Annotated in this window: 49 protein-coding genes, 1 tRNA gene and 6 pseudogenes (2 of these 56 only partly in view); 33 read left to right on the forward strand and 23 right to left on the reverse strand. The window is 56.4% G+C overall.

Annotated elements, in window-relative coordinates:
• Nucleotides 1-573, reverse strand: the 5' portion of a protein-coding gene (locus ACPOL_RS08255) for an outer membrane protein (protein ID WP_114206627.1). The gene continues 270 nt to the left of window position 1, outside the view; only the first 573 of its 843 coding nucleotides appear in the window; its start codon is at nt 571-573; the stop codon falls past the left edge of the window.
• A gap of 301 nt (nt 574-874) precedes the next feature.
• Here ACPOL_RS08255 and ACPOL_RS08260 point away from each other — a divergent pair, with 301 nt between their 5' ends.
• On the forward strand, nt 875-1,471 hold the full coding sequence (locus ACPOL_RS08260) for a c-type cytochrome (protein ID WP_114206628.1): 597 nt from the start codon (nt 875-877) through the stop codon (nt 1,469-1,471).
• Nucleotides 1,472-1,508: 37 nt separating this feature from the next.
• Here ACPOL_RS08260 and ACPOL_RS08265 read toward each other — a convergent pair whose 3' ends face one another.
• Entirely contained in the window at nt 1,509-2,750 is a 1,242-nt protein-coding gene (locus ACPOL_RS08265) for a DUF481 domain-containing protein (protein ID WP_114206629.1), read from the reverse strand.
• 349 nt (nt 2,751-3,099) lie between these two features.
• Here ACPOL_RS08265 and aceE point away from each other — a divergent pair, with 349 nt between their 5' ends.
• The 5 genes from aceE to ACPOL_RS08300 all read left to right on the forward strand — a co-directional run bounded on the left by aceE (nt 3,100) and on the right by ACPOL_RS08300 (nt 11,215).
• Nucleotides 3,100-5,784, forward strand: a complete 2,685-nt coding sequence (aceE, locus tag ACPOL_RS08275; protein WP_114206631.1) for a pyruvate dehydrogenase (acetyl-transferring), homodimeric type — start codon at nt 3,100-3,102, stop codon at nt 5,782-5,784.
• 275 nt (nt 5,785-6,059) lie between these two features.
• On the forward strand, nt 6,060-6,968 hold the full coding sequence (ku, locus tag ACPOL_RS08285) for a non-homologous end joining protein Ku (RefSeq protein WP_114206633.1): 909 nt from the start codon (nt 6,060-6,062) through the stop codon (nt 6,966-6,968).
• Nucleotides 6,969-6,974: 6 nt separating this feature from the next.
• Entirely contained in the window at nt 6,975-9,752 is a 2,778-nt protein-coding gene (ligD, locus tag ACPOL_RS08290; protein ID WP_114206634.1) for a DNA ligase D, read from the forward strand.
• A 243-nt stretch (nt 9,753-9,995) separates the two neighbouring features.
• On the forward strand, nt 9,996-10,379 hold the full coding sequence (locus ACPOL_RS08295; RefSeq protein ID WP_114206635.1) for a cupin domain-containing protein: 384 nt from the start codon (nt 9,996-9,998) through the stop codon (nt 10,377-10,379).
• 47 nt (nt 10,380-10,426) lie between these two features.
• The gene (locus tag ACPOL_RS08300) at nt 10,427-11,215 is read left to right on the forward strand and encodes an SDR family oxidoreductase (RefSeq protein ID WP_114206636.1); all 789 of its coding nucleotides are present in this window, start codon (nt 10,427-10,429) and stop codon (nt 11,213-11,215) included.
• Nucleotides 11,216-11,319: 104 nt separating this feature from the next.
• Here the strand turns inward: ACPOL_RS08300 and ACPOL_RS08305 are convergent, their stop codons facing one another.
• A complete protein-coding gene (locus tag ACPOL_RS08305; RefSeq protein WP_201759123.1) occupies nt 11,320-13,275 on the reverse strand; it encodes a primary-amine oxidase in 1,956 nt (651 codons plus the stop codon).
• Between the two features lie 361 nt (nt 13,276-13,636).
• Here ACPOL_RS08305 and gnd point away from each other — a divergent pair, with 361 nt between their 5' ends.
• The 8 genes from gnd to ACPOL_RS08350 all read left to right on the forward strand — a co-directional run bounded on the left by gnd (nt 13,637) and on the right by ACPOL_RS08350 (nt 22,376).
• Entirely contained in the window at nt 13,637-14,656 is a 1,020-nt protein-coding gene (gene gnd / locus ACPOL_RS08315; RefSeq protein WP_114206638.1) for a phosphogluconate dehydrogenase (NAD(+)-dependent, decarboxylating), read from the forward strand.
• A 239-nt stretch (nt 14,657-14,895) separates the two neighbouring features.
• Nucleotides 14,896-16,206, forward strand: coding sequence for an MFS transporter (locus ACPOL_RS08320; RefSeq protein WP_114206639.1), 1,311 nt, complete (start codon nt 14,896-14,898; stop codon nt 16,204-16,206).
• Nucleotides 16,207-16,508: 302 nt separating this feature from the next.
• Nucleotides 16,509-17,468, forward strand: coding sequence for a helix-turn-helix domain-containing protein (locus ACPOL_RS08325; RefSeq protein ID WP_114206640.1), 960 nt, complete (start codon nt 16,509-16,511; stop codon nt 17,466-17,468).
• Between the two features lie 134 nt (nt 17,469-17,602).
• A complete protein-coding gene (locus ACPOL_RS08330; RefSeq protein ID WP_114206641.1) occupies nt 17,603-18,004 on the forward strand; it encodes a DUF1801 domain-containing protein in 402 nt (133 codons plus the stop codon).
• 78 nt (nt 18,005-18,082) lie between these two features.
• Nucleotides 18,083-19,282 (forward strand): glycoside hydrolase family 27 protein, encoded by a 1,200-nt coding sequence (locus ACPOL_RS08335; protein ID WP_114206642.1) that lies wholly within the window; start codon nt 18,083-18,085, stop codon nt 19,280-19,282.
• 109 nt (nt 19,283-19,391) lie between these two features.
• On the forward strand, nt 19,392-20,819 hold the full coding sequence (locus ACPOL_RS08340; protein WP_114206643.1) for a Gfo/Idh/MocA family protein: 1,428 nt from the start codon (nt 19,392-19,394) through the stop codon (nt 20,817-20,819).
• Nucleotides 20,820-20,865: 46 nt separating this feature from the next.
• A complete protein-coding gene (locus ACPOL_RS08345) occupies nt 20,866-21,621 on the forward strand; it encodes a bestrophin-like domain (RefSeq protein ID WP_114206644.1) in 756 nt (251 codons plus the stop codon).
• Between the two features lie 122 nt (nt 21,622-21,743).
• Nucleotides 21,744-22,376 (forward strand): hypothetical protein, encoded by a 633-nt coding sequence (locus ACPOL_RS08350; RefSeq protein WP_150132939.1) that lies wholly within the window; start codon nt 21,744-21,746, stop codon nt 22,374-22,376.
• 49 nt (nt 22,377-22,425) lie between these two features.
• Here ACPOL_RS08350 and ACPOL_RS08355 read toward each other — a convergent pair whose 3' ends face one another.
• Nucleotides 22,426-22,959, reverse strand: a complete 534-nt coding sequence (locus tag ACPOL_RS08355; RefSeq protein WP_114206646.1) for a hypothetical protein — start codon at nt 22,957-22,959, stop codon at nt 22,426-22,428.
• Between the two features lie 50 nt (nt 22,960-23,009).
• Nucleotides 23,010-23,855 (reverse strand): hypothetical protein, encoded by an 846-nt coding sequence (locus tag ACPOL_RS08360; protein ID WP_114206647.1) that lies wholly within the window; start codon nt 23,853-23,855, stop codon nt 23,010-23,012.
• A 257-nt stretch (nt 23,856-24,112) separates the two neighbouring features.
• Here ACPOL_RS08360 and ACPOL_RS08365 point away from each other — a divergent pair, with 257 nt between their 5' ends.
• Nucleotides 24,113-25,243: an NAD(P)/FAD-dependent oxidoreductase gene (locus ACPOL_RS08365; protein ID WP_114206648.1), complete on the forward strand. Its 1,131-nt coding sequence runs from the start codon at nt 24,113-24,115 to the stop codon at nt 25,241-25,243.
• A gap of 152 nt (nt 25,244-25,395) precedes the next feature.
• Nucleotides 25,396-26,553, forward strand: a complete 1,158-nt coding sequence (locus tag ACPOL_RS08370) for a citrate synthase (protein ID WP_114206649.1) — start codon at nt 25,396-25,398, stop codon at nt 26,551-26,553.
• Between the two features lie 80 nt (nt 26,554-26,633).
• Here the strand turns inward: ACPOL_RS08370 and ACPOL_RS36090 are convergent, their stop codons facing one another.
• The 3 genes from ACPOL_RS36090 to ACPOL_RS08385 form a co-directional block, all read right to left on the reverse strand.
• Complete coding sequence (locus tag ACPOL_RS36090) at nt 26,634-27,368, reverse strand: DUF3106 domain-containing protein (RefSeq protein WP_114206650.1); 735 nt, start codon at nt 27,366-27,368, stop codon at nt 26,634-26,636.
• Between the two features lie 153 nt (nt 27,369-27,521).
• The gene (locus ACPOL_RS08380) at nt 27,522-28,010 is read right to left on the reverse strand and encodes a hypothetical protein (RefSeq protein ID WP_150132940.1); all 489 of its coding nucleotides are present in this window, start codon (nt 28,008-28,010) and stop codon (nt 27,522-27,524) included.
• Nucleotides 28,011-28,056: 46 nt separating this feature from the next.
• A complete protein-coding gene (locus ACPOL_RS08385) occupies nt 28,057-28,746 on the reverse strand; it encodes an RNA polymerase sigma factor (RefSeq protein WP_114206652.1) in 690 nt (229 codons plus the stop codon).
• A gap of 294 nt (nt 28,747-29,040) precedes the next feature.
• Here ACPOL_RS08385 and ACPOL_RS08390 point away from each other — a divergent pair.
• Nucleotides 29,041-29,115 (forward strand) — tRNA-Val (locus ACPOL_RS08390).
• 41 nt (nt 29,116-29,156) lie between these two features.
• Here the strand turns inward: ACPOL_RS08390 and ACPOL_RS33480 are convergent.
• From ACPOL_RS33480 to ACPOL_RS08405, 4 genes are all read right to left on the reverse strand, one after another.
• A complete protein-coding gene (locus ACPOL_RS33480; RefSeq protein WP_161557257.1) occupies nt 29,157-29,318 on the reverse strand; it encodes a hypothetical protein in 162 nt (53 codons plus the stop codon).
• Nucleotides 29,319-29,582: 264 nt separating this feature from the next.
• Complete coding sequence (locus ACPOL_RS08395; protein ID WP_114206653.1) at nt 29,583-29,789, reverse strand: hypothetical protein; 207 nt, start codon at nt 29,787-29,789, stop codon at nt 29,583-29,585.
• A gap of 202 nt (nt 29,790-29,991) precedes the next feature.
• Nucleotides 29,992-30,735, reverse strand: a complete 744-nt coding sequence (locus tag ACPOL_RS08400) for an SDR family oxidoreductase (RefSeq protein WP_114206654.1) — start codon at nt 30,733-30,735, stop codon at nt 29,992-29,994.
• A 134-nt stretch (nt 30,736-30,869) separates the two neighbouring features.
• The gene (locus ACPOL_RS08405) at nt 30,870-31,817 is read right to left on the reverse strand and encodes an SDR family NAD(P)-dependent oxidoreductase (protein ID WP_114206655.1); all 948 of its coding nucleotides are present in this window, start codon (nt 31,815-31,817) and stop codon (nt 30,870-30,872) included.
• A gap of 125 nt (nt 31,818-31,942) precedes the next feature.
• Here ACPOL_RS08405 and ACPOL_RS08410 point away from each other — a divergent pair, with 125 nt between their 5' ends.
• A complete protein-coding gene (locus tag ACPOL_RS08410) occupies nt 31,943-32,557 on the forward strand; it encodes a TetR/AcrR family transcriptional regulator (RefSeq protein ID WP_114206656.1) in 615 nt (204 codons plus the stop codon).
• 170 nt (nt 32,558-32,727) lie between these two features.
• Nucleotides 32,728-32,833 (forward strand): annotated as a pseudogene (locus ACPOL_RS34585) (IS3 family transposase); the annotation flags it as partial.
• 268 nt (nt 32,834-33,101) lie between these two features.
• Here the strand turns inward: ACPOL_RS34585 and ACPOL_RS08420 are convergent.
• The 4 genes and pseudogenes from ACPOL_RS08420 to ACPOL_RS08445 all read right to left on the reverse strand — a co-directional run bounded on the left by ACPOL_RS08420 (nt 33,102) and on the right by ACPOL_RS08445 (nt 37,018).
• Nucleotides 33,102-34,130, reverse strand: coding sequence for an anthranilate synthase component I family protein (locus ACPOL_RS08420; RefSeq protein ID WP_236657322.1), 1,029 nt, complete (start codon nt 34,128-34,130; stop codon nt 33,102-33,104).
• A 46-nt stretch (nt 34,131-34,176) separates the two neighbouring features.
• Nucleotides 34,177-34,578 (reverse strand): annotated as a pseudogene (locus tag ACPOL_RS36095) (hypothetical protein); the annotation flags it as partial.
• Nucleotides 34,568-35,152, reverse strand: a complete 585-nt coding sequence (locus ACPOL_RS08430; protein ID WP_114206660.1) for an anthranilate synthase component II — start codon at nt 35,150-35,152, stop codon at nt 34,568-34,570. The pseudogene ACPOL_RS36095 and the gene ACPOL_RS08430, both read right to left, overlap by 11 nt.
• Nucleotides 35,153-36,349: 1,197 nt before the next feature.
• Nucleotides 36,350-37,018, reverse strand: coding sequence for an aminotransferase class IV (locus tag ACPOL_RS08445; protein WP_161557260.1), 669 nt, complete (start codon nt 37,016-37,018; stop codon nt 36,350-36,352).
• A gap of 342 nt (nt 37,019-37,360) precedes the next feature.
• On the opposite strand from ACPOL_RS08445, the gene ACPOL_RS08450 reads away from it, so the two are divergent.
• The 3 genes from ACPOL_RS08450 (at nt 37,361) to ACPOL_RS08460 (ending at nt 40,214) form a co-directional block, all read left to right on the forward strand.
• A complete protein-coding gene (locus tag ACPOL_RS08450; RefSeq protein WP_161557261.1) occupies nt 37,361-38,551 on the forward strand; it encodes a cytochrome P450 in 1,191 nt (396 codons plus the stop codon).
• Between the two features lie 171 nt (nt 38,552-38,722).
• Nucleotides 38,723-39,463 carry an SDR family oxidoreductase gene (locus ACPOL_RS08455; protein ID WP_114206665.1) on the forward strand — a complete coding sequence of 247 codons (741 nt, stop codon included), beginning with the start codon at nt 38,723-38,725 and terminating at the stop codon, nt 39,461-39,463.
• 163 nt (nt 39,464-39,626) lie between these two features.
• Nucleotides 39,627-40,214: a TetR/AcrR family transcriptional regulator gene (locus ACPOL_RS08460; protein WP_161557262.1), complete on the forward strand. Its 588-nt coding sequence runs from the start codon at nt 39,627-39,629 to the stop codon at nt 40,212-40,214.
• Between the two features lie 562 nt (nt 40,215-40,776).
• Here the strand turns inward: ACPOL_RS08460 and ACPOL_RS08470 are convergent.
• Both ACPOL_RS08470 and ACPOL_RS08475 read right to left on the reverse strand, forming a co-directional pair.
• The gene (locus ACPOL_RS08470; RefSeq protein ID WP_161557263.1) at nt 40,777-41,796 is read right to left on the reverse strand and encodes a phthiocerol/phthiodiolone dimycocerosyl transferase family protein; all 1,020 of its coding nucleotides are present in this window, start codon (nt 41,794-41,796) and stop codon (nt 40,777-40,779) included.
• Between the two features lie 400 nt (nt 41,797-42,196).
• Nucleotides 42,197-42,979, reverse strand: coding sequence for an alpha/beta fold hydrolase (locus ACPOL_RS08475; protein WP_114206669.1), 783 nt, complete (start codon nt 42,977-42,979; stop codon nt 42,197-42,199).
• Between the two features lie 701 nt (nt 42,980-43,680).
• Between ACPOL_RS08475 and ACPOL_RS08485 the strand changes: the two genes are divergently transcribed.
• The 8 genes and pseudogenes from ACPOL_RS08485 to ACPOL_RS36830 all read left to right on the forward strand — a co-directional run bounded on the left by ACPOL_RS08485 (nt 43,681) and on the right by ACPOL_RS36830 (nt 48,820).
• Nucleotides 43,681-43,896, forward strand: a complete 216-nt coding sequence (locus ACPOL_RS08485; RefSeq protein ID WP_114206671.1) for a hypothetical protein — start codon at nt 43,681-43,683, stop codon at nt 43,894-43,896.
• A 67-nt stretch (nt 43,897-43,963) separates the two neighbouring features.
• The gene (locus ACPOL_RS08490) at nt 43,964-44,830 is read left to right on the forward strand and encodes an alpha/beta fold hydrolase (protein ID WP_236657324.1); all 867 of its coding nucleotides are present in this window, start codon (nt 43,964-43,966) and stop codon (nt 44,828-44,830) included.
• A 306-nt stretch (nt 44,831-45,136) separates the two neighbouring features.
• A pseudogene (locus ACPOL_RS36100) lies at nt 45,137-45,322 on the forward strand (alpha/beta hydrolase); the annotation flags it as partial.
• 226 nt (nt 45,323-45,548) lie between these two features.
• Nucleotides 45,549-45,881 carry an alpha/beta hydrolase family protein gene (locus ACPOL_RS34595; RefSeq protein ID WP_236657326.1) on the forward strand — a complete coding sequence of 111 codons (333 nt, stop codon included), beginning with the start codon at nt 45,549-45,551 and terminating at the stop codon, nt 45,879-45,881.
• A gap of 200 nt (nt 45,882-46,081) precedes the next feature.
• Nucleotides 46,082-46,270, forward strand: a pseudogene (locus ACPOL_RS36105) (MBL fold metallo-hydrolase); the annotation flags it as partial.
• A 76-nt stretch (nt 46,271-46,346) separates the two neighbouring features.
• Entirely contained in the window at nt 46,347-46,760 is a 414-nt protein-coding gene (locus ACPOL_RS34600; protein ID WP_236657327.1) for an MBL fold metallo-hydrolase, read from the forward strand.
• A gap of 604 nt (nt 46,761-47,364) precedes the next feature.
• Nucleotides 47,365-48,356, forward strand: a pseudogene (locus ACPOL_RS35860) (catalase); the annotation flags it as partial.
• Between the two features lie 119 nt (nt 48,357-48,475).
• Nucleotides 48,476-48,820, forward strand: coding sequence for a catalase-related domain-containing protein (locus ACPOL_RS36830; RefSeq protein ID WP_275066510.1), 345 nt, complete (start codon nt 48,476-48,478; stop codon nt 48,818-48,820).
• A gap of 1,009 nt (nt 48,821-49,829) precedes the next feature.
• Here ACPOL_RS36830 and ACPOL_RS08515 read toward each other — a convergent pair.
• The 5 genes and pseudogenes from ACPOL_RS08515 to ACPOL_RS08535 all read right to left on the reverse strand — a co-directional run bounded on the left by ACPOL_RS08515 (nt 49,830) and on the right by ACPOL_RS08535 (nt 53,591).
• Nucleotides 49,830-50,771: a hypothetical protein gene (locus ACPOL_RS08515; protein WP_114206674.1), complete on the reverse strand. Its 942-nt coding sequence runs from the start codon at nt 50,769-50,771 to the stop codon at nt 49,830-49,832.
• A 695-nt stretch (nt 50,772-51,466) separates the two neighbouring features.
• Nucleotides 51,467-52,264 (reverse strand): alpha/beta hydrolase, encoded by a 798-nt coding sequence (locus tag ACPOL_RS08520; RefSeq protein WP_114206675.1) that lies wholly within the window; start codon nt 52,262-52,264, stop codon nt 51,467-51,469.
• Between the two features lie 306 nt (nt 52,265-52,570).
• Entirely contained in the window at nt 52,571-52,795 is a 225-nt protein-coding gene (locus tag ACPOL_RS34605; protein ID WP_236657517.1) for a ferritin-like domain-containing protein, read from the reverse strand.
• A gap of 66 nt (nt 52,796-52,861) precedes the next feature.
• A pseudogene (locus ACPOL_RS34610) lies at nt 52,862-53,128 on the reverse strand (Tn3 family transposase); the annotation flags it as partial.
• Nucleotides 53,129-53,198: 70 nt separating this feature from the next.
• A complete protein-coding gene (locus tag ACPOL_RS08535) occupies nt 53,199-53,591 on the reverse strand; it encodes a hypothetical protein (protein WP_114206676.1) in 393 nt (130 codons plus the stop codon).
• Nucleotides 53,592-53,888: 297 nt separating this feature from the next.
• Here ACPOL_RS08535 and ACPOL_RS08540 point away from each other — a divergent pair, with 297 nt between their 5' ends.
• The 3 genes from ACPOL_RS08540 to ACPOL_RS08550 all read left to right on the forward strand — a co-directional run.
• Nucleotides 53,889-54,086 (forward strand): SDR family NAD(P)-dependent oxidoreductase, encoded by a 198-nt coding sequence (locus tag ACPOL_RS08540; protein WP_114206677.1) that lies wholly within the window; start codon nt 53,889-53,891, stop codon nt 54,084-54,086.
• 902 nt (nt 54,087-54,988) lie between these two features.
• Complete coding sequence (locus ACPOL_RS08545; protein WP_161557264.1) at nt 54,989-56,275, forward strand: MFS transporter; 1,287 nt, start codon at nt 54,989-54,991, stop codon at nt 56,273-56,275.
• Nucleotides 56,272-57,671: the 5' end (the start) of an ATP-binding protein gene (locus ACPOL_RS08550; RefSeq protein ID WP_114206679.1), read on the forward strand. The gene runs 1,612 nt beyond the window's last position; the window shows 1,400 of its 3,012 coding nt (coding positions 1-1,400); the start codon lies at nt 56,272-56,274; the stop codon falls past the right edge of the window. Before ACPOL_RS08545 ends, ACPOL_RS08550 begins: the two co-directional genes overlap by 4 nt.

Consider the following 57,671-nt stretch of genomic DNA (forward strand, 5'->3'; position numbering starts at 1 on the left):
TCGTTCATAAACGCGGTATTGGGGCCCAAAAAGAATCGAGTACTGGCTGATGCCTGGCTCGAAAACAGCATAAGGATTGTTTCCGATGTAGGCCGTACCGTAGTAGCCGCGAAAGTCGGCCGTAACCCCAAGCCGAGGCCGGAGGTAATCGGTAATGCCAATGTTCCAATCTGCTTCATTGATATGCTGCTTGGTGTCACCGGGATGAAAGCGTAGATACCCGCCGCCAAAATACCCTTCGAATTTCGCCCCGTAAGTTTCGCGAATAATCTGCTGGATTCTCGCCTGACGCCTGGCATTGATCCTCGCCTGAGCGTCCCGAATGATTCGCGCCCGCTCTTCGGGAGTCTGCGCGGGTGGCGCTGGGGGAGCGACTGCCGGTTGTTGCGCCTGCGCGGGTGGCGCCGGGGAAGCGTCCGCCGGTTGTTGCGAGGGCGCGGGGGCGGGATCGGTCTGCGCGAGCATCACCTGCGCACTGAGGAACAACGGGCAGATCAGAAAAAGGGGGAAAAACAGGAGGCGCGCCTTACGGCCCAGGCGCTTGCCATGACGAACGAACTTTGAAGCTTCCACTACTCGCTTACCTCTCAAAACCCTGAAGAAACTAAAATGCGCTGAATTCTGCTGGCCACCTCTGTATTAAACCATCTACGGCACCGGCTCGTCTTAGCGGCGCCTGATTTCGCCTGCCCACACGGCGCGTCGAAAATCGAAGATCTTCGTCTATGATTAGGCACTCAAAGCGAAAGCGAAGTCAGGGTGAACGGAAGGACGAATCCGATGGGAAGCTCTCTTGAAGATAGCTTTCACGCCATTTAACGTCACGCTCTGCTGCTTTGCTGCAATCTGACTTCCGAAAGGTGAGGTTTGAACGATGAAGGGATTTTTGATCGGGCTGATCGTCGGACTGCTGCTGGTTCCCATTGGAGCGGTGTTCTATTTTCATTTTGGACATCCCCCAGTTGCGGTCGCCGACCCGTCCTTCCCGATGGAACAACAGGTAGTCCACGTTCCTCTCAATGCCAGGATCGACGCCGAGGCCCCCAAAAACGCCCCCATCGAACCAAGTCCGGTCAATCTGCAGGCCGGGGCCCTGATTTATCGCCAGCAGTGTGCCGCCTGCCACGGCCTCTATCCGACCGCATCCTCATTCGGGGGGAGCATGTATCCCGATGCCCCTCAACTATGGAGCCCGCATGGGCACGGCGTCGTCGGGGTCAGCGACGACCCGCCCGGCGAGACATTTTGGAAAGTCGACAACGGGATTCGGCTCACCGGTATGCCGTCCTTCCGTAAGATCCTCAATCCCACACAGGAGTGGCAGGTCTCGCTCTTGCTAGCCAATGCCGATAAACCCCTACCGTCGGACACGCTGTATCTCCTCCAGCAACCGCTCTATGCGCAAGTCACGCCACCCTCCAGCGGTTCAGCATCGGCCACACCGGCGGCAACCACTGAAGGCGCGAAATAATCGCGCCTTCAATCACCTTCTGAATAGCGTTCCAATCCTATTTGAAGGCGTAGGTTACCCCAGCCGTGAACTGGAACGAGTTGCGCTTTGTCGGAGGAAGCGCAATTGCCGGGTTGTTGAGGTAGGAATCAAGCGTGCCTAGTGTCACGCTCAGACGCTTGTAGGCTGGAATCGAGAATGTGTTGAGTTCGTTCACCGAATAGGCATGCAGATTGTTCCATGCCGGGATATATGCTACCTGTTGCGAAAAGAGCAGCCCTTTCGGCAAATGACGTACGTAAGCGGCGGAGAAGGTGGAACCGATCAGGTTCTGATCCTCTCCCGGCAGTGCGTTGATAAAGCTCTGCCGCTCGTACTGCACAAGCGCTTTCAGATCGAGCGTCTGCTGCGGCTGCTTGATGATCGTCCAACCAACGCCGCCGCCATAGATCTGCTGCAAGTCGAGACTTTGAGAGAAATTGTGGTCGAAGGCCACCGCTCCCAGATAGTAGACGCGGTCGCTAACGTACTCGTCGCGTTCTGCGTCGGCGTGGTAGATCGATGTTTTTACCGTATTCTCAGGAACGAAGGTCGCTGGGGTTGGCGGCGGCCCGACGGTCGCTGGCTGTATATAGGACGGGTCGGTGATCTTTCCGTAAGAAGCGCTGAAGTCCGCTGTCGTCTTGTTGCGCGGGGTCAACCACGACACGTCGGGAATTGCCCGAACAAGGTTGATGGCGCCGTTGAAAGTGTAGGTATTCTGCGTTGCCTGGACGATTGTCGCGCCGAATGTGCCGGTGCCATTCCACCCATGAAAGAACCCAGGCTCGGTCTTGATCTTGCTCTGGAAAGTCGCGTCATCAATTAAGAAATCGATGTTCTTGACTGGAATTGCAGGCGTCGTTCCACCCGAGTCGGTGTGTACCTGAACACTCTGGTCGGCGATCGTGAGGGTCCCCTGAGGAACCAGCGCGTCCGGGGTCTTCCGGCTTGGCTTAACCCCCTTCTCAAGCACCGCAAATTGTTGCGGGGTTCGAAGCTCCTTCACCTTGTCCCAGGGGACCGTTACGTCTCCTGCCATGTCGCTGTGAAAGACCACTGAACCGGCCATCGAGCGGAGCAGCTTACCGGTCAGTTGATCGCCGTTGTTGAAGACAAGCACGTCTGTGCCGGCAGCCGGTGGCGCAGGCGGATCGGCCGCAAAGCCGCGCGAGGTCGCGAGCGGCGCGACCATCAAAAGGACCATCGTCTGTCCAAATCGGCGGAAGATCGAGGTGCGGTGAAAGGTTTGTAAGTTCATACGGCGTCGGCCTTTACTCCTGAAAATAGAGTCAATACAGCCATGATAAGGATGTCCCGGCCCAGAAAGGGAAAATTGATCGCGAATTGATCGACGCAGAGCTTGAATTCTGGATATTTCTCATACGACGCAATCAGTTGCCGATCGTGGTGGGAAGACCTTCCAATATCGTCCGCTGTTTCGCGGCGGCGATCCGAGGTTGACCAAAGGCCGCACCGGCCACCAACCTCCGATAGATTTACAATCAAACGGTACGCATGAGGAATGGTTCGCCGCAGCGTACAACGCATATGCGATTTGAATCCCGAATGCAATCAACGACACTCCGAGAAGGAAGCTGTTTCCGACTATGAAAATGCAGATGGACGTGGCCAATCCGGCTGAGCTTACGGCAGAAATCGCAGAATGGCTTGAGGCCTTCGATGATGTCATCGTCGCCGAAGGTCCGGAGCAGGGCGCGGAGCTTTTGGCCGCCTTGCGGCATAGGGCTCGCAGCGCTGGTATCTCGACTCGCGGTGAACTGACCACCCCTTATCTGAATACGATCCCCAAGCATGACGAGCTCCCTTATCCCGGCGACCGCCAGGTGGAACGCCGCATCGAGAGCCTGATTCGCTGGAACGCGCTCGCTATGGTACACGGTCAGAACAAGAAGGACGCTGGCATCGGCGGTCACATTGCCACTTACTCTTCGCTGGCCACGTTGCTTGAGGTTGGTTTCAACCACTTCTTCCACGCCACCTATAGCAGCCAGACTGGTGGCGACCAGCCTGGCGATTTTATTTACTTCCAGGGCCACGCCTCGCCCGGGGTCTACGCGCGCGCTTTTCTCGAAGGCCGATTCGATGAACAACGGCTGCTTAATTTCCGGCACGAACTTCGCGACCAGCCGGGACTTTCTTCCTATCCGCATCCCTGGCTGATGCCCGATTTCTGGCGCTTTCCCACGGTTTCGATGGGCATCGGACCGTTGAACGCCATCTATCAAGCGCGCTTCATGCGTTATCTGGAGAACCGTAACCTGATCGAGAAGACCCCTCGCAAGGTCTGGGCCTTTGTCGGCGACGGCGAAACCGACGAAGTCGATACTCTCGGGGCACTCGGCGTCGCCTCCCGCGAAAAGCTCGACAACCTTATCTTCGTCATCAACTGCAATCTCCAGCGACTCGATGGACCGGTACGCGGCAACAAACGCATCATCGACGAACTCGAAGAAGTCTTCCTGGGCGCGGGTTGGAACGTCATCAAGGTCATCTGGGGCGGGGGCTGGGACAAGCTCTTCGAGCGCGACCACAAGGGGCTGCTCCTGAAACGCATGGAAGAGTGCGTCGACGGCGACTATCAGGCCTTCAAGGCCAAGGGCGGCGCCTATATTCGCAAGGAATTCTTCGGCAAATACCCGGAGTTGCTGGAGATGGTCAGCGACATGACCGATGATGAGATCGACGCGATGACCCGGGGCGGCCACGATCCCATCAAGGTCTATAACGCCTACAATCGGGCGGTTGAGCACACTGGGCGGCCGACCGTCATCCTCGCCAAAACCGTCAAGGGTTTCGGACTCGCCAGCACCCAGGCCAGAAATGCCTCTCATCAGGAAAAGAAGCTTACCGACGAAGCACTTGCAGCCTTCGTCAAACGCTTCGACTTGCCCATCACCGAAGAGGACGCGAAGCACGGTCACTTCTACAAGCCAGGTCTCGACAGCCCGGAGATCGCCTATCTGCAGGAACGCCGTCAGGCTCTCGGTGGCTATATGCCCCGTCGCGAAGTTGTCTCCATCCCCTTCCAGGCGCCGGAATTGGATTACTTTGCCGAATGGACAGCAGGGTCAAAAGGTCGCGCTGTTTCGACGACTATGGGATTCGTCAGCATCTTGCGGCATCTGCTCAAGGATAAGGATATTGGCAAGCTGATCGTACCGATCGTTCCCGATGAAGGCCGCACCTTTGGTCTTGAGTCCGCCATTCGCCAGGTCGGCATCTATGCTCCCGAGGGTCAGAAATACAAGCCGCATGACGTCGACATGCTGCTCTTTTACCGAGAAGAAAAGGACGGCCAGATCCTGGAAGAAGGCATTACTGAGGCCGGTTCGATGGCGTCGTTCACTGCTGCCGGCACCGCTTACTCGAACTATCGCGTTCCGGCAATTCCCTTCTACATGTACTACTCGATGTTCGGTTTCCAACGGGTCGGCGACATGATCTGGGCCTTCGCCGATTCACGCGGCCGCGGCTTTCTTATGGGCGGTACCGCCGGACGCACCACCATGCTAGGCGAAGGCCTGCAGCATCAGGATGGCCACAGCCACGTCCTCTCGAGCACCGTTCCTACCTGCCTCAGCTACGATCCGGCCTACGTCTATGAGCTCGCCGTCATCCTGCAGGACGGCATCCGGCGCATGTACCAGCAGGGCGAGAGCGTCTTCTACTACATCACCATGTACAACGAAGACTATGCCATGCCTGAAATGCCAGAAGGCAGCCGGGAAGGTATCCTGCGGGGCATTTATAAGTTCAAAGGGGCGAAAAAAGGCAAGGCTACGGTGCAGTTGTTCGGCAGTGGACCCATCCTGAACGAGACTTTACGCGCTCAGGATATTCTCGCGGAGAAGTACGGTGTTCAGGCCGATGTGTGGAGCGTCACCAGCTACACCGAGCTTCGCCGCGACGCGCTTTCAGCCGATCGTTGGAATCGCCTCCACCCCTCCGAGCCGGAGAAGACGCCCTATGTCGTTTCCGCGCTTCAGGGTACGAAAGGCCCGATCATCGCCGCTAGCGACTACATGAAGGCGGTGCCTGACCAACTCGCCCCTTGGCTTTCAACAAGGCTTGTGACGCTAGGCACGGATGGCTTCGGGCGCAGCGACAATCGCGAACATCTTCGCCGCCATTTCGAAGTGGATGCCGAATCGATCGTCGCCGCTACCTTGTCGAAGCTCGCGCGCGACGGCAAGTTCGACGCAGCCAAGGCCCAACAAGCACTCACCGATTTGGGGCTGGAGACCGAAAAGCCTAATCCAGCCTCCATCTAATCCAACGCACTGACATCAAAGAAGGCTTCTCCATGCCGAGAAGCCTTCTCTTCTTTTCGACCAAGCCCGTCGCTTCGATGGCAGCCTATCCCACCCGTTACGCATTTCATTCATCGGAATGCGAAGCCAATTTGAAGGTTCCGAAGCAGATTGCTCTACTTGAACCCGTCACATGGTCCTGCGGCGGGCTTATTTTATTGAGGCCAAAGCATCTCCAGTACGGTATCATTGCCTCCTAAAGTTGCACTGTTCTTATTGCACCGGAGGAACGACTTATGGCAGCGCGACCCTATTGGTCTGGGCATATTCAAATCTCGCTGGTGTCATTCGGCGTCAAGCTGTTCACGGCGACCGAGTCGATGAGCGAGATTCGCTTCCATCAGCTGGATCGCAAGACCGGCGAGCGGGTCAAGTACCAGAAAGTCTCCTCCGCGTCCGAGGAAAGCAAAGTCGAGAAGACCGACATCGTCAAGGGCTACGAGTACAGCAAGGGACAGTACGTCACCGTCGAGCCTGAAGAGATCGAGAACCTGCGCATTCCCTCTCGTCACACCCTGGAGGTCGCCCAGTTCGTCGACGCCGCTGAAGTCGACCCCAGCTATTTCGAGAAGCCCTACTTTGTCGTCCCCGAGAGCGATACCCAGGCCGAGGCGTTTGCCGTCGTGCGAAAGGCGCTCCAGAAGACCAAGAAGATCGCCCTTGGCAAGATCGCCTTCGGCGGCCGCGAACACCTCGTCGCCATCGCGCCGCCAGCGGACGACAAGCTTGCCGGCATGATGGCATACACCATGCGCTATGCGGCGGAGTTGCGCAATCCTGCCTCCTATTTCGCCGATATCAAGCCGGTGGCCATCGAAGAAGATCAGCTCTCGCTCGCTGAGGAGCTTATTAAAAGAAAATCCGCCAAATTCGCTCCTGAGAAATTCAAGGACGAATACGAAACCGCCCTCAAAGCAATGGTTGAAGCCAAGGTGCACAACGCGCCCATTCCCCGCGAGGAACCAGCGCCTGCCTCTTCCAAAGTCATCAACCTCATGGATGCTTTGCGCAAGAGTGTCCAACGCGACGAGGGCGACGGCGAAGCGCCAAGGAAAGCGTCGACCAAGTCAACTGCGGCCAAGAGCACGCCAGCCGCGAAAAAAGGCATCGCCCTGGTGAAAGCGAAGTCGCGCAAGACGGCGTAATCCACAATGGCAACCAGGCGCAAAGGCGCAGCCAAGCCGTCAACCCAAGCCACTCCCGCAGACGCAATCGACGCGCAACTGGAACGCTATCGCTCCATGCGGGATTTCGACGTCACCGCGGAGCCAAGTGGCGGCAAGAAAACTGAGGCCGCTCCCCAAGGATTGCCCTTCGTCATCCAGAAACACGCCGCCACTCGTCTCCACTACGACTTCCGGCTGGGCTGGAATGGAGTGCTCAAAAGCTGGGCTTGCGCCAAAGGCCCTAGCTACGTCACCGCCGACAAACGGCTGGCCGTCCAGGTCGAAGACCACCCCATGGAGTACGGCGGCTTTGAAGGCATCATCCCCAAAGGCCAATATGGCGGCGGCACCGTCATGTTGTGGGATGAAGGGACCTGGGAGCCGCAGCCCGGCCACACCGATGTGGACGAAGGCTTACGCACCGGCTCACTCAAATTCATCATGCATGGCACGAAGATGAAGGGAAAGTGGACGCTGATCCGCATGGGTGGCAAAGCCGCCAGTGAGAGCAAGCCCAATTGGCTGCTGATCAAGGAACACGACGACTTTGAGCGAAAGCCGGACGATCCCGCGATCACGGAAGAGGCCCCGAACAGCGTTGTTACCGGGCGCAGCCTCGAGGAGATTGCCCGCAACGAGGACCATGTCTGGAACTCGAAGGAAACAGCTACCGGCAACGCCTGGCACCGTAACGACCAACAGTCAAAGTCCGAAAAGCCAGTAACTACTGCCGGCGCCGCTTCAAAGAAGTCCGCTGTTCGAGCCGGGGCAGCATCGAACAACGCCGCGTCGAATAACTTCGAAGCCGAGCTAAAGAAAACTCCCAAGGAAAAGCTGCCAGACTTCATTCGTCCCCAATTGGCTTCGCAGGCCACGAAGCCGCCGGCTGACAAGGGCTGGATTCATGAGCTGAAACTCGATGGCTACCGAATTCAAGCTCGCAAAGACGGCGAACGAGTTCAACTTCTTACCCGCACCGGGCTCGATTGGACCCATCGCATGAAGACCATCGCCGCTGAGGTGGCCAAACTCCCCGCTGACAACTTCCTTGCCGACGGCGAGGTCGTGGTGCTCGCCGACGATGGAACCACTAGCTTTGCCGACCTGCAGGCTGCTTTTCAAGAGGGAATCCGCAAGCCGCTGACCTACTTCGTCTTCGACCTGCTTCATCTCAACGGCCACAACTTGCGCGGCCTGCCCCTGCTCGAACGCAAGGCCATGCTGGCGAAGCTCCTCCATGAGAGCGGCGAGTTTGTGCGTCTTGGGGAACACCTTGAAACCGATGGCGCGACCATGTTCCGCAAGGCCTGCGAGTTCGGCGCCGAGGGCATCGTCTCCAAGCGCGCCGATAGTCCTTACAGCAGTTCGCGCAGCTCCTCTTGGCTCAAGCTGAAGTGCATCCGAGGCCAGGAGTTCGTCATCGGCGGCTTCACTCTTCCCTCGAACGGCATTCACGGCGTAGGCGCGCTGCTGCTCGGCTACTATCAGGACAAGAAACTGATCTACGCTGGCCGTACCGGAACCGGATTTACCCAGAAGACCCACGCCAAACTGCGCGATCAGTTGGACAAACTACGCCAGTCCTCCACCGCTTTCGAGAAGCCCCCCGCCGAGGCCCGTAAGGGCGCGATCTGGGTCAGGCCGGAGCTCGTCGCTCAAGTCAATTTCTCTACTTGGACCGCCGACAACCTCGTCCGGCAAGCATCTTTTCAGGGCCTTCGCGAGGACAAGCCGGCCAGTGAAGTCGTTCGCGAAGCAGCCGGCACTTCTCCAAAGCCTCGCATTCCAAAGCACGCCGATCCTGCGCCTTCAGCTGAGAAAGCCGTTCCCAGCCTAGCCTCTCGCAACAACACCGGCGAAGGAAAGACTCAGCATGCCCCGATCCGCCTGACTCATCCCGACAAAATTCTGGACGCCGCCTCGCAGCTCACCAAGCAACAACTTGCTGACTATTATTGGCAGATCGCGCCTTTCATGCTTCCGCATATTGCAGGGCGTCCGCTCTCGCTCGTGCGCTGTCCGGAAGGCAGTGGGCAGCCCTGTTTCTTTCAGAAACACGCCAGCAACATGCTTCCCAAAAGCCTCGAATCCGTAGAGGTTCGCGACAAGAAGACTGGCAAGATTGAACCCTACATCACGCTTTCGACCCAGACGGCGCTCGCTGAACTGGCGCAACTGGGGGTGCTCGAACTCCACCCCTGGGGTTCCCGTAACGAGGATCTGGAGCATCCCGACCGCATCATCATCGACCTCGATCCGGATACCGCCATCGAATGGCAGACGCTTGCGGCCAGCGCCGCGGAAGTCCGCGCCGCCCTCAAGAAGCTACACCTCGAGAGCTTTCTCAAGACCACCGGCGGCAAGGGATTGCACGTCGTCATTCCGATCGAGCCTGAATACGACTGGGGGGTCGTGAAGCAATTTGCGCACGCCTTCGCCCTCAGCATGGAGAAGCAAAATCCGGCCCTATACCTCACCAAAATGACCAAGTCCGCCCGCGCCGGTCGCATCTACATCGACTATCTCCGCAACGAACGCGGCGCTACTGCGGTGGCTCCCTTTTCACCCCGGGCCCGGCCCGAGGCAAACGTCTCCATGCCGATCAATTGGTCGGAGCTGAAGCTCCCTGAACGCCCCACCTTCCGCGTCGTGGACTTCGCTGAGTGGAGCAGCCGCCTGAAACGCGATCCCTGGAAGCGGCTGCCAGCCACTAACCAACGAATCACCCCCGAGGTCCTCAGCTCCTTCAAAATCTCTGCTTGAAGCAAAAGAATGGCCTCGCTGGATTGACGATCCGCGAGGCCGGGAGGTGTGTGCTAGAGGAAGAGTAGCCCGATCGCCGGTCGACGTCTTGGGCAGATTGGATGGTTTTCACCTCCTCCTTTGGGTGGGGACGAAAGCTGCACTGTCGACTCGGCAGCTGTAATAGCATCGACGAAGAGCATCAAGAAATGGCGCTCGCCGGAACGTTGAGATGTATGATCCCGACCAGCAAAAGGGAACGCAATGAATAGCAATCAACCGACTCACTCCAAATGGAGTGAGATTGAGCCCGAGCAACTCAACCCGCTCATTGGCCGTCAATTTGTGGTTGGCAATCAGCTTATGCTTGCCCGCATCCTGTTGAAAGAAGGCGCGGTGGTTCCGCTTCATCACCACCACAATGAGCAGCTCAGCTACATCCTGGAAGGAGCGCTAAAGTTCCTCCTCGACGGCCGCGAGGTTGTCGTTCGAGCCGGCGAGGTCCTTTGCATACCACCCAACGTTCCGCATGAGGCAGTCGCCCTCGAAGACACTATCGATATCGACGTCTTCACCCCGCCTAGGCAGGACTGGATCGATGGCGAGGATGCCTATCTTCGCCAGCAAAGCGACCGCCGACGGGATTGAAGGCCGGATCTATAGAAGAGTGACGAGGACTAGGCGAGGACTATTGGATGGACTTTGGACTCAAGAACCGCAGCGTGATCGTGGCTGCATCAAGCGACGGGATTGCCCGCGCTGCTGCTGATAAATTCGCTGCTGAAGGAGCGCGTGTGGCGATGTGCTCCCGCGATGAAGGCAAGCTTCAGACCGCGGCCGAGGAGATTCGCCGCCGCTATGGCGCTGAGGTTTTCGCAGCACCCTTGGACGTGACCAACGAAGCTGCAGTCCATGGCTTCGTCGAGGAAGTCGGCCGGCAATTCGGCGCCATCGACGTGTGCGTCACGAACGCCGGCGGCCCGCCCGCAAAGATGTTTCTCGAGACGGTCACCGGCGAATGGCAGGGTGCTTTTGACCTCAATCTGATGAGCGTCGTCCATCTCGCCCGTGCCGTAATTCCGTGGATGCAGCGCCAACGATGGGGTCGCATCGTGACCATCACGTCCGTTTCCGTGCGCCAGCCGATTGCCGATCTGATTTACTCGAACACCGTCCGCGCCGGGGTCCTTGGTCTCGTCAAGAGCCTGTCGAACGAGTTCGGCCAGGATGGGATCACAGTGAACAACGTCGCTCCCGGCTGTACGGCGACTGCCCGCCTGAACAGCCTGATTCAGAAGCGTGCACTGAGTCTGGATATCAGCGAGGAAGAATACAAAGCGCGGCTCGCAGCAGAAGCAGCGCTAAAGCGCCTAGGCCAGGCCGAAGATGTCGCCGACGCCATCGTGTGGCTCGCCTCGGAACGCGCCTCTTTCATCACTGGACAGACGCTGCTGGTCGACGGCGGCCTTTACAAAGGCCTCTAAGGTAAAGCAGTCTGGAAAAGCCAGCTTTCGATCATGGCTGGGGGAGAGTCAAACCCCTTCTGCACCCCAGCCATTACGAAGACGCATGGAAATCCATACGTCGCCTAACAGTGCTTGCAGGCTTTGCCTTCCTGCTTCGAAGGCGGCACATCGTTGGCCGGATTCTGATCGAAGAAGCCGTTCGGCTTCAGCAGAAATCCGATATACGCCGTAGGCATTACCGGACAATCCTCGGGCCGGGGAATATGGGTGTGACCAAAGGTGTACCAGAAGACAACGTCGGTGTTGTCGATGGGGCGATCCGCTTCGACCCACTTCACTAAGCCGTCGCCACCGCTGCTCTGGTTGGGGAAATCTCCAGCCGCGAACTTCTCGCCCTCGCTGTAAGGAGTGACCCACACGTGATGATTCACAAAACCCGCGCGTTTGCGCCACCACGCATTCGGTGAGGCAAAAGGAAATGCATTGTCACCGGGAAAAAACTTGTACCCGGTAGGTTCGCCGAGCGCATTCTTCACCGAAGGGTTGATGAACTTCCATGTCCGCCCGGTTTCAAGATTCAGATGAGCCAGCGCCTGCTTCTCTGTCTTGAGATCGGTGGCCTCGACGTGGAAGGCATTTTCGTAGGGATCTTCATCGCCGTCGACCGGGCCGGCGACTACGTCCACCTGCTGTACCGTATTGCGGCTCCCATCGATGCCCACATCCAGCCGCATGTTGAAGAAATGCTGATGGTTCGGCGCATAGAGCAAAGGGGCGACCAACCTCCCGTAGTTGGCCTTCTCGCCTTCATGCAGCGTGCCCAGCGATAAAATCCCCGTGAGCTTGATCTCAAACCCAATGTTGCCGTCCTGGTAGAAGTACCAAAAGAACCCGTACTCATAATTCTCGACAGTTGAAACCGAAGAGACCACCAGCCGCCGCGAACGACGAACCTCGGGAGCATCCGGCAGCCGCCGGTCGGTATGCTTCCAGAGAATGCCGAAATCCTCTTCATGAATGCAGATCGCGTTGCCGATCGTCAGTTCGCGCCCCCGGCTGTCGCAGAGATGCGCATCGAGATATTCGATGTGTCCGACGCAGTCACAACCGAGTCGAAGGCTATTCGCGCACATCCCCATTCCGTATTCGCCCACATCGAAGGCATTCTTACGCACCTGCGTCGGCTTGGGGTCTCCATAGGGCACCACCATTTCCGTTAGCGAAGCGCGATAAAGAATGGGGCGGGCGCGGCCCTGATCATGATACCGGACATCGTGAATCGTCAGCCCCTCGCGCGCGTTGAAGCCGATAAGAAACTGCCAGTTCTGCCATGAAATGAAGTTGCCTTGAAGCGAAAAACTCGGCCCGTCCGGTTGGGTGATGTGCAGCGGCTTGATGCCGGTACGCTGATTTGGGACCCGGTCGGCGGAGTAGTTCGCTGCCTGGGGAGGCAGCGGCCACTTACCATACTCTTCCACCCGAATCACCTGCATCAGGTTCAAGTCGACGATAGGTCGAATGCCCTCGATCGGCCGCGCGTAGCCATTGTCGGTCGGGTCGCTGCGCAGAAAGCATAGAGGCCGTGCCAACCGGCGGCTGCGGTCCTCTTCCGAGCCGTAATTTCCGGCGCTCCAGATATCAACCATAACCAGCGACGTATCGGTGATCCCGTATTGCCGCTCGAGCGCTGCCTTGAAATCCTCGCTCGCCAACACCGCCTGTTCGCACTCGAATTGCTCGTCGATCGAGAGCGTCGGTTGTGAGCCGGCCGGGGCGATCTCCGCCTTTAACACTCTGCCGCTGCTTAGGTCGAGCGTCACCGTAGAGGCCTGATTGACAGCGTTGTCGAACAGTACAGCCACTGCCTCCCGTTGGGCGGCCGGCCCTTGTGGCCAGCTATAAACCAAGGACTTCTCCGGTTCTTTCAGAATGATGCTAATGATTCGCGTACTCGGCGTGAAACCATCGGCGGTTCTTAGCAACTCGACAGCGGTCTGGATTTCGGCCGCGCTGAGCGGTTCGAGAGGATGCAGCGTACTCTTCGCAACGGGGAGCGGTTCTAGAGTCTGAAGCGGCATGTTGATGTCCTTCGGTGGCGCTGATTCCTGGGCGACTTTCGCCAGCAGGCCGGGGAAATTGAATCTATTTTCGCTATCCTACCCGAAGACCAGCCGAAGCGAACCCTACAAGAACAGCTTCCGCCACAATCCTCGGGATTTGGCTTTCACCTGCTTGGCCACAGTGAGCCCAAAACCTCTTTTGGAGTGTCCAATCCTGAATAGCTGGTAAAGAAATCCGGAAACTAGCACCCTCGTCGCCGGAACAGCTATCCTTGTTCCTGTCAGAGCGGTCGGCGCGCTAGATGTGCGACGAGTTGTCATCACACTGATCTGGACACGACTCGTTGGTTCGAGTCACGAGATAACAAAGGAGCGATTTATGCAACTTGGCATGGTGGGTTTGGGCAGGATGGGAGCAAACATGGTGCGGCGGCTCCTGAAGGGAGGCCACGAATGCGTGGTCTTCGACATGTCGCCCAAGGTCGTGGACGAACTCGTCCAGGAAAAGGCAAAAGGGAGCTCCTCGCTGAGCGATATGATCACCAAGCTCGAAAAGCCGCGCGCCTTGTGGCTGATGGTGCCCGCGGGTGTCGTCGAGCAAACCATCGACAGTCTCGTCCCTCATCTGGAGGAAGGCGACATCCTGATCGATGGGGGAAATTCGTACTATATCGATGACATTCAGCACGCCAAGAACCTGAAGGAAAAGGGCATTCACTTCGTCGACGTCGGCACCAGCGGCGGCGTCTGGGGCCTGGAACGTGGCTATTGCATGATGATTGGCGGCGAAGATGAAGTCGTCAAACACCTCGACCCCATCTTTGCCACACTTGCGCCGGGGATTGGCGACATACCCAGGACAGCCGGCCGCGAACACCTCGGGGGCACCGCCGAACAGGGCTATCTCCACTGCGGCCCGAATGGGGCCGGCCACTTCGTCAAGATGGTCCACAACGGTATCGAATACGGGCTCATGGCCGCATATGCCGAAGGATTGGGCATCTTGCGCAGCGCGAACGTGGGCAAGCAAACCCATGCTTCCGATGCGGAGACGACCCCCTTGCGGGATCCCGATCACTACAAGTACGATCTCGACCTCCGCGAGATCACCGAAGTCTGGCGTCGCGGCAGCGTCATTGCCTCGTGGCTGCTCGACCTGACCGCCGGTAGCCTGGTCAAAGACCCCAGTCTTGCGCAATTCGGCGGCCGGGTCTCCGATTCCGGCGAAGGGCGCTGGACCATCAAGGCCGCCATCGACGAAGCAGTACCGGTTCCGGTGCTCTCCGCAGCTCTTTACTCGCGCTTCAGCTCTCGCGGCGAAGCGGAATACGAGAACAAGCTGCTCTCGGCGATGCGCTTTGGCTTTGGTGGCCACCTCGAGAAGGCGGAAGGCAAGTAAATATGCCAGGCGGCGGCATCGATCACGATGCCGCCGTCTGAACGCTTGGGCGCTTGAAAGTAGCGGCACCGCTTATCCGCGCTATTCACTACTGTGGATTGGAAGCGCCAGAGCAAGGCGCGTGTGGTGTTCGCGCGCTCATCTTTGCCCCAGTTTGCCTCTGAACTCTTTTGCTACTGGACTCTTTCACTCTTGACTCTTTTATAGACAGATTCGGTCTCGTGTGGTTCGCTATCTAGGTGAGCACAACCCATCCGTTCACGGGAATCCCGGTTAATAAGCCGCGCCAGGTACTCTTCGCCAGCCTTATCGGCACCACGATTGAGTTCTTTGACTTCTACATTTACGCCACGGCGGCTGTGCTGGTCTTTCCCAAGCTATTCTTTTCGTCGAGCGATCCATCCGCCGCCGTCCTAGAATCCCTGGCTACCTTTGGCATTGCCTTTCTCGCGCGGCCTATTGGCTCGGCTCTCTTCGGGCATTTTGGCGATCGCATCGGCCGCAAGACGACCCTGGTTCTTGCCCTGTTGACCATGGGGATCTCGACCATCGCCATCGGCGCATTGCCCACTTACCACACCATCGGCTTCACCGCCCCGCTGCTGCTGGCCTTGTGCCGCTTCGGACAGGGTCTAGGTCTCGGCGGGGAGTGGGGTGGCGCGGTCCTGCTTGCGATCGAGAATGCTCCGCCCAACAAACGTGCCTGGTATGGCATGTTTCCTCAGCTTGGCGCGCCGATCGGCTTCTTCCTCTCCGGTGGCGTCTTCCTGCTGCTCTCCCGCCTGCTGACTGACCAGCAGTTCTTCACCTTCGGTTGGCGCCTGCCCTTTCTGGCCAGCGCGGTGCTCGTCTTCCTTGGACTTTACGTTCGTCTCACCATCACCGAAACCCCGGTCTTCCGCCAGGCCCTGAACCGCGGCGAGCAAGTCAAGCTGCCTCTGCTTTCGGTCTTCCGCAACTACCCTCGAGAATTGATCACCGGCATTCTCGTCTGTCTCGCGACCTTCGTGCTCTTCTACCTGATGACCGTCTTCGCGCTCTCCTGGGGAACGACTGCTCTCCATTACAGCCGGAGCAAGTTCCTGCTCATGCAGCTTTTCGACATTTCCTTCTTTGCCATTACCATCCCCCTTTCCGCTCGCCTGGCCGAACATGGCCGGAGGCGGGTCATGCTCTGGGTCACAACTTTGATCGGCGTTTTCGGGCTGGTCATGGCGCCGATGTTCGTGGCCGGCACTACCGGCGCTCTCCTAATGATGGCGGTAGGTCTCGGTCTGATGGGCGTCACCTACGGACCGCTGGGCACGGTCGTCTCCGAACTCTTTCCAACTCCGGTCCGCTACACCGGGAGCTCCCTGGCCTTCAGCCTCGCCGGCATCCTGGGAGCCTCGCTCGCGCCTTACATCGCCACCTCCCTCGCCAAGACCTACGGACTACAGTACGTTGGCTACTATCTGACAACTTCAGCCTTCTTAACCCTCTTAGGACTGCTATGGGCTCGAGAGACGAAAGACGACGACCTTGCTAGAATCAGCGCGCCGGAGATATAAGCGCCAGCTGCATCCTCGCAGATTCATACGCTCAAGCAAGAAGCCATTCAGGCTTGCTCAGCGGCGTAAGTAGACTTCTTATGACCCTCTTTGCGTTGAGCCAACTTTGTCGCTGGAGTGACTGGCACGCGGAGCCAAGCGGCGAGAAGAGCGCTTTTTGCATAGGAATCTTGCAATCGCGGGGTTGAGTGTCCATTCGCCCGGTTGCCTTGTCCGGCTCTTGATGCAGCAAATTGGTACGTACGATCAGGCGGGGAGCGCCAGCTTTTGTCTATGATCCGTTGAAGATCGGTATCGGGCACATGAGTAAAACCGATGGGCAGGACACGGCGAATCGCCTCTCTGCAATTGTCGCGAATTCCCTGGACACCTCGGGATCAACGCACGATCTCGCGCGCCGGGCTTATCAAAGCCGTACGCAGTTCCACAGGTTGTTCCGAATCGTGGTTGAAGAAACTCCGGCAGCCATGCGACGGCGGCTCTTGTTGGAACGAGCAGCATATCAACTCGGGCATACCGGCATGTCTGTAACGGACATCGCCCTCGACGCCAATTATGGTTCGCTGGAGGCGTTTACTCGCGCTTTCCGAAAAGCTTTCCGAACCTCTCCCAGCATCTACCGGCGCATGCGCGTACCACATTCGCATTTGCCGACGCCCAACAAAATTCACTTTCTTGCCCCCGGTTCTTCAACAGAAGGAGGAAAAGACATGGATTTATTCGATCGTTTTGCCGGCAACGACTCCTGGCACACGCGGCGTTTGCTGGAATACGCGGGTACATTGACGGAGGAACAATTGGATCGGCCGCTGCCCACGGTCGTCGAGCTTCTGCCCTGGCGAGAGTCAAATAAAACTCTAAGGCAGCTATTAGAAAATATCATCTTCACCAAGGAAGTCTGGACCGCCGCGTTGTCCGGTGCGGAGATGGATATGAACGGCCCTCCCCAATCGCAACGTTCTCCGCAAGCAATGCTGCAACGGCTCGAAAAGACGGATGCAGAACTGCATCGTATTCTTGATAACGTCCGAACCCGCTCCAGCTGGGATGATACCTTCGTCGACGCCCTGTGCGAACCGGCCGAGACCTTCACGTACGGCGGCGTCTTCGCCCATATCATGACGTTCAACGCGCATCGCCGATTGATGGCCTTGGACGCTCTACGCCAACTCGGCGTCCAAACCGAAGGCTTCGGCGACCCCATGGAGTATGAAGAAAGTGTGTCGCCCTGGAGCGAGCGAGCCACCCTCGCTGCGCCATGAGAGAACACCCGCGCTGATTTTGAAGTCTCGGCAAGCGGCCGTCTTCTGGCCTAAATCAGGCAGTGCGGCTTCGTGATCGCCAACCTTTTATCTGAAGCGACGATCTGAAGCGACGATTCTGGTCTGGAGGGACGATGAGAACGGATTTACTGCGATTCAATGGCGCTCTCGAGCTAGACCCCTCCATCGAAGCGTGGATGCAAGAACATGCAGGTGAACTGGGAGCGATTGCACATCGCTGGTTCGAGGTGATGCGTCAGTGCGGGGACGAAGTCCGGGAGCTTTTGCATGATGGTTGTCCGGTGGCATGCTTGGGAGATGCCCCCTTCGGTTACGTCAACGTGTTCAGTTCGCACGTAAACGTTGGGTTCTTTCACGGCGCAGCGCTCCCGGACCCGGCCCGCTTGTTGCAAGGCTCCGGCAAGTTCATGCGTCATGTGAAATTGAAGCCCGAAACGGCCACGAACGCCGCGGCGTTAAGCGAGCTCATCGATGCGGCGTACTCGGATATAAAGATGCGTGTCGAACATGGCTAGTCAGAGAAGCGCCTCTTTTTGCTTTAGAATTGGTGCCTCCTAATCTATCGTTCGTTGTGACACAGGAGACCATCGATCATGCCCTTTGCATCCATCCCGAGGCTTGCTGCTGTAACCGCTTCCATCCTCTTCGGAGCCATTTCGTCCGGTCCGCTCTTCGCTCAGTCGGCCAGCCTTGCCGCTACCCCGCCGATGGGCTGGAATAGCTGGAACCACTTCGCTGACAAGGTCACCGGCGCCGACGTACGCGCGACCGCAGACATCCTCGTCTCGACCGGCATGAAAAACGCCGGCTACATCTACGTCAACATCGACGATACCTGGCAAGGCGAACGCGATGCGCAGGGAATGCTGCACGCCAACAGCAAATTTCCCGACATGAAAGCGCTCGCCGACTACGTCCACTCGAAAGGCCTGAAAATCGGAATCTATTCCTCGCCCGGTCCCAAAACCTGCGCGGGCTATGCCGGCAGCTATCAGCATGAAGAGCAGGACGCTCAACTCTACGCCAGTTGGGGCATCGACTATCTTAAGTACGACCTGTGCAGCTTTGGCGACATCCTCAAGAAGGAAGCTAACGGCGACCGCCAGAAGTACTTCGATCTCGAAAAGGCCGCCTACGACAAGATGCACAAAGCCCTGCTCGCAACCGGCCGTCCGATCGTCTTCAGTCTTTGCCAGTATGGCTTTCAGAACGTTTGGGAGTGGGGTCCCTCGGTCGGGGGAAACCTCTGGCGCACTACCGGCGACATCAACGACACCTACGACCGGATGTCCGTGATTGGCTTTGCTCAGTCTGGATTGGAGAAATACGCCGGACCCGGCCACTGGAACGATCCCGATATGCTTGAAGTAGGCAACGGCGGGATGACTGCGGACGAATACCGCACCCACATGACTCTCTGGGTCATGCTTGCCGCGCCGCTGCTTGCCGGCAACGACCTCAGCAAGATGACCCCCGAAACCTTGGCCACGCTCACCAACCGTCAGGTCATCGCCGTCGACCAGGATAAGCTCGGCAAGCAAGGGCATCGGGTTTCCGCCGTGGGACCACTCGAGATCTGGGAGAAACCGCTCAGCGGGGGAGCCAAGGCCGTCGCGCTCTTCAACCGCGGCGAATCCGCCAGTCCGATCACCTTATCGCTCAAGGACGTCGCCTTCAGCTCCGGTGCCAAGCTGCACGATCTTTGGTCCGACCAGGATGTCTCGGCCTCTAGCGGCAGCTATACCGCCCTGGTGCCTTCTCACGGAGCGGTTCTGCTGAAAGTGAGCAAATAGCGCGAAGTTCGATTTGGCGCTTGGGCCGGGTAGAAGGCTGCCGCGAGAACGAGGCTCTACCCGTTTCCCCATAACCATCGACATCCCGAATCAAACTCAAGGACAGTCTATGAGCAAAGAAGTTCACGACTCACTCGAAAGCTCCTCTCGCCGCGATTTCCTGCGCGTCGGCGCGATGAGCGCCGTCGCGGGCACGATCGCTGCCACTCCTTTACATGCCGCAAAATCAGCGGCATCGTCCTCTGGTAATGCGGACACGCAGGAGAGTGAGGAAACCAGATCGCCCCATGCCACCGTAATCGGCATGGCTTATGAGCGTTCGACTTCCCCGGATGGCCCAAGAATCGGGATCATCGGTGTCGGCGGCCGCGGCACCAGCCTGCTCGGTAATCTTCTCGGCGCCAACACCACCGTCCTCGCTGTCTGCGACGTAGTCCCTGAAAAAGCCAGCAACGCCAAAGGTCTGATCGAGAAAGCCGGCCAGAAATCACCCACTCTTTATACCGCCGGCGACCACGTCTTCGAAGCGCTCGTAGCCCGCGACGACCTCGACCTGGTTATCATCGCGACTCCCTGGAACTGGCACGTTGAGATGGCAGTCGCCGCCATGACTCACGGCAAACATGCAGCTGTCGAGGTTCCCGCGGCCACTACCATCGAGGACTGCTGGAAACTCGTCAACACCTCCGAACAAACCCGGCGCCATTGCACCATGCTCGAGAATTGTTGTTATGGCTATAACGAGACCCTGATTCTTCGCATGGCGCACGCCGGGCTCTTCGGCGATCTGCTCTATGGCGAGGGCGCCTATCTCCATGATCTTCGCGAGGAACTCTTCTCCGGTAAAGGCGAAGGCCTCTGGCGGCTCGCCGTCCATACCGAACGCGACGGCAACCTCTACCCCACTCATGGCCTCGGGCCGGTGGCCAACTATATGGGTATTCAGCGCGGCGATCGCTTCGACTATCTTGTCTCGATGAGCACACCCCAGCGCGGACTCGAGTTATACCGCAAGGACCACATCGATAAGTCCAATCCTCACTGGTCCGATCGCTACATCACCGGCGATCTCAACACCTCGCTGATCAAAACCGCCAATGGGCTCAACATTATCCTCAAGCACGACGTCTCCAATCCCCAGCCCTACAGCCGAGTCAACACAATTGCCGGCACTAAGGGTATCTTCACCGACTACCCGCCGCGCATTTACTTCGACGGTCAACAAGGAGAAGAAGCATGGGGGACGATCGATAAGTGGAAGGAATATCAACACCCACTCTGGAAAGAAGAAGGCGAGATAGCCAAGAAGCTCGGCGGCCATGGCGGCATGGATTACATCATGCTCTACCGCCTGCTCCAATGCATGAAACAAGGCCTGCCACCCGACATGGATGTCTATGATGCCGCTGCTTGGTCGGCACCCGGACCGTTGAGCCGCGTGTCCGTCGAGAACGGCAGCGCGCCGGTGAAGTTCCCCGACTTCACCCGCGGACACTGGAAAGATCGTGCCGCTTCCGCGATCGCGACCCAGACTTAGGCCGATAAGCCGTCACTGTACCTCTGCTCGAAGGAGCCTTTTACCGATGATGTTTCTGGACAATCCATTGGGCTTGTTTGTCGTCACTTTTCTGCTCCTATGGCTTGGCGCCGGGGTGGGTATTCTTCTACGCGGCGGCAGGCGGGAGCTTCCCGAGTCGATGCGCGAAGACTATGGCATCATTGTCGGCGCGACGTTGACCCTGCTTGGCCTGATCATCGGATTCACCTTCTCCATGGCCACCACTCGCTATGACCTTAGAAAAAACCTGGAAGAGGAAGAGGCCAACGCAATCGGGACCGAATACGTTCGCGCCGACTTCCTGCCGGCTCAGGATGCATCTCGCCTGCGAACCCTTCTGCGTCAATACACCGATCTGCGGATTGAGTTCTACAAGGCAGATCAGGACAAGCTTCCGCAGGTCAATCGATCCACAACCGGCATCCAGAACCAGCTATGGTCAGTTCTCGCCGCCTCTGCCAAGGCGAATCCCTCTCCGCTTGCTGCAGTCGCCGCTACCGGCATGAACGACGTACTGAATTCACAGGGGTATACCCAGGCAGCCTGGTGGAATCGCATTCCGAAGGCGGCCTGGGCGCTCCTGTACATCATCGCCATCGTGTCGAACGTGTTATTAGGCTATGGCGCTCATGGCAAGGCTCTCGCTCTCTCGCTGGTCCTGCCGCTCCTTGTATCAATTTCCTTCCTGCTGATCTCGGACATCGATAGTCCGCGCGGCGGCATTATCCGGGTGCAGCCTCAAAATCTGGCGGCGCTGGCTGACAGCCTCAAAGCGCCATAATCGAACAGACCGGAAGTTTGAACGATGCTCCGCCGCAGCCTGCCATGCGGGAGCAAGGAGGACCCATAGCTTCAACAATCCCGGCTCACCACCTTCAATAAAAAAGGTAGAATGCAGACACCGTGACCACTGAAAGTTCCCCTCAGGTGGCATCGCCAACGCCGCCGCCCTCGAAGCTCCCAGGGCTCGCCTTGGCTAGTTTCCAGGGCGGTCGCGGCGGTAACCCTCTGCTGAACATCCTCGCTGCCGCGGTGGTCGTCCTCCTCGTGATCGGGGCTTATGTCTACTTTGGAGAAAAGCCTCCAGTGGCTGCCGGAGAAGTGGCGCATCTCACCGCCTATCCTGTTCACCGAGTCTCCAACAGTGCCCTCGAAGCAACCCCAGCGGCCGCCAAGGTCGAGCAGACCTTTGACCAGATCGTGGTCGTCGCTGAAGTACGGCTTCACAATCGCAGCCATGGACCACTTTTTCTCTCCGATATGTCCGCCGTGCTCAGCCTTCCGGGCGAAGAACAGCGTAGTCTGGCTGCCAACCCTACCGACTTCAACCGGGTCTTTGTCGCCTATCCCGATCTTGTCCCTATAAAACAACCACCACTGCTTCGCGACACCACCATTCCCGCCGGTGGCTCGGTTGAAGGGGAGTTGGTCTTCAACTACCCGATCACCAAGCAACAATGGGACCTGCGCCGTTCGCTCGACATCACCATCTCCTTCCTTCATCAGAAGGATCTAGTCCTGACCGCTCCCCAGTAGAGGGAGGTCGGCGTTCGACGGGAAAGGTGAGCGGCGCTGGGTGGGCTACCTACCGCACCGGGCAGGAGTTCGGCGGATAGCGCGTCCTAGCAACGACTACCCATCCATCGTCGGCGCCCTGATGTGTCGCGCAGTGGGTATCGTGGATACCGGCGGCAAAGTGAACATCGCCGGGCCGGTGCTCATTGGGTGACGGAATATAAGCCTGACCGTAAGCGAAGACTGCATCTCCGGTCTGGGCAGTCACCTTACCGTCAAGCTCATCGTTGGTGACGATCTCAACGAGCAGACTCCGTCCGTCCTCAGTAGGCGCAGTGAGGCTGAGAACCTGGTGTCCGCCATGGTGAGTACGCGCGCTCGAATGCTGCGAAAACGAGGGGCGGGTCGCGGTTCCGCAGACCATCACGTTATCAAGGTGGGCCTCGCCATTTCCCTGGTAGGAACTCATGTTGGCGCCGATGAAGCTGACCAGGTTGCGATTGACCGCGCCCGTACAAGCGTCAGGCACCGGCCGCGTTCCCCCAATCGCCGCCACCGGCCAAGCCAGAACTAGAGTGAAAACCGCGCCTCTCATCGTGTCCATCTCTCAAGCACTTTCTTCCCCGTGAACTCCTCGTGGCCCCACAACTCCCGCTATGGCGTCACTGGCTGGGGCGCATTCTTTGGCGCGGAGACATAGCCCACAATCTGGTTCTTGTTCACGTTGTTCACGACCAATTCAAACAGCATCTTGTCTTTGCCTGTGTAGAACTGCACCGGCTCATTCAGACCTTTGTCTTTCTTCTCGATCTGCTTGTCGTCCGCGATGACCACCAGGGTGTAGCGGTTCTTCTTCGGATCCGCTTTCTTCAACAACAGACTCACCGTCGAAACCGGCTGCGGCTTCTTGTCCTTGTTCAGCGTGAATTCGTAGTAGTTCCGGTCGCCTTTGTGTTTGAGGATCTCAAGTTCATCGTGGTTCGTCGCGATTAACCCGCTCTGCACCCCGAGATCGCCCTTCATGCTCTGCAGCTGCGCTTGGGTCGTCTTGAGTTCAGTTTTAGTGGCTTCGACATCCGTCTTCACCCCGCCAACATCGGTCTTGACGCTCGAAACTGCGCTCGAAACCGCGCCAATCTGCTGGGTCGCCGCCTGGCTCGCAGCCGCCTGCTCGCTCTCCAGACGCTTGGCATCCGCCTCCTGGCGGCGAATCAGGTCTTGCGCCCGCGTCTCCAGTTGCTTCTGCGTCAGACCAACCGCATGGCCCAATTCCTGCGTCTCTACCTTCAACTGCGTATTGGTCTGATCGAGCGCCGCGCTTAGCTTGTCATTCTGCGCTTGTGCCGCCGATAAGGCCGCCTCTGACTTCGCGAGTCGGGAAGACAGCGTATAGCTCCAAATCAAGCCGCCGATCGACGCCAGAAACGCGACTGCCACAATTGCAAGAAAAGCTCCCGAATAACTCCGTTCTACTACCGGCTCGACTGGTGTGTCATTCATCGATGTTTCTTCCCTTCATTGCAACGAATACTCAGATTTCAAGATACGCGAGGGTAGCGCGCTTCTTCAGAGACGGCAAGCGCCTGCTAAAAGTCCACACCCAGGCATATGCCCGAGGCCCGTAAACTGATGCCCACTAGTGAAAAATGGAGAGGCTATCAGTAAATGGAGAGGTTGTCCTGGAAATGGACCGGGCATCCTGGGACATCTGGCCGTCTGTCGCTGAGCCGAAACCCCCCGTCATCTAAAATAGACTGGTGGAATCAGCGGATGTAGTTATTGCCGGAGCCGGCATCATCGGGCTCTCGCTCGCACTCGACCTCGCCGCGCATGGCCTGCGCGTCACCGTCCTCGAGCGGGCCCGAGCCATGGCGGAGGCCTCCTGGGCGGCCGCCGGCATGCTGGCCGCGAACGATCCCGAAAATCCTTTCCAGCTTCGGGAACTCAGCCAGCGAAGTGCGCACGAATACCCTGCGTGGCTCGCACAGATAGAACAGCTCTCGGGTAGAAAAGTCCCGTTCCGCACCCAAACTACGCTGCAGGCTTTTGCCTACGGCGAAGCTCCCGCCCAAACCGCTCTTACTGCTCCGGAACTCCGACGGCTCGTGCCCGATCTTATCGCTGGAAATCTTACCTTTATTCGCCTCGACGAACGAAGCCTCGATCCGCGTGATCTGTGCGCGGCGCTGCCCCTCGCCGCCAAAGCCGCCGGGGTCAAGCTGATCGAGAACGCCTCGGTCATCTCCATCAGCCCTGAAGAAAACCAGGTCACCGTCCAAACTCCAGCGACCCCTATTGTTGCCGCCCACTTCATCAATTGCGCCGGAGCCTGGGCTCCATCTCCCGCTCTCGGCCGCTTCTCCCCGGCCAATCCGGCCGTCACTCCGTGCAAGGGCCAGATGACGACCGTTCGCCTGAAAGATCAGCAGAACCTGCTCATCGTCCTGCGCACACCAGGCTTCTATGTTGTTCCCCGAGGCGACGGCCGAGTCACCATCGGCGCAACCGTCGAAGACTGTGGCTTCGACAAAACTGTCCAGCCTCAGGCCATTGCCCGGCTCCTTCAGTCCGCGGCCCGGCTTTGGCCGCCCATCGCCCATGCTGAAGTATTCGAGTCCTGGGCCGGACTGCGCCCTGCCTCCGCAGACCTCCTTCCGCTCCTCGGCCAGATGGGCCATCCGCGTTGCTGGATCGCCACCGGACACTTTCGCAATGGGATCCTCCTCGCTCCCGGCACTGCCAGCGTCCTTTCCCAGTTGGTACGCGGAACAGTACCTGAAATCGACCTCACTCCCTTTGATCCCGCCCGTTTTGGATCCGGGAATACCCGTCCCCTCGACCGGCTTGTCCCACGCTCAAGTGACAAGCCCGCAACTGCTGCGCTATAAATCAAAGATCGCCCGGCGAATGGCTAGCTCGCCGGGAAACGCGAGGCAAAAGTTTCACATCGCAGCCAGAGTCATAACAAGTTGCCCGGACTCAGCGCCGGGCGCCGAAGACCAACAAGCGACATGCAAAAGATCAAGAGGAGAACTACAGAATGGCGACCGCGGTAGCAGCCAAGGGACTCGAAGGAATTGTCGCGGCAAACTCCGCCATTTGCTGGATCGATGGCGAAGCCGGCGTTCTCGCCTATCGCGGCATCGATATCCACGAGCTCGCTCCTAAGTCGACCTTCGAGGAAACCGCTTATTTGCTCTGGTTCGGCAAGCTTCCCAACCAGGCCGAACTCGCAGGTTTCAACCAGAGGCTCACCGAAGCGCGCACTTTGCCACCTGAAATCATCGCGCTCCTAAAAAGCTTCCCGAAATCGGCCACGCCGATGGAAGTCCTTCGCACTGCTGTCTCCGCGCTCAGCATGTACGACTCCGATGAGAAGGCCGTCGACCACGAGTCGAATGTCCGCAAGAGCTTCTCCTTGACCGCCCAGATCGCGATGCTGGTGGCCTATTACGACCGCATCCGCAAGGGCCTCGATCTGCCCGCGCCCGACCCTTCGCTCTCGCACGCCGGCAACTTTGTGTGGATGCTCACGGGCGAGAAGCCCTCCGCGACCGCGACCAAGACGCTTGACGTCGCCCTCATCCTCCACGCCGACCATGAGCTCAACGCCTCAACCTTCGCCGCCCGGGTCATCGCTGCGACCCTGTCGGATGTCCACTCCGCGATTACCGGAGCGATCGGCGCCCTCAAAGGGCCACTGCACGGCGGCGCCAATGAAAACGTCATGCGTCTGCTCTTCGCTATCGACAAAGAGGCCAAACTGTCCGGCGCCGACCCTGTCCGGCACGGCCTCGATTATGTCGCCTCCATGCTCGCTCGCAAAGAGAAGGTCCCGGGCTGCGGCCATCGCGTCTATAAGACCGAAGATCCTCGCGCCACCCATCTGCGCACGATGTCCGAAGATCTTGGCAAATCCAGGGGCGACTCCAAATGGTTCGACATGTCTCGCGCCATTGAGCAGTACGTGAAGAAGGAGAAGAAGCTCAACGCGAACGTCGACTTCTACTCCGCCTCGACCTACACCATGTTGGGCATCGACATCGACCTCTTCACACCCATCTTCGCCGTAAGCCGAATCGCCGGATGGGCCGCGCACGTGATTGAACAGCTCGACGACAACCGGCTGATTCGCCCAAGGGCTGAATACATCGGCCCAGAGTATCCAGTAGCGTATGTCCCGCTAGCCCAGCGCTGAACCCAAGTCGCATGAACAGTCGACTCCCGGATTGCCACCGCTCCATTTGGCGGTGCATTCGAGAGAGTTGAGGACGCCCGCTACCGCGGGGGCGGCGGAGCTGGATGATACGACTCAACCGTCAGCAAGTTTCCGACAATGCCTCGCTCTTCGGGGCTGAGCCCGCTGTATTTGGACGAGTTCAACTCGGACTGCCTTAGTCCTGGCGGCACATTGCGCAAACTTCGAATTGCGTCCCTCATGACCTGCTGCCGCTGGGGAGGCAGCTGACCAAGTCGCACTGCCGAGCCGCGGATCTGCTGCTGTTGCGTTGGCGGCAGCCGCTCGATGTTCTCGACCCGCTCGAGCGTCCGCTCGCGCTGGTCGGGGGGCATCCGGTTGACCTGGTTCAATCGCTGGGTCAAGCGTTGCTGCTGTTCGGGCGGCAGCCGATTGAAACCCGGCTCCTGCTGGAGCTTACGCGCCTGTTCCTGCGGAGATAGTCCCTGATTGTGTTGCAGCCATTCATTCAAATGCTGCTGACTGGGCGGCCGGGACTGGTTCCCAGGCCGAGCCGGAGGACCCGAGCGCCCCGCTCCGGCTGGAGGGTGCGAGGGTGCCGAGGCATGAGCAGATGGAGGAGGCGATGAATGCCCATGCTGCCCCAGGGCGGACAGGCAGGCCACACCCAACAGAGTCCACAGGGCAATACCAACTCGGGCTGAGCGCAGAAAAGACAAGCGATAAGCCCTGGGGGATGACACAACCGCGCGCTCGGAGGCTGGACATGGCTCTCCTTCCGTGCCGCGCGTACCGAATCCTGCTCGGAATGTCATCTCTTTCCCCTAAACCGGAGTTCCGCCGTCTCCCATAAATGCTGCGAAATAAAAGCTGCGTCGTGAACTCCGGGGTCAACTCATCGAGTAACGCGGGCTCCGCCATCTTAACCGCAGACTACCCAGCGATCATCGCAATTCGCCCCTACCGCCTCAATCATTCGTTGGCGAGGAAGACGACGCGCCCGAATCCTGATCTTGTTGATCGACCGTCTGATCGACCGTATCCAGCTGCTGAAATACCTGCTCATTGCCATCCAAAGACTGCAGGTCCCGCACCGTCGCCGATTCCTGGAACTGGTGTGCATGCTGCCATGCCAGATCGGCATACGCGCCGCCGCTCAGCACCAGGATCGTGGCCAACGCGCCCGCCATCAGCGGCTGCATCCGGAAATTGCTGCCGTACATCCAGCGTGCCTTCAGCCGTTCCAGAAACCCGGCTGGCTGGCCCTGCTGCTCGGCCCGCAGCCGAGCCAACAGCTTCGCGTCGAAGAACGGATTCACCTCCGGCGCTACCCACTCGTCCATCATCTCCATCGTTTGCCGAAGCTCGGCTAATTCGCGCTCGCATTCGGCGCACTCCGCCAAATGACGGCGTTCCTCCGTGGACACCGCTTGCGGATCGAGCAGCAGATCCGCCATTTTCAACTTTATCTTTTGGCAGTTCATAAATCCCCCAGCCAGACCGCTATTTGTCCGATTCATCCTTGGCCACAAAATCCTTGAGCCGCTCGCGCAGCGTCTGATAAGCGCGAAACAGCAAAGACTTGGTTGCAGATTCGCTCAGCTTCAGAACCTCGCCGATCTGCTTGTAGTCCATTCCTTGATACTTGTGCATTAGCACCGCAGCCCGCTGCCGCTCGGGCAACGCCAGCACATGCTGGCGGATCGCATTCATCCGCTCGTCCTTGACCATCTCCAACTCGATCGTCGGCCGGCTGTCGGCGACATCGGGTGTCGTTCCCGTTTCCGGATCGGGCTGGTCGAGGTAAATATTCTGAGCCGCCCGTTCGTATCTGGTGTCGCGGGCGTAGTTCACTCCCAGATTGGTCGCGATGCGGTAGAGCCAGGTGGTAAACTTCGCCTCCGCCCGGTAGCTCTCCCTTGAGCGGTACACTCGCAGGAAAACCTCTTGCGCCAACTCCTCGGCGACCGCCTGATTGCGGACCATGCGAAACATGAAGCTCACGATCGGCCGGCGATACTTCTCCAGGAGGTAAGTGAAGCCTGCATCTTCTCCGGCACTGACGCGGAGCATGATCTCAGCATCGCTAAGCGTGCTCCAGTCAACCATGGCGGTCGGATGCGCGTGACTGCCCATCAGCCTCTCAGATGGCGCAGTGTGAAATGACGGCGGATTGAGAACGATGGTTGCCATGCTTGTACCAACCCCGGTGTAGGCCTAAGGTTGCGGGAAATCCCGGTATCCCCGCGGGGATTCAGGCGCTTCCCATAAGAGAACTTGGTTCTTGAGAATACGATGCGCAGACTTAACGATTTGGAGGGAAAGCAGAGCATGGCTTGGCTCTTCAGTGTACCTTCTGACCAGCAAAGCGGTCGATATCGGGCACGTCTGCAGGATTCCATCGACGCCCCCGCTCCGTTGGCAAAGGACTTCTGCGGATGCTACTCTTAACCTAGCTCTTCCCATCGGCGACGAAGGGTTCTCAGAGGGCGCATAACTCAGCGGTAGAGTGCCACCTTCACACGGTGGAAGTCGTAGGTTCGAATCCTGCTGCGCCCACCATATCCCATCAACGACTTAGCGAGTGTGATCTGGGAACAGGATCACATTTCTGGGAACAATTTGGGAACATAGGGTCTTACCTGGGTTCCGTCCTTGTCGCGGCTGAGTAAATGGTCGACAGCCTTCTGCTGGGCGACCCGCTTCTTGTCCATTGCTGCATGGGTGTAGATTTCCATAGTGGTGCTCACCTTAGCGTGTCTCATTAGCTCCTCCCACTTTTCGGGCCATAGGCTGGAGGATTTTCTGGCAGATACTGTCAGGCCAGACGGGAATCTCGCCGAATTTTTGATAACTGGCGAATCGCCAATGCGTATTCCTTGGCTGGCTATGCTGGAAACGTGCCTCGGCCTGGAGTTGTCAATCGACAACACTTGGCCCTGCCGCTAGTATCCGGGGTCGATAATGCACTTCGGTTGTCAGCTGAGTTTTTCGGAGCTCTGTCCGCAAAAAGTCATCTCCATGGGCTATCACGCAGCCCACTTTTCGAATCGGTGCATGATCTCCATGAGCTTGCATCCCAAAAGGATGAGAGAACCCCACAACAGGAACGGGACGCCATAGAGTAGGAGATCCTTGCGCGATCGGGCTAACTCAAAGACCCGCACCTTCACGATCGCGTATACGTTCGCTGAAAGATAAGTAACGACCAAACAGGTTACTACGAAGTAATACATCTTGTGGCTTCTCCTTGTACCGTGGAACGCCGCTCCGGTTATGAAGGTCGCGCCAAATACGATGTTTCCTCTTGGACGGAGCGCGCAGTGGCGACGACCGAGCCGCCTCCACTGCGCTCGCTATTGCATCCAGCGCGCCATGATAATGGGAGTCATTGAAGGCCGTTCTCGATGAACAGCACCCTGCTGGATGGTCGATGCCCTAGAGTTGAGACCATCCTCCGTCGACCGGAAGTTCGGCGCCGGTAGTGAAGGTCGCATCAAACGCCAGGAAGAGGACCGCCTTCGCGATTTCCTCCGACGTCCCCCAGCGCTTCATTGGGACCATACCAATCATCTTCTCCCTAATCTGAGCGGCTGCCTCACCGGGAAACGCCTTTTCGACGATCGGCGTGTCGATGGGACCGGGCGCGACCGCGTTGACGCGAATCTCGAGAGGAATCAACTCAGCAGCCAGCGTCCGAGCGAATGATCGCAGCGCGGCCTTGGCGGCGCCGTATGTGGCGTTGCCTGCCATTCCCTTGACGTTGGCGATCGAGGTCGTGAGGACGACAGAGCCTCCCCGGTTAATGAGCGGCGCGAGATTCTGCACTGCGAAAAGCGGTCCCTTGGCGTTCAGGTTGAACATCTCGTCGTAGATGGCCTCGGTGATACTCTCGAGAGGCGATCGGATGCTGAACCCGGCGTTGACGAACAGCAAGTCGATGGTGTCGAACTCAGCCTTCACCCGAGGGGTCAGTGCGTCGAGGTCCGTCAACGACCGTGCGTCGCTCGAAACTACGATGGCCTCATTCCCAAGCTCTCTCTGCGCCGATTCCAGGCCTTCCTTCGAGTGGCCCGTCACCACGACACGCGCGCCTCCATCAAGTAGCATCTTCGCCGTAGCGAGCCCCATGCCGCTCGTGCCGCCGATGATTACCACTTTTTTACCTTCGTATCGTTTCATCTGAATTCTCCTTGCGAATAGTTGTTGTTCGTTTTGTCGCCGTGATTCCAAATTAAGGAAGTGGCGATGTTGTTTTGCGTCCAGCGACGCGCCGATCAGCGCTCCTTCTAGACCCGGCGTTCAAGGATGCTGGGTTAAGACAAGTCCACGCCGGAGACCTTGACGACAGCCTTCCACGCGGCTTCCTGGCTGGCGCGATCGTGGAGGTGTGGGTGGCGCTGCGCCTCAATAGGGCCTGAGAACTTCCCTTGAGCCGAGGCGAAGAATTGCCCTGAGACGTCGGTTCCAAACTCCGACGCCTGGAGGTACCGACGGGCCGCGGTCTCCGGCGTCTGATTCATGCCGGGAATGAGGTTCACGATTGGGATAAACAGATACTTCAACAACGGGCCTGCGTTTCGCGCCACCTTCGTGTCGGTCGCCCCGCCCGGCGATACGGCGTACACGGCCATGCCGGAGGGCAGCCGGCGGGCCAGCGCCGCGGACCACCAAGCGATGATGAGCTTCGCGTCAGCATACGCATTGTTGGGCACGTACTTCACGTTCGGCCCGTTGCGGAGCAGGGCTTCCACAGCCGCAATTCGGTCACCCTGGTAGTATTTGGCCGCGAAGGCTGGCACGTCGGTGTACTTGAACATGGGTACGCCCCCGCGGGCAGGCTCCGCACCGGCGATAACAATCCGCGCGTTGGGGCTCAGCAGGTTGGCGCGGAGCAATCCGACAGTCAGTTGATGATGGCCAATCAGCGGGGCCTGAGAAGCCTCAAAGCCCGCCGCAGTGATCACGCGCTTCTTGGTTGGGACCAATCCGGCATTGAGCAGTAGGAAATCGATCGTCCGCTCTCGCTTGACCAGCGAGGCGAGGGCGGCCTGAACGTTGGCCGGCGTGTTCAGTTCCAGCTCAAGCGGCGTGAATATCACTGTTTTGTTCTCAGCCGCGAGTTGAGAGGCCGCTTGCTGGGCCCCCTCCAGGCTGCGCCCGGTGACGATGATCTCGTACCAGCCTTCTTTGGCCAGCAGGCCGGCTGCTGCATAACCCAGCCCGGAGGTGGCGCCAGTGACGAGAGCGAGCGACTTTTTCATGACTTGCTCCTTGGTGAAAGGGGAAGGTAGCCCCGGAAGGGCACGAGGCCAAGGCCAGCTTGCTAATTACTAACTACTTAGTTCTATATTGGTAGAATGGAGGGTGTCAAGGAGTTTAGAACTATATGATTCAAAACACTGCCAGGCCGCGAGGAAGACCGCGCAGCTTCGATGAGACGGGAGCGATCGATAAGGCGATTCAGGTGTTCTGGTCGAAGGGCTATGACGGAGTGACGATTGACGATCTCGTCGTCGGGATGGGCGTGGGACGGCCAAGTCTGTATGCCGTCTTCGGGGATAAGCGGGCGATATTCTTACGCGTCCTTAGAGCATACGCAGAAAGGAAGGGCGCATCAGCCGCGAAGGCACTCTTCGCGCCGCCGGATCTTCGCGACTCAATTGCGGGCTTCCTGAGATACAACGTCGAAAGTGCGACCGAGAAAGGATCCGCCCGGGGCTGCCTTCTATTGTGCGTCGCGCCGCTTGTGAACGACGCTGAGGTTCAGCGTTTCCTGCAGAACGCAGCCATGGGCGGCGCGGCGCTGCTGGAGCGCCGTTTCCGGGACGGGATCAGCGCAGGTGAAATTCCGTCTGACTTCCCCGTAGCCGCCCGTGCCATCCAGGTCGCGGATTTAGCCCGTGGGCTGACCATGCGGGCTCATATAGGAACGCCACGCAAGACGCTCCTCAAAGATGCTGAGGAAGCGACCGACGTGGTGCTCCTGCCGCGCCGCGTCTGACGAGTTAACGGAGTCAACTCCCTCCTACCGTGGCGGTCGGAGCTCATCCGGAGCAAAGCGCAAAGACCTATACAGTGCGATCGCTGCAGGTTTCGCGGCCTGACCTCCTGCGGTAGGAGCACCATCACGATCCCCAGAACGCGCCGTGGGTGCGATTGTGCGAACTCGCCGCCAGTCGCGTGCGCTACGGTTATCGCCGGCTCACCGTGCTGTTGAAGCGCGAGGGTTGGGAAGTGAACGCCAAATGCATCTACCGGATCTACATCGAAGAGGGTCTTATCGTGCGCACCCTGAAGCGCAAGCAATGGGCGCAGCGACAGCGTGTGCCGCTAGGGCAGGACGAATCGAAACCACGCAGGCCGAACTTTCCTACCTCCTGCGGCTTAGTTCCCGGGCGGGTCAATCGGAAGCCCATTCTTGAATACACGGCGGAAGACTACGGGCACTCATCTCCACCAACCTCGAAAGGGATCGAGATGCTTCCGGCACAATAGCGATTAGTAAAACGAATTCTTTCTCCGCATAGCTTTCGAGCGACAACACTTCATATTGCCACGTCCTCCGCCAAGACAGGCGACGGTCTCGGCACGTCAACATTTATCAATTGTGCGACCGCGCTGAACGGGGCTATCGCCTTGAGGAGCATCTCGTCGTACTCTTGTTGAGGATCTGAAAGGTAAGTTATAGCTCCGCCCACTCCGATCTCCGCATGGTCCTTGTCGATGACAATTGTACGGATAACTATGTTTAAGTCCGCGGTGCCGTTGATTGAGAGGTAACCAATCGCGCCAGAATAGACGCCCCGTGGTTCACCCTCAATGTCGTTGATGATCTCCAAAGTTCTTCTTTTGGGTGCGCCCGTCATCGACCCGCCCGGAAAGCAACGTGCTATACATTGCGATACACTCCCTTGCAGATCTCCGCGGATGGTGGAGACTAACTGGTGCACCGTAGCGTACGATTCAACCTTCATAATGTCAGGCACGGTAACAGTCCCCGGAACACAAGATCGACTCAAGTCACTGCGAAGGAGATCTACGATCATGAGATTTTCGCTGAAGAAGCGCTTATCACTTCTCAAGCGGTCCTTATTTTCGGCATCCCGCTCCGGATCGGGATCGCGTGGCATCGTGCCTTTGATCGGCCGCGCCTCAACCTGGCCTCGCCGATCTATTTTTAGGAAGCGCTCCGGCGAACTGCATAAGATGCTGCATTGTTCATCTTTGAGATAGCAGGCATATGGCGCAGGATTGATCTCACGCAGTGTCAGGTATGTCTCGAAGAGCTGGGCATTGTCTGTTGCCTGCGTCGGCACCCGCACGCGATTTGTAAGACAGATTTCGTACGAGTCTCCAGCCTCGATCTTTTCCTTGCATAATGCTATATTCTGCAGATAACACTCTCTATCACATAGCAAATAGGGCTCGATCGACTGTGGTTGGCACAGTTCGACACGACGGGGGATGCGCGTCGTCGTAGAGAGAGCTTCCAGCTGTTGACCAACACTGTGCAACCACGCAGTTGCGCTTGTTGCATCTCCGACATGCAAGGCACACACAATAAACAACACCATTCGCATGATCTATGGCAAGAAACCGATCTGAGAACATCAGCCGGGCGTCTGGAAGGCCCGCAGGTTTACCATAAACATGCTCGGTCACGGCCATTAGCTCGTAACCCAGATACCCGACGTAGCCGCCACAAAACTCGAACGGCAACGCGGGGGGAGCCAACAACGTAGACTCGCTTAATCTGGTTTCAAGGAACGTGAAAATGTCCTCGTCATGAATACTTGATTCCCCGGATGGATATCGTACCGTAGTTGCTTCGCTTACGCGATAACTCAACATGTGTGTCAGTGGCCCGCTATCATCTCCCATAAAGGAGAAGCGAGCGTATGTCTCATCAGCACGACTAGAATCCAACCAATAACTATGCTGGGACTCAAGAAAGAAGTGGCGAAAAATATTTGCCACCGTAGCATCGGTCCTGACTCTACTAACAACACAGTCATACTTCACTTTTCGCAATCCTTAAAAAGTTATTCATTAGTGTCTCTCCATGCTCGGAGCAGATGGATTCGGGATGAAACTGAACTCCAAACATCCTTCGCGTAGTGTGCTGAATTCCCATGACTAGGCCATCCTCAGTCCACGCGGTAACCTTTAGGCTTTCCGGAAGACTGTCCGTCACAATCAGAGAGTGATATCTCACCATCTTGACTCCCTGGGGAATCCCTTCAAACAGACATGTGCCGTGGTGATAAATAGACTCTGTGAGTCCGTGGACCGGAACCCTGGCTCGCGCCACATTACCGCCGAAGACCTCCGCTATTCCCTGATGCCCCAGACAAATGCCAAGAATAGGCCTATCCAGCCGGGCCAGAATATCCGAAGACACTCCAAAATCCTCACGTCGGCGAGGATGGCCCGGACCAGCAGAAAGAATCACGCAGTCTACTGGACTCTCCGTAATTTCTGCGAAGCTTAACTCGTCGTTCTTGACGACGCGGGCCCTCGAACCGGAAACACGGTAGATCAAGTCGTATAAGTTATAGGTAAATGAATCATAGTTGTCGACGAGCAGAATATTCATAGGCACCCTCTAGTCTGGTCGAAAGCAGCACTCATTGAAGATTGAGATTACCCTCTTCTTAGCTGAGTGAATGAAACAATAATCTCCATCAATGAAGTAAAGACGAATTCCAGCCGATGTCTCTTGTCGCCACCCTTCAGCCTGACTCTTGGTCGCGAACGATTCATCAGGTACCACTCAAAACGTCGATTGGTACCGGAACAGACTGGCGCCGTGCGTCAATTGTGTGATTTGCGAGCAGTCCACTATCTGCACGAACCACTCGTATCAACAATTCCATCACCTCATTATCCCGCAAACTTTCCTTAGGTGTGCCATTGTAATCATCCAGTGCCCTCAAGAGGGCGTTGTCGTCCAGCTCGTGAAGGCGGATATCCTCACTGCGCATTCCGGGGCAGCACTGGCCGCGACCAACAATCGCTGCGGAAGACTGAGGCCGGATGCCATGCGTAGACGGGTCAACTCCCATGCAAGCATCCTCCCATGCTGTAGCCAAAGAAGGCCACCGGCAAATCATCTAGTCTTGCTATACATTCCCTTTGCTCTTCAACAGCCTCTTCTCGGCTTAGGCCCTTGTAATCATGGTCTCCGGCGAGCCATATCTCCCCGATCCGAGCGTCTCCCATAGCCTCACAAGTATCAGGATCGACAATCAACACCTTTTCGAGAAGGGGGTTTTTCAGTTGCAACAACTTGTCTACTAGAAGGTCCACCCTCGCGTCCGTCAGAATCGACAGGCGCAACGTGCTGCCCCCATCCCCTATCAACGCACGACATCTTCAGCGAGCCCAGTGTGTACCGGATGCTCTGGAAGTGCAATTCCCCGAACGCCACCGCGCTCTTCTCCAAAGATTGGCTGATGCGGGGCTCCACATCAATCCCGGGCGTTCTTCCTAGGCGTTCCTTCATGAAGAGAGTCCTCGGATGGAGGAACCTGGTTTCCTTTTTGCGAGTAGAGACACGGTATGCTTTTGCTATCCCGCCGGACGCAAGCAGTCCTGAGCGGTAGGCGCTGCTATACGGAATCGAGGACTTCACGCCACCTCGCGGGGGTGATCACGCCCTCCACTTCAAAGGCCGTGCCAGAATGACCTCCATTTGATGCTCCGCAAGCCAGAAAAGCTCTTGCAGCGCCCCTAGTCGCCTCAACATCATCATTTTCCTGCCATTTACTTCGGTACCTTAATAACGCGATAGCTAGACAAGCACTGCATGAAGGACGCCTCGAAGAGAGTTACAAATCATGATCTCTTCCGCTCGCGCCAGTTCGCTGAATGGCAACACTCGTTCGGCAGCTCCAAACTTTGGATCATCCAGCAATACTCCTCTCATAATTCCGGGTAGCAGCCCGGAGCTGAGTGGGGGCGTCCAAATACTGCCGTCAATCCGCAGAAAGACGTTCGTACGCCCACCCTCCGTCAACTCTCCACGCTCATTGGAGAACAGCATGTCAAAGCCTCCGAGACCTTGTGCAAGCTGCCAGCCTCGGTCGTAGTCGCCACGCAGAGATGTCTTGTACTGCAAAAGCGGATCCAGCGAGTTCCTAGGAAGAAACCCCAGATCAGGTGCGCGAAAAATCTTTACTGGTTCGTCGCGCAGCGGCTCGATTGGCACGCTCTGCAGATGAATTTCACCAGATCTCTTCAGGGAGAGTCTTACTCGATGCGGCACTCCATGAGTTAGGCTTGCCTCGAATTGCCGTACTTCGTCATGCAACCGAATGATATCGCACTCAAAGCCCAGATCGCGCGCACTGCGTGTAAGCCTACCCAGATGGCGATCTAAATGACGAAGTCCGTCCGTCGAAGTACCATACATAGTCTCAAACAGCTCGAACTCCGGCGATTCAATAATCTTGTTCCCCACGAATTCTGCCACCCCATACTGTCTAATCTCTGGATGCAGTTTACTGCGAAATCATGGCAGAACGATTGGAGCGATGCGGCACCAACCTTCTCCTCAGAACATGAGCATTGTGAAGACAGAACCCGGTGCCTTCGCGAATCATTCCTTGGTTCAGGAATAAACATCAGTGGTGTGGGTTTCACCAGAAGAGAACGCTCGCTCTGACCTCTCAGACGGTAAGGACGTCATCTGATCTGCCTAACGATTGTCGGGCGCTGCAAGCTTGGCATCTCTGACTAACGACAAATGTTCAAAAGGGAATGATTAAACATGAGCGAGACCAAGTGTCCGATACCATCAGGTATGAGTTTATCAGCGTTAGATCCGACGTTTCGCGATCAGCCCAACGAGTACATTGACCAGCTCCGATCCTTCGAGCCTGTGTATCGAGATCGAGAATTCGACAGGGTGGTGCTGACTCGTGCTGAGGATATCGACATGGTATTAAATCACCGCGCGCTCGCCAAAGATCCGCGCAAATCTCGTCCTGGTTCATACGCGCGCATGATAGATACGATCGATGAAAACTATCGGCCGAGTATGCTATTCGCGGACGATCCGGACCATAAGCGCCTACGCAGTCTAGTAGCCAAAGCATTCAACCTGCAATCCGCCGATGCTATGCGGCCGCGAATTCTCGAAGTAGCGAATCGCCTTTTGGATGGCATTCCCGATCCGCGGCATTTCGACGTTGTTGAGGTTTATTCAAACCCGCTCCCGACAATTGTCATTGCCGCTGCGCTGGGCATCGACGAGTGCGATCAACAAGACTTTAAACGCTGGTCAGACAGCCAGGGCCACGTTTTCAACCCTCGACGCACTAAGGAGGAGTCCGCTAACATGGCATCGGGGCGTGAAGCTCTGCAGCAGTATTTTGCCGAAATAATCAAAAAGCGTCGCAAAGACCGTGGAACGGACCTCATCAGCAACCTTATATCGGCCGAAGAAGACGGCCAGAAGCTAACCGAAGCCGAAATCATCAGTTTATGCTACTTGCTCCTTATCGCGGGAAACCTCACAACGACTGATCTTATAGGGAATGGCGTGCTGGCGCTCCTCAAAAATCCGGATGAGTTGGCCAAGCTGCGGGCACAGCCAGAACTGACCCGTAACGCAATCGAAGAAATTCTACGGTATGACTCGCCAGTCACCACTGCCAGTCGCATAGCTACCAGACCTATGAACATCGGTGGAGTGGATATAGAAGAGGGTCAACCTATTACGCTGCTCCTGTTTGGAGCAAACCATGATCCCTCGGCGCACCCTCATCCTGGCAAATTCGATATCGCGCGACCTGACGCATACCACTCATCTTTTGGCGGGGGCAGTCACTTCTGCATAGGAGCGCCGCTGGCACGCGCGGAGGCGCAGATTGCCATCCCATTGCTTTTCGCCAGGTTTCCGAAGCTTCGGCTCACGCAAGGTGAGTTTCCCGCTCGCAAATCTTTGGTAAGCCTCAATGGAATCAGGACGCTGTGGGTGGACACCGATTAGATCTGGATAAAATTGAAGACTAACGCCCCACCGAGTTCTCCACAGATACCTATGGCAACAGAACTTGTGAGGCGTAAGGCCATCAATCGCCGGGCACAAAAATACATCCGACTGGTCGTTTTTATGAATCTCGAAAGAAGCCAGTTTATCCAATGCAACTAGGAGGGCAATATGCCTAATGATAAGAAGGTGGCGCTCATTACGGGCGCGAACCGTGGAATTGGATTTGAGACAGCTCGCCAACTAGGACAGAAGCACGTGACGATTGTAGTCGGCGCAAGAAGTCTCCAATCGGCGAAGGAAACCGCCGATAAGCTTGCTGCTGAAGGCATTGATGCGTACCCAGTGGTTCTTGACGTCACTAAGGACGCGGATCGCAAGGCTGCCGCCTCGTTCGTTGCCGAAAAGTTCGGCAAACTGGATATTTTGATTAACAACGCAGGCATCGGAGGCGATGGCGGACTCCTAAACGCTCACACCATCTCGACGAGTGAAGATGAGCTCCAGAGAGTGTTCAATATCAACCTCTTCTCCGTCGTCGCTGTCACACGCGAGTTCCTTCCGTTGCTGGAGAAGAGCCCGGCAGGTCAAATTGTTAATCTCTCGAGCATCCTCGGCTCCTTAACGCTGCAGTCGATGCCCAACAGCCCGATTGGGCCAATGAAAGCTTTTGCCTATAATGCCTCCAAGACCGCCCTGAATCAGTTCACCGTTCACCTCGCGGCCGAGTTGAAGGACACGAACATCAAGGTAAACTCGGTTCATCCCGGATGGGTGAAGACCGAACTCGGCACCCAGCACGCTCAGTTGGAAGTGGCAGATGGTGCCAAGACCAGCGTCGAAGTTGCTCTGCTCGGACTGGATGGCCCCAACGGCAAATTCGTTCACAACGGTCAAGAACTCCCTTGGTAAGTTCTGCCTTATGCTGCGCGGGGCGACAAACGTTTCTGTTCTGCGCAGCATTCCTCCTTCGAGGAAGGGTTCTTACGATGGTCGCCCGGCCCATTTGGAGTCGGAGCCGCCAGTTGGCATTTGTCCATGTCACACTATCAAAGACTGGCAAATCGGGATCGATATGAGCAAAGGAACAGAAACCCGCAATCGGATTATCACCAAGGCAGCTCCCCTCTTCAATAAGAAGGGATTCGAGGGCTGTTCGATGCAGGACATCGTCCAAGTAGTTGGATTAGAGAAGGGCAGCCTTTATGGTCACTTCGCCACAAAGGAGGCTCTGGCTCTTGCCGCTTTTGAGTTCGCGTGGGACGAAACATGCGCCGCACGCCTAGTCAGAATGGACACAACGACTAATGCAATCGAGAAACTCAAGATTCATGTCGATAACGTTATGTCCTGTCCCTCGTTCCCTGGCGGTTGCCCGCTATTGAACACGATTATAGATAGCGACGACGGCAATGCTACCCTGAAAAAAGCTGCCCGAGAAGCTTTGAAGCAATGGCGGATGCTGCTGGTGACGATCATTGAAGAGGGCCAACGCCAAGCACAGGTGAGGCCAGAGATTGTTCCGGAAGAAGTGGCTGCGTTACTCATCTCTCTCCTCGAAGGTGCGATGGCTCTGGATCGCCTTGATAAGAAGACCGGCTTTCTTCAAAATGCCGGACGTCATTTGAATTTCTATCTCGATTCGATCAGTATGGCGCATTGAACTCTCGCCAGATTCCCACACCGAAAAATGTGAAAGCATTGCCCTGCCGAAGCAACCTGCATTTCTGAGGAGAGACGATTCCTCTGCCAGGTCGGTTCGTCAATATTCCCTTTCGATAGGCTCGAGTTCGACTGCACTTCCAATGTCGTTAGAATCCGCCCGAATCTCAGCAGTCGGTTGACTCGACTGGAAAGGGATCCCGTTGTTGAGAGACATCGAGACAGTTTTATTAGTGGCTCCGCGCCACACCTCGAGAAGGTTTCCATCATTTCTGGCTTCCGCGCGGTCGTTTCGGGTTGCAAGGCCGCCACCGCCCACCATTTCTAAAGTGTATTTACTGGACTCGCCATTCTGTCCGCTGGTGCAAACGCCGCCGGAGTCGCTCCAACGGTTACAACTGTCAATATCACAAACATCGCAAAGCGTGATTGCTTCAAGCTTTGGGACTTCCTACCCATTTATTACACATTTTTCTGAGGTCCTTTCTCTGCAGCCATATGATGATTGTTGTTGAAGCCGCCGACACCATTCGATGGCGGCGGCCTAGCCGTGTGTTTCGCCCTTAAACAGCTCGGGAGAGCTGCTTCTGAATGCCTCCAAGCAGGCCCGGGATTGGGTTTTGGCTGCTATGCACGAAATGGATCTGCCCATTGACAGTTGCAACACCAATGGTCTGCTCAGGCGCATGGCCACGGAGTATTACGGGGGCCCATAGAGATTTCAGCTTCAGGTTTCCAAAGTGGGGACTATACGGAAGAAGTCCAACGTTCGATACCATGACCTCCTCCGAAAAGGCTGCGCGGTTTAACTCTGCACCTTGTTCGACATCCAAATTGGCCGCCATGGCCTCGCTGATCGCTGCGAGCACTGGCGCATTCCCCACCTGTGTTTTAAAGGGACGCAGAGTCTCTTTAATGACCCGTGCCGTCCCCCAGAGATCCCCCATGGAGTTGGTTTCGAGAATCGTGTTGGCTTTCGAGAAAGCAACCATGCATTCATCCTGAAGTCCGACTAAGCGACGTATGTCCACAGGAGAGAAGATACGGAGCGGATTATCTCTCCAGACTGCATCAACCTCCCTGCCAGCAGCAGCGACCGCCGCACAAATGATCGCGTGAATCGTCACGCCTTCCCTATGAGTACGCTCCCGTAATTCTTCTGTAAGCTCTGCACCGACGACAGTGCTCCTGACGTAGACCGGAGCCTCGACAAAAGTCCTGGCCAGATCATAAGAAAAGGTGACACCTGGCTCCGTCGAAGTTCGGACGGGAACTCCCAGAATTTCGTCCAAAGAACGCGGAAATGGATATGTTGAAAGCGTACCGCCGCCCAACGCCGTCAGGAGATCCCGAAGCATAAAGACTGAGGACATCCCGTCCGCAATCGAGTGGTGCGCAACGAGTATTACGAACGTTCGCTCAGGCTCGTGAATGAGAACAGTGCGCGCCAATGGAGCCATTCTGGGATCAAAGAGCGTGCGCATCTCATGCTCCACCTCCCGCTCCCAGGTTGAGCCTCCTGCGGCGATCCGAAGCGGTATCTCAAATCCATCGGACGCGGTGAAATGAGGGACACGATTCACTCTTGTATCAATGCAGACAGACAACATTGGATGACGAGCCTGTAACGCATCGAGCGCTCTTCGCCAGTCGGCGATAGTGGTTGCCCCTGTCACTTCGCCTATAACGCAAAAGTGCTTTGGGGAACTGTGATCGAAGAGCCACAGAAATTCTTCGACGGCTCCAAGGGGACGGAGAACACGAGGGATTGTAAAGACACTTGTACCGCTTTCCTTTCATTTGAACGGTGATAGACGCGAGTGCCGCCATGGGGAAAGATGATTCGTTCTAGTGGCTTAAAAGAGGCCAGATCCTCGATTAAGGCACAAAGGTCCTCTAACATTCACGTTCGAGCTTGCCCGATGGACCGCAGCGCTCTGTCGGAAATAAGCGTTTTCGTTCTGCTTCGCTCCATGAGCTCTTTTAGCGCGTGAACGATTGATGATGTGCTTCGAAGAACTCAAGCAGCGCGGCTGCCAGTTCACTCGGTCGCTCCAAGAATGTGAGATGACCGCAATCAAGTTCAGACCGGCTCGCCTGCGGAATCAACTGTGCCAAGGCCTCTGAGTAGTCAGGAGGAACGATCTGGTCGTGCTTTGCGGTAATAACAAGCGTAGGAGCCTTGATCTGCGTCGCCGCGTCCCGTATGTCGACGCTCATGTCAACTCGAATTGCCTCGTCAATCATGGACCAATCACTCGAATCGACGAAGCCTTTAATAATGGCTTCAACCGTAGGTTGATCGAAAGCAGCCAGGAAGTGATGAGTAAATCCCGTCGCAAGGATTAATTTCGTAAAGGCGACCCTATCGGTTTTGGCAAGGTGCCGCCACAGATCAAACAGAAGTGTGAGGCGATTATCACCGCCAAATGAGAATCCGGATTGAAGCACGACCGAGTTCACCTTCTCTGGATTTTCCGCTGCGATCGAAACGGCGATCGCGGCACCCAGCGAAGCACCGAACAAGTCGAATCGTTCGACTCCCAGGCTATCGAGCTCTGCAGTAACGCCCAACACGAAATCAGTCAGTGTGGGGGCCTTTGAGGGGCCTTGATCTCTGAAGCGCTTTCCATAGTCGGGTCGAATTACAGTGCGTTTCGGTGATACGACGCTTAGCAGCTGCGACCAGTCTTCTGAATTCCCACATGTCCCGTGGACCAGCACAATCGGAACATCACCCTTGGATCCCTCAAATTTATTCGACATAGTTCGGCCCTCTAAACAGATTGCTTCCTTTCATGTTTTTCGAGGTTAACAGGTTACCGACTGGTCGGTTTCTCCGGAATGACAGACCACAAGAGACATGACAAACAAATGACATCTCGAGTCATGCCTTCCCTGGAACGGTGCGGTCCACCCGACGACGGCCGAGATCGAATCGCCGCTACGCTGTGACCATTCCAAATGCAACGAGAATCTTCGATTGGTATTCATCCATGGCTGCGCCCCTGGGACGCTCTAGGCTTGTCGCTGCGGACGCTGCGATCGCCACAAGCATGCGAGTGGTCGGAATAGAGTTGGAGATGACCTCACAGGAAGGAAGATATCTCTCGCTGCGCTCAAACGCCATGACACAACACCGGCAATTTCGGACGCGACACCCGAAGAACTGACGCTGTATGGGCTCCCTCAAGGGTGTGACTCCGGCGGCCCCAAGGCGGACGAGAACCCCGTCCCGTTATGCCTTTGGTTGCATCCCGCATTCGTTAGAGCAATCACCCGGCCAGCCATAGGAGCGATGCATCACCGTTGTTGCCCAAAAACATGTGCTTAACACACGTATTCGATAGACGGGGTAACGATGCTGCCGAGCACAAGTCGCACTAATGTTTGTAACCTAACCGACCAGTCGGTATCTAAATAACGGGTCCGCGTGTTGGGCCGATCCGGCCAGATGGAGAGCTACGATGTCGCGTTACAAATCCTACGACCATACCACCACCACAGACAAAGCCAAGGAAATGCTGGCTGCTGTCAAGGCGAAGTTGGGCCGCGATCTGGGCATGGCGAATGTTATGGCGAACTCACCGGCAGTACTTGAAAGCTTCCTGAGCTGTCACCACGATATTCGCAGATGCGAAGCTTACCCAGAAAAGGGCATCAATCATGAAACTTCTTCCTAATCTCTTGATCTGCATCGGAACACTCGCGATAACGCTAACCGCAATAGCAAGTGAAAGGAGCCAAAACGTGGACCAAGTTCGCTATAAGACGCAATCGGTAGACGGTGTGAATATCTTCTATCGCGAGGCGGGAGATCCGTCTCGCCCAACGATCGTTCTACTGCACGGATTCCCTTCCTCGTCACACATGTTTCGAGATCTCATCCCGGAATTATCAGGCCACTACCATATCATCGCAGCCGATATGCCGGGATTCGGCTACAGTGACCAACCGCCTGCCGAACGGTTCGACTACACCTTCGACCATATCGCGGATGTAATGGATCACTTCCTGGACGCAGTCAGTGTCAAGAAATACAGCATCTATATTCAGGACTACGGCTCTCCGATTGGGTTCCGCCTCTTCCTGAAGCACCCTGATCGAATTCAGGCAATGGTCACGCAGAACGGCAACGCATATGAAGAAGGATTGAGCCCTTTCTGGTCCGAGTCAATCATCCCGTATTGGGAAGACAAGAGCCCCGCAAATGAAAAGAGGGTGAGGGACCTTCTCACTTTCGAAGTGACAAAGTTTCAATATACGAAGGGATTCAGCCATCCGGAGTATGTCAGCCCTGATAGCTACACATTTGATCAGATGACTCTGGACCGTCCTGGTAACGACGTCATACAACTTGCGCTCTTCTATGATTACCAGAACAACGTAAAACAATATTCGCTATGGCACGATGCACTGCGTAAGAACAAACCTCCCGTTCTGGCCGTGTGGGGGAAAAACGATCCCATCTTTCTTCCAGCCGGAGCTGAGGCTTTCAAGCGCGATGTGCCAGCCGCTGAGATCTACTTTGTAGATTCTGGTCATTTTGCCTTGGAGGAGGCGTCCAGGACGATAGCTGACTACATCCTCGCCTTTCTCGCCAAGAACGTGAAGTGACTGGCAGCATGTTGAGCGTGGCGGGAAAACAGGAGCTATTGAGGTAAGGTGCGTGGCTCTGTCTTGCAAACGGAGATCGATGAAGCCTTAGATATTAGCGAGGGTTAGAAGAGGCCATTTTATGCATGCGAAACTCTATGTAAAGATACCGTTGGATGGAGGGATTGAACTCGGTGCCTGGCTCTTTCTCCCAGATCGAGGAGGACCCCGCCCGGGTGTCTCGATGGCGCACGGCTTCGCGGGAATACAGGAGCATGGCATTGAACCGATGGCTCTGCATTTGCCCGCGCGGGCTTTGTGGTGCTGGTGCATGATCATCGCAACTTCGGCTCAAGTGGTGGTCAGATTCGCGGCGATGTTGATCCCTGGACGCAGATATCGGACTGGCGGCGAGCGATCTCCTATCTCGAAGCAAGGCCAGAGGTCGACTCGGAGCGCTTGGGTGTATGGGGAACAAGCTACGCTGGCGGCCATGCTATTGTTCTGGGCGCTACTGACCGCCGCCTCCGGTGCGTGATAGCCCAAGTCCCGACGATCAGCGGTTTTGAGCAAGGACTCAGAAGGGTCTCGCCTGACATCCAGCTATCGCTCGAAAGCGCATTCAACGAGGACGAAAGAGCTCAACTGCGCGGGCAACCGCCTGCCCGGCAAGCAATCGTGATTTCCGATGCTTCAATTCCCGCTGCATATCAGACGCAGGAGGCAATCGATTTTTTACATGCAGCCCCTACCACAAGGACTCTGGGAGAACGAATTTACTCTGCGATCCATACGAGAAGCCCGGATGTACGAGCCGGGAAACTGGATATCGCGTGCATCTCCCACTCCGCTGATGCTCATCGTGGCACGAGAAGACAGGCTGACCGTCACCGATCTGGCACTCGAAGCCTACGAGCGGGCCCTCGAGTCAAAGCGCCTCGTACTTCTGGCTGGAGGTCATTTTGCCCCATATGTCGAGCAGTTTTCAGCGGCCTCCGCAGCTGCTACTGCATGGTTCGACGAACACCTTATGGCGAGTGATCGAAACGCACTTCTAGAACGTGCTGGATGACTGAGGAGAGAGCATGGCTGCAAAAGAAACAAGCAATGAAAGTCTGAAGTGGGATGTGCTAACGATTAAACGTCCAGGACTCACGCGTGATCTTCCTCGCGGCAAGGAAGATTTGGCTTGGGTGGCGAACTCTTCGACGTTGATTTTTGGAGAACGCGACGGTACTTGTAGACACATTCCTTACAGCCGACCAGTCTCAAATGTTACTCGACTGGGTAGGCTCGAGCGGCAAGGATCTTACCGCTATTTACATGACGCACGGCCATGGCGATCATTTCTTCGGCTTGGTCCCTATCTTGGAACGATTTCCAAACGCACAAGCCTTGGCCACACCTGCCGTTGTCGCTGCAATGCAGGCCCATCTGGCTCCCGATTCAATTGATGGATTCTGGCGACGGCTCTTCCCGGGCCAAATTCCCGACTCATTGACGACCGCTCAGCCGATTGCAGAGCGACAGATTCCAATTGGAAGGTCACGACTTAGTCATCATCGACGCCGGTCATACGGATACTGCGGTATCCACCTGCCTTTATGTACCATCCGCCGGGCTGCTCGTTGGTGGAGACGTTGTCTACAACGGCATTCACGTCTACCTGGGAGAGACCGATCTTCGTACTCGCCGGGATTGGATAGAAACGCTTGACCGAATCGAGAGCTTGAGCCCGACTGCAGTCGTGGCAGGGCACAAGAAGCCGGACAATCAAGACGCTCCGGGCATCATCGCCGAAACCCGGCAGTATCTTCGCGATTTCGACGAACTCAACAGATCGACCTCGACGGCCCATGAGCTCTACGAAGCGATGCTCGCGCGTCACCCAGACCGCGCCAATCCTGGCTCTCTCTGGGAAGCTTCAAATGCGGTGAAAAAGCAACCTTAGCATCGATACCACAACGCATCCGGTCAACCTATCCAGGTGAGGGGATAACTCACAACATCTCGGCGAGGTGGTTGAAGGAGCTTGTATGCGTGGGATCTCACTATTTCTGATGACGATTGCCGCGAATTTATTTATGCCGCGCCGGCGGTAGTCGAGGCGCCTTCTTCTGCTATTCATTTGAGCGATCAGACTCATGATCTAATCGCCACGAGCTTTCAATTGCTTATAGAACATGCCAACAAGCACGACATTCAAGATCATTCTCCCCTGTTCCGCCATCGTCTTCCCCAAAAGCCTAAGCCGCCCGAGCTGGATGGTCGAACCATGCCTCTTGATTTTGTCAGGAGACCGAATGCCGTGGCACTACCTCGCGGCACTACCTAGGGATGGATCATCAGTGGCACGGGAAGAAGCTAAGGACAGAGAAACTTCGCAGACCTCGAATGAGGGTGTGTGGAGGGATGTAATTGGCGATCGCGAGGTTGATTACAGTTCCGGACCAGGAGTTCGAGCTGCCAACCGAAATTCAACAGCCGGCGGGATGCCAACGAAAGGTTGCTTCTTCCCATGGCATAACCGAAACCATGAATTAGAGAGGACGACGATGGCAGACACAATCTTTACCAGTGCGACCGGAGCACCGGTTGCCGACAACACAAACTCACTCACCGCAGGTCCCCGCGGGCCTGTCCTATTGCAGGATATTTGGCTGATCGAGAAGCTCGCTCATTTTGACCGCGAGGTCATCCCGGAACGCAGAATGCACGCGAAGGGGTGGGGCGCCTACGGTACCTTCACCACGACCCACGACATTACCAAGTACACGAAAGCAAAGATATTTTCCGAGATCGGCAAGCAAACTCCTCTCTTTTTGCGTTTTTCGAGCGTAGCCGGCGAACGCGGCGCGGCCGATGCAGAACGCGATATTCGCGGGTTTGCAATAAAGTTTTATACCGAAGAAGGAAACTGGGACATTGTGGGTAACAACACCCCCGTTTTCTTCTTTCGAGACCCGTTACGCTTCCCGGATCTGAACCACGCGATTAAGCGTGATCCCAGGACCGGTCTCCGCAGCCCGCAAAACAACTGGGACTTCTGGACCAGTCTTCCCGAAGCCATCCATCAAGTGACGATTGTCATGTCAGAACGAGGCATACCGAAGAGCTTCCGACACATCACGGATTCGGCAGCCATACATTCTCGATGATCAACGCTCACAATGAACGAGTTTGGGTGAAGTTTCATTTCCGCACACAACAGGGGATTGAGAATCTCGCTGATGCTGAGGCCGCAGCGCTGGTAGCGGGAGACCGGTAGACGCATGGACGTGATCTTCTCAACGCGATCGATAGCGGGGATTTCCCTCGTTGGACGCTGTATATCCAGGTCATGACAGAAGACCGGGCAAAGCAACATAAGCATAATCCGTTCGATTTAACGAAGGTTTGGCCAAAATCCGATTACCCACTAATTGAAGTTGGAGTTCTCGAACTGAACCGCTATCCTGAAAACTATTTTGCAGAAGTCGAGCAAGCTGCGTTTTCCCCCGCGAATGTTGTTCCTGGCATTGGCTTCTCGCCGGATCGGATGCTTCAGGCGCGCTTATTCTCCTACGGGGACACGCAACGTTACAGGCTGGGCGTCAACTTCACCACATCCCTGTCAATTCAGCGAAAGGATGCCCATTCCATCAGACGTTTCACCGGGACGGCGCCATGCGAACCGACGGTAACCTCGGCGGGACCATCAGCTACAACCCGAATTCGTATGGGACATGGGACAATCAACCGAAGTATGCTGATCCTGCGCTCGAGCTACATGGCGATGCTGATCATTGGGACCATTACTTGGACGATGATCACTATGAGAAACCTGGCAACCTCTTCCGCAAGATGACTCCGGCTCAACAGCAGGTTCTCTTCGAAAACACCACCCGTGCGATTTCAGGAGCTTCAGAGGAAGTACTTCTTCGCCATATGAAGAACTGCACAAAGGCTGATTCGGCTCATGGAGAAGGGGTATCGCGCGCACTTGGACTCAATGTCACGACCCAAGTCTGATTCTCATTCTCATCATCGGACCATCAGTCCGAAGGTCGTATGTTCGATGGAAGCTGTTTCTGGCATAGGATCCCATCCCTCGCTTGTGTGTAGTGCAAAAGAGTTGGCCGCAAACGCCACTAGACAGTCTTCCGTTCGATTTGCTCCGGACTCGGTGTTTTGAATGCATTCTTGAGATCGAGCCGGGAGCTATATCGCGCTAAGGGATAATCGGAAGCAGAAGGTGCTCTCTCTTTATTCCGCAAGTGCTCTTATCGCATTCAAGAACAAAGAGGCGACCGTGGATTGAAGGAGATTGGCAAACGTTATGACGGAAAGTATGCCATCCTATTCTCTTGGCGATTCCGGCCCTTTACGCAGCCGGTCAGACGTGTCTCACGAGCAATGTATTTGGCCACGTAGCTCTCCTAGGGCTTGACGACTAGCGAAAACCCAATCCTCCCCGCCGCATAAGGTGTGGTCACACGCTATTCTCAATAAAGCGGCAACCCCATCCGCAGGAAACGGAAGAGAGCGTCTCGGGCCGCGGGTCTTCGTTTCTCCGACGGTTTGGTCGACGATCGATCTGACAATTCGTACAAGACCGCGCTAGAAATCGAGTTTGCTTCTGATCCCATCCAACTTCCTAACGCGTACTGCCGGTCGAGAAAGGAGGCACTTGTCGCATCTGAACCGGGAGGCGCAGATAGGTAAGTTTGACTCGGACCTTCCACGGATGTGAGATTTGGTAAAACAAAAGCCTACTGTTGCCGTCCGTTGAAACATCTCAGGATTACTGCCACCTCCCCTGGAGCCGCGACCGTCTCTGGGGTCGCTAAGGTGAAAGTGCGTCTCCTGCTCGACGTGCATTAGCTCTGCTGCCAGACCCTCTATGCCCCCTCGGACGAGTGGAAGCGTGTTTGCGCTTCATCGGATTACCTCATTCATATCTGTCCCTTGCAGTTGGGATGATCGGCCTATCCCTCTTTCGAGTTCTCAAACCTCTTATGGTTTGGAACACCCCTCTACGTCATTGAACCGGGCACATTGGACGCCTCACACCAAACCGCATTACGAGCGACAGGTCACGCTTCATCAGGGCTATGCGGCCACTTACATCTCCGAGCATGGCAATCCTGTCGGTCAAATCATCGATCGATACCCTCACGCGCGTTTCCGCACCGCCGGTCGTCAGAGCTACTATCTTCATTTGATCCTTGGTGCCGTCAGAGGAATTCAGTCGGCCCGACGCAATCCACTCGGCCTTGAGTTGTTCCAGGCGACTTCCATGACTTGCAGTTGGCCCTGGGGGGACAAGCTGAAGGTATTGGAGTACGACAGGAGGGTAGAACGTGTTGAGGGACGGCGGGCGGTCGAAGAGCGGTGCAAGCATGTTGGTCTCGTCCGATACGCGTCCCTCTGGACCACGTTGTTTTCGGACAGCCAAGTAGGCAAGGACCGTTGACGCGATGCCTGACCCTATTCCAATTCCATCTCCGACGTTATTGACCTTGGCTCCCAGTGTCGTAAACTGGGTCGCACTTACCGCCGCTCCGGTGCCAGAACCGGTGATCAATGCGGCCGCGTTCAGTCTGGCCACTGTCTTGTCTCGACTGGCTTTCAGTGATGTCTGCAGATTTGACAGTGTGCCGCGCTCGTTCGCGATCACACCCATTGCGCTATCGACATCCAGGCTCGCAGCTTGAACAGATTCCAACACAAGCTGGCGAAGTGTCAGCGCCTCAAGCGATCCTGCCGTCGTTCCGCAGTTTTCCCCGTCTTGAAGTGATTGCAAGCGCTTTATGGTGGGAGTTAACCCGAGAAGATCAGAAACCTGCTCGATTTGCCGTTGCGAAAGATCCGACGTACGGAGCTCCTTCGTAGCGGAGTCATCTTGAGCGGGTGCGGCGCCGCTGTATAGGAGACAAGCGCAAAGAAAGAACTGCATGCGTCCTCTCATCATCTTCTTCATGCCTCTCGGCTCCTTTCAGCCCCTTTGATGATTGGCTAGCTCATGGCTCGCGGAGCAGTTGCGTGTCCGTCCCCACCGGCCACACTTCTGGTAAGAGTGCGCCCTCGCTCGCGTAGTTATCGAGAACGGCCCACTCCTGTTCTTGCACACGGAGAAGTCAGTAGCGCACAGCAGGAATCGCCTTTATCCCGCGGCACACCTCTTTTCGCTCATGAAGGAGTTGTGCTTCAAGATCCTCCATTGGATCCCTCAAACGATTGACTGTAATCGCATCAGTAAAGCCGTGATTAAGGAGATGCCTCAAGGGCGCGTACCTCCTCCAGACGTTCAAGCCTTTGCTCCTCCGAAGCGGCGAGTGGCACTTGCTGCTGTTGCTCTTCACTCATTGTTGAGGCTCCTTTCGTTCGCACTTCGGGGAAGGTCCGTTCAACGCTTGTGAGAGGCCACTTCCATCATCGCTACATCTTCGAGGCTCTCAAGACGCCCAAGGTCGTTCTTGCAGGGAGCGTTGGGGTTCTTCTACGGGAATCGCGCGTCAAGCGATTCGGCGCTCTCTAGTAGCACTTGCGGGCGCCACAGCTTTCGACGGGCTTCTGTTGAACGACCGAGACTCAGCATTGCACTGCTGCGGCTGCCAGCACCGTTCCGCATGAGGCCCATGATCTTTGCGTGGGCCCGATGTGAAGAAACGTCTGCTATCTGTCCAGCGAACGCATCGCACCGCTGATAACGTCGGTGACATGTTCCGGTTTAGATAGCATGATTACGTGGCAGGAATCAGCCACGCTCGTCACCGCGTGCATCCGTTGCGACTCGAACTCTTCCAACTTCGGTTGAATGATGCGATCACGCTTCGCGATGATGAACCAGGACGGTTTCGTTCTCCATGCTGCCGTAGTGATGGGCGTATCCAGGGCCGTTGCAGTGATCGGCCCTTGTGTCGCGATAAGCGTTGTCTTCTCTCTTACGGGGAGGTCTTCTGCAAAATCTGACAGGATGCCTTCCGGAAGAAGCTTAAGGTATCCCTCGGCATCAGGAGCAATCAGATGATCCGCCACCACCGGGGAGGGCGGATAAAGAGCATTCAGCGTCATCGTAGATTCACCCGCATCAGGCGCGAACGCGGCCACATACACCAAACCGATCACGTTGGGATCATTACCCGCCTCAGTAATGACGGCCCCTCCGTAGGAATGGCCAACCAGAATCACGGGTGACGGGGCAATCGCAATCGCTCGTTGCACCGTGGCAACATCGTTCGCCAGAGATGAGAGCGGAAGCTGAACTGCTACTACGTTTATTCCTCTCGCTTCAAGGCGCGGGATGACTTCCTTCCAACTGGAGCCGTCAGCCCATGCTCCGTGAACGAGGATCACGGTGCCAACCTTGCCACCTCTATAACCCTGCGCATAGGCGAAGTTTGCGATGCATATGAGTATCGCGACGCTGATTGCAATGAGCCTTCCTACAGCAGGTAACTTAAGGGCTTTCATAGTATCTCCTCGACTGGGTGACGTGGTTTCGGGCATGCTACATGCAGGTCACGGAACACATGTCGCTAGAGGGTTTCTGCAGTACCTGTGATACTCGAATCGATAGTTGCCATTTGTTCTGACGCAATTCAGAGGCAATGTAGAATGTCGAAATCTATCAAGTATGTGCCAGTTGCTCGCAACCATCGCGCTTATAAGCACCCGCAGTTGGTGTTGGAGAGGAGCCTGACTGCCAACGATCAACAACAGAGGTGGCGTCGAGTTGATACGCTACTTGACCAGTCGATCCCCGAACAGCGTTACTCTCTATCTGCCAGAGGGTGCCCGGAGAGACCAAGACCTGCGTTCTGTCTCGTCGACCCAGTTCTCGAGGACGCTTGTTGTCGCCACATCTCCGGCGTCATCAGTGAGAGCATAGATCGCTTTCATGCTCAGAGCGAGAGCTTTATAGTCTTCAAACAATTCGCTCAGCATGTCTTGCGGAGTCACAAAGTCCGCATCGTTATCTTTGAGACGCCGCAACCGGCTCATCTGTCTGACGGAGCGATGGGTAATACCTCCGATCTTCCGCACGTGTTCGGCGATATCTCTGTCATTGCGAAGATCTGTTCCCCTGCTCGTCTGCCGGGAATAGTTGCCGAGCTTCCGCAGCAGGAGAGAAGCTGTCACGGTGCCCTGCTTGATCGAAGTAGCGAGGCGGGGAATCTCGTTCCAATGCGTGCGGATCGTTTTGAGATCGAGTGCGGCTCCTATCGTAGGCTTGAGTGTCTCGTGTTTGGTTGTCCCTTTCGGGACGTACAGTTTCGTGTTGCCCAGATCGCGAATGCGCGGGGCAAAGCGGAACTCCAGCAGGTGCATGAGAGAGCTTAGCGGCCTTCATGAGCATGCGCAACTAAGTGAGACGGTAAATAAAACCGTCGTTTGGAGCGCGGAACTACCCTGTAATTGAGGCATTTTCACGACCCATAAGGCGATTTATGGTCGCAACGAGCGCGCGCGGACCGGCGAAGGTATAGAAGACTTCCTCAGCCGTTCCGTCCAGCGATTGGAAAGCTGCCGCCGTCAACAGCAGCATCTTCATCGTTGGCCGTAACTGATGGGCCGTAGCGAGGACCGTCGCCTGCTGCTCCTTGGAGAGCGTGTGACACAGAATGGTAAGGTTTATATGCCTCGAACGCAGGATCCGGTCGGCGTCCGCGAGTTCCATTACGGGATAAACCTCATAGCCTGCCTTTTCCAACATCCAACTGCGCGTTTCAAGCAACGGCGGGTCAAGTCCGTAAATCAGGACCTTTGTGGGCGCGCTGGTCTCGAAGGCGTTTGGCATGGCAAAGTAGGATAAAAAGCCCGTAAATGCAATGTCGGATGGCCGACATGAAGCATCCGAATGAAAGTTGGGTATATACGAACCTACCCATCCTAGTCAGGCGTGACCTGCTACCGTTACCCGGACGGCAGTCCTTTGCTCCGATGTGATTCGGAACTAGGCGGTTGCAGTTGATTGGCTTTCCTTCACGTAATTCGCAAGATTTGTAAAATCTCCCGCTGCTTTTTGCAAGTCGATCTCACGCGAGGAGCTCTCATTACGAATCTACTCATTAAAGTTACGAGGCGTAGCGTTAGGATGTTGCCTTGGCCGAAAACTTGGCCTTCCGGGAAGGTTGTGATTGTTACGGGAGCCGCTAGCGGCATCGGCCTGGCGACGACACAGTTGTTCCTTGCTGAGGGAGCCCACTTAGTTGCAGAGGATATCCATCCTGAAATCGACAAACATTTCGAACAGAACGCCTGGTGGTCGCGGTTGCCTCTTCTTTGGGCATGACACCCTCCGAGTGCTTACGATGCCTAAATGCACCCAGCGGTCAGTCGTTTGGTTCCGATGATGCTGCCGTAATTGCGCTCTCGATCACTTCATGAATGCAGATGGCGGTATCGGGAACAAGGAGAGGGGTATGACCGTACACCAGCTGTAGATGTGACGCTCGCTGCATCGCCTGTGCGGAGTCGGAAGATCCGACCTTTGGGTCTCTGCTCGACCTGCTACACGCTCAAGGGTCAAGATGAGGAGCACTTCGGCGGCTCAGGGGACGTGACTTCAGAATCGATCATCGATCAGGCATCTAGTGCAAGCGAGGCGGCTCGAGGCCTGTGTCAGGCGTCAGCGATCGGGTTCACCGGTGAGAGCACTCCAGCGGGATGTCTACTGGCGGTTCGGCCGTCAGCTGCTCTGCTGCCGCGGAGGTCCAGAAAGCACTGCGCGGCATACGGCTCAACATCTAGAGGAGTCTTCAAAGGAAGATTGTTGCCGACTCATCAGTGAATAAGCTGACGCCGAAGATCGATGCAGAGGCCCTAGCAGGTTACGTCATGGCCGTTGTCCAAGGGATGTCACGTTAGCCCGGGAGGTGCCACCAGGACGAAACTCTTGTCTGTTGCATTGGAAGCGATGCTGGCAAGGCCAACTGCAAGCTAGTACTTTCAGACGTTTACCCGTATGCGAGTGCGTGCCGCCGTCCGCTCCGTCCCAGACAGTTAAGCAGGACTTGTTGACCTTCATTCCCCTGCATAATAGTTTCCTATGATGTGGGGGGCAAATACCCGGATGCAGTCGATCAGTTGCCCTTTGCGTAAATCGCAAGATTTGAACAATATTCCGCTGCTTTTGGCAAGCCGATCACGGGCCAAAGACTGTTGTCACGAATCTATAGCTGGATGTGTGGTGCTGTGAAACCATTGCTAAGCGAGCATGCGAACGTCGAATTCGATTGCAACGCCGAACGGTCGTGGCTCACACTTGCCGCGATCATTCTGCCTGCAGCGTTCTTGACTCAGTTCGACCGGCAAGCCATGGTCGTCTTGGCTCCAATGATGCAGGCGGAATTCCACCTCGATCTTGTCTCAATCACTCAAGTTCTTTCGGCGATGGCGCTATGCTACGCCATCTGCCAAATTCCGAGCGCTTGGCTTGCAGCCCGCCTCGGAGCTGCCCTCACGATCGGGTTTTGCGTGATCGCCTGGTCCATGGCAGTATTTTCAACCGCGTTTGCAGTCGGCCCCGTGAGTTTGGGGGTGCTTAGAGGGGCATTGGGGGCCGCCCAAGCACCGGATTGGGTTGCGAGTATCATGCTACTTAAGACCGACGTGCCGATACGGTTTCGTTCGCGTGGCTCAGCGGCTCTGTTCGGCGCCGGGTATTTGGGTAAACTCTTGAGTGGACCGATTGCGACTCAGGTGGCGATTCGGCACGGCTGGCGCTTTCCTCTTCTAGCATTTGGCGGGACCGGTATCATACTCGGTGCCATCATGGTTCTGGCAGTGAAGCGATCTCGTCACGCTTTTACCCGCGCACTACCGAGCCAAGTGATCCCAATGCGAACGCTGTTCGTTAACTTCAAACAGCTTCAATTCCATCTTCTGGCCGCAGCGTATTTCTTTTTCTCCGGCGTGCAGAGCTTCGTCGTCGTTATGCTTCCACTCTACCTTAGAAGTCAGCGCCACAGCTCCATGGCCGAGATCGGCTGGATAACCACCGGACCGTACCTTGCGCTCTGCTTTGCCTTGTTTACCGCGGGTATCCTTTCAGACGCCGTCTATCAGAGAACTGGATCCTTATTCGCCGCGCGTGTGCCGCTCGGGATACTGGCGTCCGTCGGGAGCGGGATCTGCTTCGCCATCGGAATCTCGATGCATCGCACTTCCGCACTAGTCGGCTGTTTATGCGGAGGCATGGTGTTCGTCGGAATCGGACAGGTGGTCTTGTGGGCCATTATCCAGGATGCAACCGCAGATACAAGTGGCTACCTGGCGGCTTGGATTCAAGTATTCGTGTGGCTGGGCTTGTGGCTTGGTCCGGTGATGATAGCGAAGTTAGTTGAAGTGAACAGTGGTCACTGGGCGAGTATCCGTTTTGTTTTGCTAGCCCTCAGCGCAGCTGCGGCAGCCTGTCTGTTCGTCGCTCAGCGGAGGATCTACTCCGCGGTGCTTCAGGGTTCTATGAGGAGCTCAGAATGAACCTGCAGCCCCAAGTAAAGTGGGAGGTATCGGCAGACTCACAGTTGAGAGACAATCAACCCGTTGACGGAACACCACCTGGTATAAATGCGGTGCGAGTCGAAACGATAAAAGAAATTGCGTTCACGTTCGGCCCGTTTCGGCTGATCCCCAGTCGGCAGCTTCTGATTAGAGGGAGATCTCCGGTAAAGCTTGGCGCAAGAGCGCTCGACGTCTTGCATCTACTGCTAACGCGAACGGGAGAGGAGGTAAGCAAAGACGCCCTTATCGAATTTGCTTGGCCGAATGTTTTTGTCGATCAGGCAAATCTGAAGGTCCACATCAGCGGTCTGAGGCGAGCTTTAGAAGACACTTTTCCAAACCCGACATACATAGCCACCATACCGGGTCGCGGATACCAATTTGTCGCCCCAGTTCAGAAGGAGCTTATTGACCAAGAGCATTACACATCAATTGATCAGCAGGCCGCCTCCGGCTTCCCTGTCCCCTCGACTCTGGTTGGTCGTCAACGCGATCTCCAGGCCATCGCGAGAGCGCTCGAATTCACTAACCTGGTCACCCTTGTCGGTCCAGGCGGTGTAGGAAAAACAAGCTTAGCGATAGCAGTCGCGCATATCATACGCAAGAAATACCCTGACGGCATTCACTTCGTCGACTTGTCTGTTAGTAGTGATCCGACGCTCGTGCCTCACCTAATTGCGACAAGTGTTGGCATTCGCACGGAGATGTCCGACTTCGTTCCCGTTCTGCGCAGTCATCTGCGCGATAAGCGCGCTTTGATCGTGATTGACAATTGCGAACACGTACTGCACGCTGCAGCAACGATCGTGTCCCAACTCATCCAGGAGAAGGCGCGAGGACGTCTTCTGACTACCAGCCGTGAACCTCTCGGAGTCAGTTCAGAGCATTTACAGCGCATCGAACCGCTGGGGGTTCCAGGTCCAAAGGCAATAAACAGTGCCATGGATGCAATGTCTTATCCCTCGGTAGAGCTTTTTGCCATCCGCGCTCTTGAGAGCACTGGATACGAATTAAACGACCAAGATGCTCAAGCTATAGCTGACCTGTGCGAGCGGCTTGACGGTCTTCCGCTAGCGATAGAAATCGCAGCCGCAAAACTCGACCAGTTCTCACCGTCAGAGCTACTCGAATCCCTTCGGGGGCGCGTTGCTCAACTTGGCCAAGGAGAGGAGAAAAGCCACGCAAGACACCGCACTCTTTGGGCGACATTGGACTGGAGCTATCGACTACTTTCCATTGAAGAAGCGATGCTGTTTCGCCTTCTCTCGGTCTTCGCCGGACCATTTGAGTGGACCGAGGTTGCCGGCATGGCTCGCATTCTGCGGTACAGCCCATACACCACGACGCTCGCACTCGGCGGACTCGTTGCCAAGTC

The organism is Acidisarcina polymorpha, assembly GCF_003330725.1.
GTDB classification, from domain to species: Bacteria; Acidobacteriota; Terriglobia; order Terriglobales; family Acidobacteriaceae; genus Acidisarcina; species Acidisarcina polymorpha.

What these genes read in the sequence shown, in the direction of transcription:
- ACPOL_RS08260 (WP_114206628.1), top strand. Translation starts at nt 875, where the DNA reads ATGAAGGGATTTTTGATCGGGCTGATCGTCGGACTGCTGCTGGTTCCC.
- ACPOL_RS08265 (WP_114206629.1), bottom strand. Translation starts at nt 2,750, where the DNA reads ATGAACTTACAAACCTTTCACCGCACCTCGATCTTCCGCCGATTTGGA.
- aceE (WP_114206631.1), top strand. Translation starts at nt 3,100, where the DNA reads ATGAAAATGCAGATGGACGTGGCCAATCCGGCTGAGCTTACGGCAGAA.
- ku (WP_114206633.1), top strand. Translation starts at nt 6,060, where the DNA reads ATGGCAGCGCGACCCTATTGGTCTGGGCATATTCAAATCTCGCTGGTG.
- ligD (WP_114206634.1), top strand. Translation starts at nt 6,975, where the DNA reads ATGGCAACCAGGCGCAAAGGCGCAGCCAAGCCGTCAACCCAAGCCACT.
- ACPOL_RS08295 (WP_114206635.1), top strand. Translation starts at nt 9,996, where the DNA reads ATGAATAGCAATCAACCGACTCACTCCAAATGGAGTGAGATTGAGCCC.
- ACPOL_RS08300 (WP_114206636.1), top strand. Translation starts at nt 10,427, where the DNA reads ATGGACTTTGGACTCAAGAACCGCAGCGTGATCGTGGCTGCATCAAGC.
- ACPOL_RS08305 (WP_201759123.1), bottom strand. Translation starts at nt 13,275, where the DNA reads ATGCCGCTTCAGACTCTAGAACCGCTCCCCGTTGCGAAGAGTACGCTG.
- gnd (WP_114206638.1), top strand. Translation starts at nt 13,637, where the DNA reads ATGCAACTTGGCATGGTGGGTTTGGGCAGGATGGGAGCAAACATGGTG.
- ACPOL_RS08325 (WP_114206640.1), top strand. Translation starts at nt 16,509, where the DNA reads ATGAGTAAAACCGATGGGCAGGACACGGCGAATCGCCTCTCTGCAATT.
- ACPOL_RS08330 (WP_114206641.1), top strand. Translation starts at nt 17,603, where the DNA reads ATGAGAACGGATTTACTGCGATTCAATGGCGCTCTCGAGCTAGACCCC.
- ACPOL_RS08335 (WP_114206642.1), top strand. Translation starts at nt 18,083, where the DNA reads ATGCCCTTTGCATCCATCCCGAGGCTTGCTGCTGTAACCGCTTCCATC.
- ACPOL_RS08340 (WP_114206643.1), top strand. Translation starts at nt 19,392, where the DNA reads ATGAGCAAAGAAGTTCACGACTCACTCGAAAGCTCCTCTCGCCGCGAT.
- ACPOL_RS08345 (WP_114206644.1), top strand. Translation starts at nt 20,866, where the DNA reads ATGATGTTTCTGGACAATCCATTGGGCTTGTTTGTCGTCACTTTTCTG.
- ACPOL_RS08355 (WP_114206646.1), bottom strand. Translation starts at nt 22,959, where the DNA reads ATGGACACGATGAGAGGCGCGGTTTTCACTCTAGTTCTGGCTTGGCCG.
- ACPOL_RS08360 (WP_114206647.1), bottom strand. Translation starts at nt 23,855, where the DNA reads ATGAATGACACACCAGTCGAGCCGGTAGTAGAACGGAGTTATTCGGGA.
- ACPOL_RS08370 (WP_114206649.1), top strand. Translation starts at nt 25,396, where the DNA reads ATGGCGACCGCGGTAGCAGCCAAGGGACTCGAAGGAATTGTCGCGGCA.
- ACPOL_RS36090 (WP_114206650.1), bottom strand. Translation starts at nt 27,368, where the DNA reads ATGACATTCCGAGCAGGATTCGGTACGCGCGGCACGGAAGGAGAGCCA.
- ACPOL_RS08380 (WP_150132940.1), bottom strand. Translation starts at nt 28,010, where the DNA reads ATGGCGGATCTGCTGCTCGATCCGCAAGCGGTGTCCACGGAGGAACGC.
- ACPOL_RS08385 (WP_114206652.1), bottom strand. Translation starts at nt 28,746, where the DNA reads ATGGCAACCATCGTTCTCAATCCGCCGTCATTTCACACTGCGCCATCT.
- ACPOL_RS33480 (WP_161557257.1), bottom strand. Translation starts at nt 29,318, where the DNA reads ATGAGACACGCTAAGGTGAGCACCACTATGGAAATCTACACCCATGCA.
- ACPOL_RS08395 (WP_114206653.1), bottom strand. Translation starts at nt 29,789, where the DNA reads ATGTATTACTTCGTAGTAACCTGTTTGGTCGTTACTTATCTTTCAGCG.
- ACPOL_RS08400 (WP_114206654.1), bottom strand. Translation starts at nt 30,735, where the DNA reads ATGAAACGATACGAAGGTAAAAAAGTGGTAATCATCGGCGGCACGAGC.
- ACPOL_RS08405 (WP_114206655.1), bottom strand. Translation starts at nt 31,817, where the DNA reads ATGAAAAAGTCGCTCGCTCTCGTCACTGGCGCCACCTCCGGGCTGGGT.
- ACPOL_RS08410 (WP_114206656.1), top strand. Translation starts at nt 31,943, where the DNA reads ATGATTCAAAACACTGCCAGGCCGCGAGGAAGACCGCGCAGCTTCGAT.
- ACPOL_RS08420 (WP_236657322.1), bottom strand. Translation starts at nt 34,130, where the DNA reads ATGGTGTTGTTTATTGTGTGTGCCTTGCATGTCGGAGATGCAACAAGC.
- ACPOL_RS08430 (WP_114206660.1), bottom strand. Translation starts at nt 35,152, where the DNA reads ATGAATATTCTGCTCGTCGACAACTATGATTCATTTACCTATAACTTA.
- ACPOL_RS08450 (WP_161557261.1), top strand. Translation starts at nt 37,361, where the DNA reads ATGAGTTTATCAGCGTTAGATCCGACGTTTCGCGATCAGCCCAACGAG.
- ACPOL_RS08455 (WP_114206665.1), top strand. Translation starts at nt 38,723, where the DNA reads ATGCCTAATGATAAGAAGGTGGCGCTCATTACGGGCGCGAACCGTGGA.
- ACPOL_RS08460 (WP_161557262.1), top strand. Translation starts at nt 39,627, where the DNA reads ATGAGCAAAGGAACAGAAACCCGCAATCGGATTATCACCAAGGCAGCT.
- ACPOL_RS08475 (WP_114206669.1), bottom strand. Translation starts at nt 42,979, where the DNA reads ATGTCGAATAAATTTGAGGGATCCAAGGGTGATGTTCCGATTGTGCTG.
- ACPOL_RS08485 (WP_114206671.1), top strand. Translation starts at nt 43,681, where the DNA reads ATGTCGCGTTACAAATCCTACGACCATACCACCACCACAGACAAAGCC.
- ACPOL_RS34595 (WP_236657326.1), top strand. Translation starts at nt 45,549, where the DNA reads ATGCAGCCCCTACCACAAGGACTCTGGGAGAACGAATTTACTCTGCGA.
- ACPOL_RS36830 (WP_275066510.1), top strand. Translation starts at nt 48,476, where the DNA reads ATGCGAACCGACGGTAACCTCGGCGGGACCATCAGCTACAACCCGAAT.
- ACPOL_RS08515 (WP_114206674.1), bottom strand. Translation starts at nt 50,771, where the DNA reads ATGAAGAAGATGATGAGAGGACGCATGCAGTTCTTTCTTTGCGCTTGT.
- ACPOL_RS08520 (WP_114206675.1), bottom strand. Translation starts at nt 52,264, where the DNA reads ATGAAAGCCCTTAAGTTACCTGCTGTAGGAAGGCTCATTGCAATCAGC.
- ACPOL_RS34605 (WP_236657517.1), bottom strand. Translation starts at nt 52,795, where the DNA reads ATGAGCCGGTTGCGGCGTCTCAAAGATAACGATGCGGACTTTGTGACT.
- ACPOL_RS08535 (WP_114206676.1), bottom strand. Translation starts at nt 53,591, where the DNA reads ATGCCAAACGCCTTCGAGACCAGCGCGCCCACAAAGGTCCTGATTTAC.
- ACPOL_RS08540 (WP_114206677.1), top strand. Translation starts at nt 53,889, where the DNA reads ATGTTGCCTTGGCCGAAAACTTGGCCTTCCGGGAAGGTTGTGATTGTT.